This window comes from Micromonospora sp. NPDC004540 (assembly GCF_040610095.1).
Lineage (GTDB): Bacteria > Actinomycetota > Actinomycetes > Mycobacteriales > Micromonosporaceae > Micromonospora.
In genome coordinates this window covers 1-54,156 of the sequence record NZ_JBEXLR010000006.1, presented here as the reverse complement: position 1 = coordinate 54,156, position 54,156 = coordinate 1, and the positions used below count along the sequence as shown (strand labels likewise).

The 54,156-nt window shown below is 73.5% G+C and carries 56 protein-coding genes, 1 tRNA gene, 3 pseudogenes and 1 riboswitch (1 of these 61 only partly in view); of the genes and pseudogenes, 32 read left to right on the top strand and 28 right to left on the bottom strand.

Going from position 1 to position 54,156, the window contains the following annotated elements:
- From ABZV78_RS03565 to ABZV78_RS03550, 4 genes are all read left to right on the top strand, one after another.
- Nucleotides 1-663: the 3' portion of a DMT family transporter gene (locus ABZV78_RS03565; RefSeq protein WP_355635201.1), read on the top strand. It extends 309 nt beyond the left edge of the window; 663 of the gene's 972 nt are visible here — the last part of the coding sequence; its start codon lies beyond the left edge, outside the window; its stop codon occupies nucleotides 661-663.
- 19 nt (nucleotides 664-682) lie between these two features.
- Nucleotides 683-1,183 (top strand): HIT family protein, encoded by a 501-nt coding sequence (locus ABZV78_RS03560; protein WP_355635200.1) that lies wholly within the window; start codon nucleotides 683-685, stop codon nucleotides 1,181-1,183.
- 462 nt (nucleotides 1,184-1,645) lie between these two features.
- A complete protein-coding gene (locus ABZV78_RS03555) occupies nucleotides 1,646-2,269 on the top strand; it encodes a phosphotransferase (protein ID WP_355635199.1) in 624 nt (207 codons plus the stop codon).
- Between the two features lie 347 nt (nucleotides 2,270-2,616).
- A complete protein-coding gene (locus ABZV78_RS03550; RefSeq protein WP_355635198.1) occupies nucleotides 2,617-3,291 on the top strand; it encodes a uridylate kinase in 675 nt (224 codons plus the stop codon).
- Nucleotides 3,292-3,332: 41 nt separating this feature from the next.
- On the opposite strand, the gene ABZV78_RS03545 is transcribed toward ABZV78_RS03550, so the two are convergent.
- Together ABZV78_RS03545 and ABZV78_RS03540 are read right to left on the bottom strand one after the other, a co-directional pair.
- A complete protein-coding gene (locus tag ABZV78_RS03545; protein ID WP_355635197.1) occupies nucleotides 3,333-3,689 on the bottom strand; it encodes a hypothetical protein in 357 nt (118 codons plus the stop codon).
- 259 nt (nucleotides 3,690-3,948) lie between these two features.
- A complete protein-coding gene (locus ABZV78_RS03540) occupies nucleotides 3,949-4,353 on the bottom strand; it encodes a CPCC family cysteine-rich protein (protein ID WP_355635196.1) in 405 nt (134 codons plus the stop codon).
- Nucleotides 4,354-4,532: 179 nt separating this feature from the next.
- Between ABZV78_RS03540 and ABZV78_RS03535 the strand changes: the two genes are divergently transcribed.
- Nucleotides 4,533-4,790: a hypothetical protein gene (locus tag ABZV78_RS03535; protein ID WP_355635195.1), complete on the top strand. Its 258-nt coding sequence runs from the start codon at nucleotides 4,533-4,535 to the stop codon at nucleotides 4,788-4,790.
- 594 nt (nucleotides 4,791-5,384) lie between these two features.
- A complete protein-coding gene (locus tag ABZV78_RS03530; protein ID WP_355635194.1) occupies nucleotides 5,385-5,483 on the top strand; it encodes a CPCC family cysteine-rich protein in 99 nt (32 codons plus the stop codon).
- On the opposite strand, the gene ABZV78_RS03525 is transcribed toward ABZV78_RS03530, so the two are convergent.
- Nucleotides 5,459-5,674, bottom strand: coding sequence for a hypothetical protein (locus ABZV78_RS03525; RefSeq protein WP_355635193.1), 216 nt, complete (start codon nucleotides 5,672-5,674; stop codon nucleotides 5,459-5,461). The two genes, ABZV78_RS03530 and ABZV78_RS03525, sit on opposite strands and share 25 nt — an antisense overlap.
- A gap of 122 nt (nucleotides 5,675-5,796) precedes the next feature.
- On the bottom strand, nucleotides 5,797-6,039 hold the full coding sequence (locus tag ABZV78_RS03520; protein WP_355635192.1) for a hypothetical protein: 243 nt from the start codon (nucleotides 6,037-6,039) through the stop codon (nucleotides 5,797-5,799).
- Nucleotides 6,040-6,496: 457 nt separating this feature from the next.
- Between ABZV78_RS03520 and ABZV78_RS03515 the strand changes: the two genes are divergently transcribed.
- A complete protein-coding gene (locus tag ABZV78_RS03515) occupies nucleotides 6,497-7,072 on the top strand; it encodes a hypothetical protein (protein ID WP_355635191.1) in 576 nt (191 codons plus the stop codon).
- A 293-nt stretch (nucleotides 7,073-7,365) separates the two neighbouring features.
- Here ABZV78_RS03515 and ABZV78_RS03510 read toward each other — a convergent pair whose 3' ends face one another.
- A complete protein-coding gene (locus ABZV78_RS03510; protein WP_355635190.1) occupies nucleotides 7,366-8,061 on the bottom strand; it encodes an MOSC N-terminal beta barrel domain-containing protein in 696 nt (231 codons plus the stop codon).
- Between the two features lie 68 nt (nucleotides 8,062-8,129).
- On the opposite strand from ABZV78_RS03510, the pseudogene ABZV78_RS03505 reads away from it, so the two are divergent.
- Nucleotides 8,130-8,348: pseudogene (locus ABZV78_RS03505) on the top strand (tyrosine-type recombinase/integrase); the annotation flags it as partial.
- A 31-nt stretch (nucleotides 8,349-8,379) separates the two neighbouring features.
- Here the strand turns inward: ABZV78_RS03505 and ABZV78_RS03500 are convergent.
- The 7 genes and pseudogenes from ABZV78_RS03500 to ABZV78_RS03470 form a co-directional block, all read right to left on the bottom strand.
- Nucleotides 8,380-8,454: transfer RNA gene (locus ABZV78_RS03500), tRNA-Val, on the bottom strand.
- 79 nt (nucleotides 8,455-8,533) lie between these two features.
- Nucleotides 8,534-9,001 (bottom strand): peroxiredoxin, encoded by a 468-nt coding sequence (locus ABZV78_RS03495; RefSeq protein ID WP_091269137.1) that lies wholly within the window; start codon nucleotides 8,999-9,001, stop codon nucleotides 8,534-8,536.
- A gap of 77 nt (nucleotides 9,002-9,078) precedes the next feature.
- On the bottom strand, nucleotides 9,079-9,516 hold the full coding sequence (locus ABZV78_RS03490; protein ID WP_148794571.1) for a DUF3052 domain-containing protein: 438 nt from the start codon (nucleotides 9,514-9,516) through the stop codon (nucleotides 9,079-9,081).
- A gap of 111 nt (nucleotides 9,517-9,627) precedes the next feature.
- Nucleotides 9,628-11,559, bottom strand: a pseudogene (locus ABZV78_RS03485) (thiamine pyrophosphate-dependent enzyme); the annotation flags it as partial.
- A gap of 510 nt (nucleotides 11,560-12,069) precedes the next feature.
- A pseudogene (locus ABZV78_RS03480) lies at nucleotides 12,070-12,408 on the bottom strand (transketolase); the annotation flags it as partial.
- Between the two features lie 51 nt (nucleotides 12,409-12,459).
- Nucleotides 12,460-12,942 (bottom strand): MarR family winged helix-turn-helix transcriptional regulator, encoded by a 483-nt coding sequence (locus ABZV78_RS03475; RefSeq protein ID WP_355635189.1) that lies wholly within the window; start codon nucleotides 12,940-12,942, stop codon nucleotides 12,460-12,462.
- A 37-nt stretch (nucleotides 12,943-12,979) separates the two neighbouring features.
- Nucleotides 12,980-14,416, bottom strand: coding sequence for an MFS transporter (locus ABZV78_RS03470; RefSeq protein ID WP_355635188.1), 1,437 nt, complete (start codon nucleotides 14,414-14,416; stop codon nucleotides 12,980-12,982).
- A gap of 88 nt (nucleotides 14,417-14,504) precedes the next feature.
- Here ABZV78_RS03470 and ABZV78_RS03465 point away from each other — a divergent pair, with 88 nt between their 5' ends.
- Together ABZV78_RS03465 and ABZV78_RS03460 are read left to right on the top strand one after the other, a co-directional pair.
- Nucleotides 14,505-15,275, top strand: coding sequence for an AraC family transcriptional regulator (locus tag ABZV78_RS03465; RefSeq protein WP_355635187.1), 771 nt, complete (start codon nucleotides 14,505-14,507; stop codon nucleotides 15,273-15,275).
- A gap of 135 nt (nucleotides 15,276-15,410) precedes the next feature.
- Complete coding sequence (locus ABZV78_RS03460) at nucleotides 15,411-17,063, top strand: alkaline phosphatase D family protein (protein WP_355635186.1); 1,653 nt, start codon at nucleotides 15,411-15,413, stop codon at nucleotides 17,061-17,063.
- A 50-nt stretch (nucleotides 17,064-17,113) separates the two neighbouring features.
- Here ABZV78_RS03460 and ABZV78_RS03455 read toward each other — a convergent pair whose 3' ends face one another.
- Both ABZV78_RS03455 and ABZV78_RS03450 read right to left on the bottom strand, forming a co-directional pair.
- On the bottom strand, nucleotides 17,114-17,518 hold the full coding sequence (locus tag ABZV78_RS03455) for a YjbQ family protein (RefSeq protein WP_355635185.1): 405 nt from the start codon (nucleotides 17,516-17,518) through the stop codon (nucleotides 17,114-17,116).
- A gap of 23 nt (nucleotides 17,519-17,541) precedes the next feature.
- Nucleotides 17,542-17,892 (bottom strand): hypothetical protein, encoded by a 351-nt coding sequence (locus tag ABZV78_RS03450; RefSeq protein WP_355635184.1) that lies wholly within the window; start codon nucleotides 17,890-17,892, stop codon nucleotides 17,542-17,544.
- A 182-nt stretch (nucleotides 17,893-18,074) separates the two neighbouring features.
- On the opposite strand from ABZV78_RS03450, the gene aceE reads away from it, so the two are divergent.
- On the top strand, nucleotides 18,075-20,819 hold the full coding sequence (aceE, locus tag ABZV78_RS03445; RefSeq protein WP_355635183.1) for a pyruvate dehydrogenase (acetyl-transferring), homodimeric type: 2,745 nt from the start codon (nucleotides 18,075-18,077) through the stop codon (nucleotides 20,817-20,819).
- 67 nt (nucleotides 20,820-20,886) lie between these two features.
- Here aceE and ABZV78_RS03440 read toward each other — a convergent pair whose 3' ends face one another.
- Entirely contained in the window at nucleotides 20,887-21,696 is an 810-nt protein-coding gene (locus tag ABZV78_RS03440) for an alpha/beta hydrolase (RefSeq protein WP_355635182.1), read from the bottom strand.
- 74 nt (nucleotides 21,697-21,770) lie between these two features.
- Here ABZV78_RS03440 and ABZV78_RS03435 point away from each other — a divergent pair, with 74 nt between their 5' ends.
- Nucleotides 21,771-22,298, top strand: coding sequence for a PadR family transcriptional regulator (locus tag ABZV78_RS03435; protein ID WP_355635181.1), 528 nt, complete (start codon nucleotides 21,771-21,773; stop codon nucleotides 22,296-22,298).
- 84 nt (nucleotides 22,299-22,382) lie between these two features.
- Here ABZV78_RS03435 and ABZV78_RS03430 read toward each other — a convergent pair whose 3' ends face one another.
- Nucleotides 22,383-22,829 carry an SRPBCC family protein gene (locus ABZV78_RS03430; RefSeq protein WP_355635180.1) on the bottom strand — a complete coding sequence of 149 codons (447 nt, stop codon included), beginning with the start codon at nucleotides 22,827-22,829 and terminating at the stop codon, nucleotides 22,383-22,385.
- Between the two features lie 187 nt (nucleotides 22,830-23,016).
- Between ABZV78_RS03430 and ABZV78_RS03425 the strand changes: the two genes are divergently transcribed.
- From ABZV78_RS03425 to gltX, 3 genes are read left to right on the top strand one after another with little or no spacing between them, the layout of a single operon-like run.
- Nucleotides 23,017-24,351 (top strand): GH1 family beta-glucosidase, encoded by a 1,335-nt coding sequence (locus ABZV78_RS03425; RefSeq protein ID WP_355635179.1) that lies wholly within the window; start codon nucleotides 23,017-23,019, stop codon nucleotides 24,349-24,351.
- Nucleotides 24,348-25,625 (top strand): MFS transporter, encoded by a 1,278-nt coding sequence (locus ABZV78_RS03420; protein WP_355635178.1) that lies wholly within the window; start codon nucleotides 24,348-24,350, stop codon nucleotides 25,623-25,625. Before ABZV78_RS03425 ends, ABZV78_RS03420 begins: the two co-directional genes overlap by 4 nt.
- Before the next feature lie 49 nt (nucleotides 25,626-25,674).
- Nucleotides 25,675-27,084, top strand: a complete 1,410-nt coding sequence (gene gltX / locus ABZV78_RS03415) for a glutamate--tRNA ligase (RefSeq protein WP_355635177.1) — start codon at nucleotides 25,675-25,677, stop codon at nucleotides 27,082-27,084.
- Between the two features lie 57 nt (nucleotides 27,085-27,141).
- Here gltX and ABZV78_RS03410 read toward each other — a convergent pair whose 3' ends face one another.
- Entirely contained in the window at nucleotides 27,142-27,747 is a 606-nt protein-coding gene (locus tag ABZV78_RS03410; RefSeq protein WP_355635176.1) for a copper resistance CopC family protein, read from the bottom strand.
- Between the two features lie 222 nt (nucleotides 27,748-27,969).
- On the opposite strand from ABZV78_RS03410, the gene ABZV78_RS03405 reads away from it, so the two are divergent.
- Nucleotides 27,970-28,632: a hypothetical protein gene (locus ABZV78_RS03405; RefSeq protein WP_355635175.1), complete on the top strand. Its 663-nt coding sequence runs from the start codon at nucleotides 27,970-27,972 to the stop codon at nucleotides 28,630-28,632.
- An 11-nt stretch (nucleotides 28,633-28,643) separates the two neighbouring features.
- Here ABZV78_RS03405 and ABZV78_RS03400 read toward each other — a convergent pair whose 3' ends face one another.
- From ABZV78_RS03400 to ABZV78_RS03390, 3 genes are all read right to left on the bottom strand, one after another.
- Nucleotides 28,644-29,570: an NADP-dependent oxidoreductase gene (locus ABZV78_RS03400; protein WP_355635174.1), complete on the bottom strand. Its 927-nt coding sequence runs from the start codon at nucleotides 29,568-29,570 to the stop codon at nucleotides 28,644-28,646.
- 36 nt (nucleotides 29,571-29,606) lie between these two features.
- A complete protein-coding gene (locus ABZV78_RS03395; RefSeq protein ID WP_355635173.1) occupies nucleotides 29,607-29,942 on the bottom strand; it encodes a hypothetical protein in 336 nt (111 codons plus the stop codon).
- Between the two features lie 125 nt (nucleotides 29,943-30,067).
- Nucleotides 30,068-30,613, bottom strand: a complete 546-nt coding sequence (locus tag ABZV78_RS03390; protein ID WP_355635172.1) for a phosphoribosyltransferase family protein — start codon at nucleotides 30,611-30,613, stop codon at nucleotides 30,068-30,070.
- Between the two features lie 209 nt (nucleotides 30,614-30,822).
- Between ABZV78_RS03390 and ABZV78_RS03385 the strand changes: the two genes are divergently transcribed.
- The 7 genes from ABZV78_RS03385 (at nucleotide 30,823) to ABZV78_RS03355 (ending at nucleotide 37,333) form a co-directional block, all read left to right on the top strand.
- On the top strand, nucleotides 30,823-32,088 hold the full coding sequence (locus ABZV78_RS03385) for a helix-turn-helix domain-containing protein (protein ID WP_355635171.1): 1,266 nt from the start codon (nucleotides 30,823-30,825) through the stop codon (nucleotides 32,086-32,088).
- A gap of 78 nt (nucleotides 32,089-32,166) precedes the next feature.
- On the top strand, nucleotides 32,167-33,099 hold the full coding sequence (locus tag ABZV78_RS03380; protein ID WP_355635170.1) for an ACP S-malonyltransferase: 933 nt from the start codon (nucleotides 32,167-32,169) through the stop codon (nucleotides 33,097-33,099).
- 58 nt (nucleotides 33,100-33,157) lie between these two features.
- Nucleotides 33,158-34,102, top strand: coding sequence for a beta-ketoacyl-ACP synthase III (locus ABZV78_RS03375; RefSeq protein ID WP_355635169.1), 945 nt, complete (start codon nucleotides 33,158-33,160; stop codon nucleotides 34,100-34,102).
- 87 nt (nucleotides 34,103-34,189) lie between these two features.
- Complete coding sequence (locus tag ABZV78_RS03370; RefSeq protein WP_007072348.1) at nucleotides 34,190-34,429, top strand: acyl carrier protein; 240 nt, start codon at nucleotides 34,190-34,192, stop codon at nucleotides 34,427-34,429.
- Between the two features lie 2 nt (nucleotides 34,430-34,431).
- Nucleotides 34,432-35,658 carry a beta-ketoacyl-ACP synthase II gene (gene fabF / locus ABZV78_RS03365; protein ID WP_355635168.1) on the top strand — a complete coding sequence of 409 codons (1,227 nt, stop codon included), beginning with the start codon at nucleotides 34,432-34,434 and terminating at the stop codon, nucleotides 35,656-35,658.
- A gap of 237 nt (nucleotides 35,659-35,895) precedes the next feature.
- Nucleotides 35,896-36,606, top strand: coding sequence for a class I SAM-dependent methyltransferase (locus ABZV78_RS03360; RefSeq protein WP_355635167.1), 711 nt, complete (start codon nucleotides 35,896-35,898; stop codon nucleotides 36,604-36,606).
- A 94-nt stretch (nucleotides 36,607-36,700) separates the two neighbouring features.
- Nucleotides 36,701-37,333 (top strand): lipoprotein, encoded by a 633-nt coding sequence (locus ABZV78_RS03355; protein ID WP_355635166.1) that lies wholly within the window; start codon nucleotides 36,701-36,703, stop codon nucleotides 37,331-37,333.
- Between the two features lie 4 nt (nucleotides 37,334-37,337).
- Here the strand turns inward: ABZV78_RS03355 and ABZV78_RS03350 are convergent, their stop codons facing one another.
- From ABZV78_RS03350 to ABZV78_RS03335, 4 genes are all read right to left on the bottom strand, one after another.
- Nucleotides 37,338-39,614: a DUF2298 domain-containing protein gene (locus ABZV78_RS03350; RefSeq protein ID WP_355635165.1), complete on the bottom strand. Its 2,277-nt coding sequence runs from the start codon at nucleotides 39,612-39,614 to the stop codon at nucleotides 37,338-37,340.
- Nucleotides 39,611-40,597: a glycosyltransferase family 2 protein gene (locus tag ABZV78_RS03345; protein ID WP_355635164.1), complete on the bottom strand. Its 987-nt coding sequence runs from the start codon at nucleotides 40,595-40,597 to the stop codon at nucleotides 39,611-39,613. Before ABZV78_RS03345 ends, ABZV78_RS03350 begins: the two co-directional genes overlap by 4 nt.
- A 96-nt stretch (nucleotides 40,598-40,693) precedes the next feature.
- Nucleotides 40,694-42,424, bottom strand: coding sequence for a glycoside hydrolase family 3 protein (locus tag ABZV78_RS03340; RefSeq protein ID WP_355635163.1), 1,731 nt, complete (start codon nucleotides 42,422-42,424; stop codon nucleotides 40,694-40,696).
- A gap of 24 nt (nucleotides 42,425-42,448) precedes the next feature.
- Entirely contained in the window at nucleotides 42,449-42,940 is a 492-nt protein-coding gene (locus ABZV78_RS03335; protein WP_355635162.1) for a DUF3145 domain-containing protein, read from the bottom strand.
- A 330-nt stretch (nucleotides 42,941-43,270) separates the two neighbouring features.
- Here ABZV78_RS03335 and ABZV78_RS03330 point away from each other — a divergent pair, with 330 nt between their 5' ends.
- Nucleotides 43,271-43,600, top strand: coding sequence for a hypothetical protein (locus ABZV78_RS03330; protein WP_151463449.1), 330 nt, complete (start codon nucleotides 43,271-43,273; stop codon nucleotides 43,598-43,600).
- Between the two features lie 65 nt (nucleotides 43,601-43,665).
- Here ABZV78_RS03330 and ABZV78_RS03325 read toward each other — a convergent pair whose 3' ends face one another.
- On the bottom strand, nucleotides 43,666-44,277 hold the full coding sequence (locus ABZV78_RS03325) for a carbonic anhydrase (RefSeq protein ID WP_355635161.1): 612 nt from the start codon (nucleotides 44,275-44,277) through the stop codon (nucleotides 43,666-43,668).
- Between the two features lie 152 nt (nucleotides 44,278-44,429).
- Here ABZV78_RS03325 and ABZV78_RS03320 point away from each other — a divergent pair, with 152 nt between their 5' ends.
- From ABZV78_RS03320 to ABZV78_RS03300, 5 genes are all read left to right on the top strand, one after another.
- Nucleotides 44,430-45,371: an alpha/beta hydrolase gene (locus ABZV78_RS03320; protein ID WP_355635160.1), complete on the top strand. Its 942-nt coding sequence runs from the start codon at nucleotides 44,430-44,432 to the stop codon at nucleotides 45,369-45,371.
- A gap of 108 nt (nucleotides 45,372-45,479) precedes the next feature.
- Nucleotides 45,480-47,594 carry an AAA family ATPase gene (locus tag ABZV78_RS03315; RefSeq protein WP_355635159.1) on the top strand — a complete coding sequence of 705 codons (2,115 nt, stop codon included), beginning with the start codon at nucleotides 45,480-45,482 and terminating at the stop codon, nucleotides 47,592-47,594.
- A 92-nt stretch (nucleotides 47,595-47,686) separates the two neighbouring features.
- Nucleotides 47,687-48,601 (top strand): cation diffusion facilitator family transporter, encoded by a 915-nt coding sequence (locus tag ABZV78_RS03310; RefSeq protein ID WP_355635158.1) that lies wholly within the window; start codon nucleotides 47,687-47,689, stop codon nucleotides 48,599-48,601.
- 143 nt (nucleotides 48,602-48,744) lie between these two features.
- Nucleotides 48,745-48,876: riboswitch (cyclic di-AMP (ydaO/yuaA leader) on the top strand.
- A gap of 4 nt (nucleotides 48,877-48,880) precedes the next feature.
- Entirely contained in the window at nucleotides 48,881-49,957 is a 1,077-nt protein-coding gene (locus tag ABZV78_RS03305) for a hypothetical protein (RefSeq protein WP_355635157.1), read from the top strand.
- A gap of 96 nt (nucleotides 49,958-50,053) precedes the next feature.
- Nucleotides 50,054-50,563 carry a hypothetical protein gene (locus ABZV78_RS03300; protein ID WP_355635156.1) on the top strand — a complete coding sequence of 170 codons (510 nt, stop codon included), beginning with the start codon at nucleotides 50,054-50,056 and terminating at the stop codon, nucleotides 50,561-50,563.
- 1 nt (nucleotide 50,564) lies between these two features.
- On the opposite strand, the gene ABZV78_RS03295 is transcribed toward ABZV78_RS03300, so the two are convergent.
- Complete coding sequence (locus tag ABZV78_RS03295) at nucleotides 50,565-51,047, bottom strand: SRPBCC family protein (RefSeq protein WP_355635155.1); 483 nt, start codon at nucleotides 51,045-51,047, stop codon at nucleotides 50,565-50,567.
- A gap of 83 nt (nucleotides 51,048-51,130) precedes the next feature.
- Nucleotides 51,131-51,490, bottom strand: a complete 360-nt coding sequence (locus ABZV78_RS03290; RefSeq protein WP_355635154.1) for an STAS domain-containing protein — start codon at nucleotides 51,488-51,490, stop codon at nucleotides 51,131-51,133.
- A gap of 424 nt (nucleotides 51,491-51,914) precedes the next feature.
- Between ABZV78_RS03290 and ABZV78_RS03285 the strand changes: the two genes are divergently transcribed.
- The 3 genes from ABZV78_RS03285 to ABZV78_RS03275 all read left to right on the top strand — a co-directional run bounded on the left by ABZV78_RS03285 (nucleotide 51,915) and on the right by ABZV78_RS03275 (nucleotide 53,823).
- Entirely contained in the window at nucleotides 51,915-52,319 is a 405-nt protein-coding gene (locus ABZV78_RS03285; RefSeq protein WP_355635153.1) for a hypothetical protein, read from the top strand.
- A 186-nt stretch (nucleotides 52,320-52,505) separates the two neighbouring features.
- Complete coding sequence (locus tag ABZV78_RS03280) at nucleotides 52,506-53,183, top strand: BON domain-containing protein (protein ID WP_355635152.1); 678 nt, start codon at nucleotides 52,506-52,508, stop codon at nucleotides 53,181-53,183.
- Nucleotides 53,184-53,271: 88 nt separating this feature from the next.
- Nucleotides 53,272-53,823, top strand: coding sequence for a DsbA family protein (locus tag ABZV78_RS03275; protein ID WP_355635151.1), 552 nt, complete (start codon nucleotides 53,272-53,274; stop codon nucleotides 53,821-53,823).
- 28 nt (nucleotides 53,824-53,851) lie between these two features.
- Here the strand turns inward: ABZV78_RS03275 and ABZV78_RS03270 are convergent.
- On the bottom strand, nucleotides 53,852-54,156 hold a 305-nt coding region (locus tag ABZV78_RS03270), incomplete at its 5' end, for a LuxR C-terminal-related transcriptional regulator (RefSeq protein WP_355635150.1).

The following is a 54,156-nucleotide window of genomic DNA, read 5'->3' as shown; positions in this document are numbered from 1 at the left end:
GCCTCGCTGTTGTCCCTGATCCTCTACACCTACCCGGTCCTGGTCACCGTGGCGGCGGTTCTGCTGGGCCGGGACCGGCTGACCAAGGGGCGGTCCGCCGCGCTGCTGGCCGCGTCGGGCGGAACCCTGCTGGTGCTGCTCGGCGCCGGTGGAGTGAGCTTCCACAGGCTCGGGGCGCTGCTGGCCTTCGGTGCCGCGATCACCTACACCGGCTACATCCTCGTGGCCGACACCGTCGTGCACCGGCTGCCGCCCCTGGTGCTGTCCGCGCTGGTGATGACCGGCGCCGCCGGCACCCTCGGCGTACGCGCCGTCCTCACCGGCGGGGTCGACCTCGGCTTCCGGTTGCCGGGATGGTTCTGGCTGGCCTGCATCGCCGTGGTCTCCACCGTCCTGGCGATGATCACCTTCTTCGCCGGCCTGAAGCGGACCGGCCCGTCGACCGCCGCCATCCTGTCGACCTTCGAACCGGTGGTCACCACCGCACTGGCCGCGCTCACCCTCGGCGAATCCCTGAGCCCCGTCCAGCTCGTCGGCGGGGCCCTGGTGCTGTCGTCCGTCGCTGTCCTCCAGGTCCGCCCGACCCGACTACGGAAGCAGGACCAGGAGGCGCCGGCTCCGGCGCGCGACGACTCCGGCGAGCCGGCGGCGGTGGCGTCGTGACCCGATCTAGCCTCCCCGGATGGGGAAGCAGCCCGCGAAGGCCACGTTCGACTTCGAGCAGTACGCGCGTCGGGTGAGCGGAGGGCCCTGCTTCGTCTGCGCCTTCATCGCCGGCGAACCCGACTACCGCCACCATCTCGTCTACGCGAACGACGACACCGTCGCCTTCCTCGCCCGCCACCCCACGCTGCTCGGTTACTGCCTCGTCGCGCCGAAGCGTCACCTGGAGAGCTGGGTGCACGACATGGAGCAGCCTGAGTTCCTCCGCTTCCAGGGCATCGTGCACGCGGTCGCGCGTGCCATCGCGGCGACACTGCCGACCGAGCGGATGTACGCCATGAGCCTCGGCAGCCAGCAGGGAAACGCCCACCTGCACTGGCACCTCGCACCGCTGCCCCCAGGGGTGCCCTACCAACAGCAGCAGTTCCACGCGGTGATGGCGGAGAACGGTGTCCTGGGGGTCGACGACAACAGCCAGGCAGCCCTCGCCCGGGCCATCCGCAGCCGCATCCAGGTCTGACTGCGTCGTGGGCGCGCGTCGCCTGTCTCGAGGTCGGTAGCTACCGGTCCCTCGCCTTCCTGACCAGGACAACGATCCCGTACAGGACGCCAGCGGCAACGCCACCGATCAGGGCACCCCCAAGAGCGCCCCCGGTGCGGGAGCCAGCAGCGATCGAGTCCAGTGCGATGGAGGTGAATGTCATGGGCGGCAGGCTACTCGAGAAGATCGTTGTTGGTGGCCCCCGCCGAGCCGGCCGACCCGCCCCGCCCCGCGTGACGACAACAGGAGCGTCCACTTCGTTCGCGACGTGCGGTCGCACGCGATAAACCCGGTGACGTCGGTGGTCACCCCCACGAAAATGGCCGACTGGAAGAGGTCGAGGTCATCGTCGCCCATGACGAACGCGCGACCCTGCGCGTCGGCGACGTCTTCCTGAAGATCGATGCTGATCAGACGCGCACCGACGTCGAGGTCGAGGCGATGGCGATGGCGCCGATCCCGACTCCGGACGTCCTGTGGCGGAAGCCGCCCGTACTCGCCCTCGCCGCCCTCCCCGGCACGGCACTCGGCCGCCTCGGCGAGCCGTCGACCGCGTCGCCGGCGGCGTGGGCCGCGGCGGGTGCCGCCGCACGGGTGCTGCACGACGCGCCGCTGCCGCCGTGGCCCGGTCGGAGCCTCGACGAGTTGGCCGCGCACCTCGACCGCGAATGCGAGTTGCTCGTCACGAACGGCGTCCTTCCCGCCGACCTGGTCACGCGCAACCGCCGGGTTGCCGAGGCTGCGCTCCGGCCGTGGACACCGGTGTTCACGCACGGCGACCTGCAGGTCAGCCACGTGTTCGTCGACGGTGACGAGATCACCGGCGTGATCGACTGGTCCGAGGCGAGCCAGGGCGACGCCCTGTTCGACCTCGCCATTTTGACGCTCGGACACGAGGAGCACCTCGGCGACGTCGTCGCCGGCTACGGCGCCGACGTCGACCTCGACGTGATCCGCGCGTGGTGGTCGTTGCGAAGCCTGCTGGCGGTCCGCTGGCTGGTCGAGCACGGGTTCGACCCGTCCTCGCCAGGCTGCGAGGTCGACGTGCTGAGATCCGGGATGTAGGGGTCGTGTCCCTGCTGACGGGGCTGGGCGTTGCCCACCTGCAGTCAACGCTGGTGCCGCTAATGCGGACCGTGTGAGGTGGCGTCCAGGAGGGAGAAGCCGATGCCGCGTGCGGACTCCACCGAGACGGTGGCGTTTGCGTCGTGGAGCTCCCAGCTGACCTGTTGCCGCTGCTGATCGACCACCAGCCGGCCCAGGGCCACTACGCGCGGGCCCGGCCCGTCTGTGGAGCCGCTTCCGTCGGGTCAACCAGCTAGTTGGTGCCTTGAACATTCGGTCGTCGTAGTTTCGAACCTGCGACCTCCCGCTTGTAAGTTCTGTGCACTCCGTCCGGCAGGGGGAAGGACATGGACCAAGGCACCCGCGACGAGTTGCTCCGCCGCTTGGCTGAGGCAGTCGGGTCCGTCACGGTCGCACATCCGACGCGGGTTGCCATCGACGGACCGCCAGCCGCAGGCAAGACGACGCTCGCCGACGAACTGGCCGTGGCCTTGCGCATCCAGGGCCGCGACGTCATCCGCGCGACGATCGACGATTTCCTCTTCCCACGGGCGCAGCGCTATCCGCGCGGCGAGTACTCGGCCGAGGGCTGCTACTTCGACACCCACGACTACGACGCGCTGAACCGGGTTCTGCTCGATCCGCTCGGCCCAGGCGGAGATCGACGCTTCCAACACGCGGTGTACGACCGCACCGCGGATACGGCCCTGTCGCCGCCGGTCATGACTGTCCCCGCCGACGCCGTGCTGGTATTCGACGGCGTCTTCCTCATGCGCCCGGAACTGATTGATCGGTGGGATCTGCGCATCTTCGTGTCGACCGCGCTCGAGAAGACTGTGGATCGTGCCGTGATCCGAGAGCGCCGGGTGTCATCTCGGGCCGAAGTCGAACGGCGCTGGCGCGAGCGTTACATCCCCTCCCAACAGCTCTACTTCGCTACGGTCCGCCCGACCGATCACGTCAACATCATCGTGCACAACGACGAGCCTCAGCAGCCGGTCTGGGAGACCCAGACACGCTGACCGCCTCAGTTCGCCATGAGCGGACGTCTCGCGTTCCTCGCCTACCAACTCGCGGTCCAGCTGTACCAGGCACCGCCGAGGTGCTTGAAGACCGGGGACTCGAAGTCGGGGGTTTTCAGGTCCGGAGTTGGGCCTTGAGGCAGGTAGGCAAACCCGGCGTCGTCGATCAGGTATCCGTTCGCATCGTGGAACACGACTCCGCCGGGCACCGGGTAAGCCGCAGTGATGCGGTACGCGCCAATCCTCGACGGCACCGGGACGCTGGACCACTCACCGCTCACGGGGCTTGTCGTAGGCAAGGTGGCGACCACCTGCTCGAACGCACCACGGCTCATCGCCCAGCGGGCCTGCAGCGGCGCTCCCGCGACGAGCAGCGCCAGCACGAACACGACGATCATCGGAGCCGGCAGGACCCCCAGGACCACTGCCGCCGTACCCCGAACATCACCACCCAGGCAGCCCAGGCCGCACCGGCCAGACAGAGCACGGGAACCGCGCCGAGCACCAGGAAGAAGGAGAAGCCGGGAACGCTGAAGGCCCAGAGCAAACATGCCGCAGCAATCGACACCACGATGTGCAGGGCCCACCATGGGGAGAGCAGACATGTCGCAGCAATCGACACCAGGGTGTGCGGGGCCCACCATCGGGCGCGCGGTGTCAAGGGCTCGACGGGCGGAACCCCGTCGATCGGCGGCGTCTGCGCTCCCAACGGGCTTGTCGCTCGGCATAGGCACGCCGCGCATCCGCCAGACTGACCGGCCGTTCGGCGTAGGCACGCCGTGCATCCGTCAGACTGAGCGAACCGTTGGGGCCGCCCCGCACCGTGTCAGCGTCTTCGTCATCCTGCCCGTCGTCCTCCCAGCCGCAGGCGAAGCAAATCTCGAACTGACCTCGCCCCTCGAGCGTCGGGTGCCGGCAGCAGGGACATGCGTACGGTTCGCCACCCGCTTCAGCCACTACAGATCGCTGGTTCAACGCCTCGATGTACTGCTCAAACCACCTGGTGCGGCGCGCGAGTTCTTCTGCGGACGGCCCCTCCTGCTTACCGGCATGCTCGTCCATCCTCTGTACCTCTCGTTGTCGATCCAGTTGAAGTATCGAGCTCAGAGCGTCCTGCCGCTGCCCGACTGGACCTGGCTGTGCTAATAGACCATCAGGAGCGCCAGCGACGGGAGCGAGACCGGCTCGCCGAGGTCTGGCACGCTCACGGCCTGGTCTTCCCGTCCGAGGTTGGCACCCCGATGGAGCCGCGCAATCTCAACCGCCACTTCGCGGCGCTGTGGGCGAAGGCCGGCTGCCCCGACGTCCGGCTGCACGACCTGCGACACCCGGTCGTGTCGCTGCTGATGGAGCTGGGCGTTCCGCCGCACATCGTCCAGGCCATCGCCCGGCACGCCGATCTGAAGGCTCCGGCCCGCGCGGTCGCCCTCAGCTCCCGTATCCCGGCAACCAAGGCAACGAGTCAACCTCGGTCGTTCTCCCCTGCAAGACCATCGTGAACAGTTCCATCATCCCGGCCCGCGAGTAGCCATCCATGTACAGCGGGCCGCGGACCTCGTAGTGGTCCTCCCAGATCACAAGCCCTCGGCTTCCCGCGAACACCGACACGCTGTACCCAGCCTCGTTATCGCTGATCCACACGTCAGGATGCTCCGGGTCATCATCCTCTAGCTCATCCAGCAGGTCCGCGAGCTGGTCAACCGACGAAACGTCCTCGCCGCTTCCCCAACGATGCTGGATGGAGCAGCGAACTCCACTCGGAGCGTCAGCCATGGAAGCAATACTCGCCTACGCCGAGAGCGCCCCCACCCTCGGCGCCTACCCGCGCGACCTACCTTGCGTCGGACTCAGACGTTGAAGCGGAACTTAGAGCCCCGGCGCACCCACCTGCGATGACAGCGGGCGACACCTGCTCATACGGCGTCTCGGTCTGCCATGGTTGGACGCTGGTTGACAATGTTTCACGCTGTCTTGTACCCCCGATGTGCCCCATCGCTATGCATCAGCTCGTGTGGCTCGACCAGTCCCAGCCGGCTTCATAGCTCGGCCACGCTCGCCATGAAAATCACGGGACACCACCGCAGCTGGGGGCGATGGTAGGCGGTGTGGAACTTGCACTCCCCTGTCCGTGCTGCGGCTACCGGACGATGAAAGGAGCGCCAGGCAGTTATGACATCTGCCCGGTCTGCTGACTGTCGTCCGCTTCACCGCGGTACGGCGGGTCCTGGACCGCGTCCGGAACGATCTGGGCGATCAGCGCCTCGCCCACCAGATCGCAGAGGTCCTTCGGCGTCGCCGCCGGTTCTCCGCATCCGGTGAGCAGGCCGGCAGCGAGCATCAGCCCGCAGAGCCCCGCAAATCGTCGAATAAGTGATCTTCTCATCGACGAGCGACGGTAACAGCTCGTGTCGACTTAGCCGACAGGGAAGATCTGTCCGGTCTCGGGACCTGCGTGACACATCGGTATCAGGACCTGCGTGACACTCCGCCGAGTGTTGGTGGAGATCAGCGCGACGGAGCAGCTGTATCAGGCGGTTCTGGATGTCCGTGCCGGATCGACGGTGCGGCCTGCTCGACCGGCCGCCCGGCGCCGATCCGGTGCCGCAATACCAGCAGGGCGATCGATAACACGAGCAGAGCCCCGGACCCACACAGCACAACGAAGTACAACACCGGGCCACCGAACCGATGGCCCGGGCCGCTGAACAGCAGCGCAGCGAGAGTGCATGCGGTCGAGACCAGCATCATCCAAGGCCACCACCGGGGCTGCCGTTGCAGCTCCTGCAGCACTCGTTCTCGGATCACATCCACCCCGCTCATCGAAAGCCGTCACGGCGCATCCGCCCTCGATTGTGCAACAGGTCAACGTCAGCCCCCGGCGCTGAGTTGACGGACCGGACCACCACGCGGCCATCGACTACCCTCACGTCCACGAGCTTTCTAGCCGGGTGTGTCACCCACGTCCCGAGACCGATGTGTCACGGACGTCCTGAGACCCGGCACGCCAGCAGCCGGCCTGTCGTACTCCGCTTCATGCGTTACACGGTGACTCCAGTTGATGGGTTACACGGGCCTTGAGCATGCCGGATACGGACCGTGTTGCTGACCGTCCACGACGGCTGGTGTGCCAGCCATCCGCTTCCGCCGATTTACAGGGCGTCGAACCGGTACCTGCCGACGTTCTGGGCTGGGTAAGGTGCGCCGGGTGAACATGCGGGTCGACGAATCATGGCGGCGTATTACCAGCTGGTTGACGCAACACGCGCCGGTGACCGCGGCGGCGATTCGCCCACCGGCAGCCGCTGCGGAGGTCCGTCGTACCGAGGAGGCGGTCGGACATGCGTTGCCGGCAGACCTGCTCGCGTGGTGGGGGCTGATGGACGGCGTCGCCGATGCCGACTACCGGGGCGGGTTCCCGATCCCCACCTTTTACATGCCGTTGCCGGTGGTCGGCGTGCGCGAGCGGTTCGCCGAACTCTCGCGGTACTCCAACCAGGACTGTTGCAGTCCGGGCGGGGCGCATGCCACCGTGGCCGGGCAACGGTTGTTCGGGTTCTGCACCGCCACTGTCCCGATCTGCTGGTCTCTGGGCGGCGGCATGCTCATGGTCGACCTGCGCGATGGTCCGCGCCACGGCCGCATCACGGAGTGGCATGCGGACGAGGGGTACTTCGAGACCGGCTGGGCCGAAACGGCGGCGATGCTCGACGACGTCGCCGACCAGCTCGGCGACCCGTCGCGGACCGAGATTGTCGAGGATGGCAGGCTCCAATGGACCTGACGGTCTGGCCCGACGGATCTTCATTCAACATCTGCTAATGCCGCTGACCGGGCGTCTTGACCGGCATCGGGGATGGCTGCCCCAGCGAGAGGCGGCTCGCCAGTTACGCACTGTGACAGCCGAGCCCGGAGAGAGGCGCCAACTGTCAGCCTTTAAGTGAAGCTGATGTGTAACGGATCAACTGGAGCCCGACACGCCGGCAGCCGGCCTGTCGGGTCTCAGGACGCCCGTGACAGATCAGTCTCAGGACTGGGTGACAGGGGCGATTACCAGGACCTGCGTGAGCGCTGGTGTCACCTCGGCAGAAGCTCGACGGTATCCCGCAACGCGATACGACCAGGGCCTTCGACTGTTGCCCACACGCCGAGCGTCATGTCGTTGTGCTCAGCAACAGTCCTCAAGAGCTGTCCGTGCTCGGGGAGGTCCTCTTGGGCAAGGTCGATCATGACGCATCGGGTAAGCCGTTGGCGTGGTCGCAACACGACCTCCGATCCGATACGGATGGCTCGGTCGAGCCATCCGTCTTCAACGAAGTCGTCCCCGGGTACGTCGATGAGTAGGTTGGCCCGGAACCGCGCCGGGTCAACCGGCTCCCCGAGGAGATCATGAAGTCGTCGCAGGGCTGCCGTGCTGATCAGGCTTACCGGCCCGTCGTCATGGTGCATGACCTCTGCCTCGCGCTCGATGGTGACGCGACGAGCGAGCACATCGGTGACCGCCTCGTGTCCGGCCGGCTCATCGGCACCGAAGCGGCGTCCGTCGGGCAATTCAACGACCGGCACCGGGTTACCGAAGTGCCCGCGGAGCATGAACAGACCCGGCATCCGGCGGAAGCGACGGGTGTTCTTTCCGCTGCCCAGCTTCCCGTCTGCGTCCCGCACCGCCCACAACCGGTCTCCAACCAGTCCCCGCGGCTCGACTTCCACGGTCGTCAACTGCTCACCGAGCAGCGACTTGATCGGATACCTGCGGATCTCCGCTACCTGCATCGGCCTCACTTTAGATCACCGAACCGAGCATGATCGTCTAGCCGCACCCGTCACGAAGGTCCCGAGACCACGGCCTGGTCTTCCCTTCCGAGGTCGGCACCCCGATGGAGCCGCGCAATCTGAACCGTCACTTCGCGGCGCTTCGGGAAGCGGCCGGCTGCCCGGACGTCCGGCTACACGACCTACGGCACACGGTCGTGTCCCTGCTGCTGGAGCTGGGTGTCCCGCCGCATGTCGTCCAGGCCATCGCCCATGGCCGCTACTGCTGTCACCGTCCCGGGGAGTGATCTTCTCGGGGCGGTTTCCGCTGGTGGTTGGTGGTGGGCGCGGCAGGTTTCGAACCTGCGACCCCTCGCTTGTAAGGCGAGTGCTCTCCCACTGAGCTACGCGCCCGGAACGCCCGTACGGCGGGCCGGAGCGGCAAGCTTACCTGCCGGCCTCCGGCCCGGTCGAACGACGTGCCCGGGTGGGATCAGGCGGCGACGGCCTCGGCGAGGGCCTTGCGCCAGCCCTGCTGGTCCCGCGCCTCGCCGGGCATGTTCATCTCGGCGAACCGGACCACGCCGGCCTTGTCGATGACGAAGGTGCCCCGGTTGGCGATGCCCGCGACGTCGTTGAAGACGCCGTACGCCTGGGCCACCGCCCCGTGCGGCCAGAAGTCGGCCAGCAGCGGGAACTGGTAGCCCTCCCGGTCGGCCCAGATCTTGTGGGCGTAGACCGAGTCGACGCTGACCGTCAGCACCTGGACGTCGTCGTTGACGTACTCGTTGAGGTTGTCCCGCACCTCGCACAGCTCGCCCTGGCAGATGCCGGTGAAGGCGAGCGGGTAGAAGACCAGCAGCACGGTGCGCCGGCCCCGGAAGTCGGCGAGCCGGACCTCCTGGTTGTTCTGGTCCTTGAGCACGAAGTCCGGCGCCTCGGCGCCAACCTCGATGGGCATGCGAGCTCCTTGGATCGGGTCTGGAGATGATCAGCCTGCCACACCCGGCGGCGCCGGCCGCCAGGTGCGGACCCGTCCTACTTCTTGCTCTTCGACCCGCGCCGGAGCACGAGGCGGGCGCCGCTCCAGTCGCGGCCCGCGTTGATCGTGGAGGTCTGCTGGAGGCCGGCGGTCTGCGCGCTCTCCGCGACCTCGCTCGGCTCGACGTGACCGTCGCGGCCGGCCTTGGGCGTCAGGAGCCAGACCACGCCGTTGTCGGCCAGCGGTCCGAGGGCGTCGACGAGGAGCTCGAAGAGGTCACCGTCGCCGTCGCGGTACCAGACGAGAACCGAGTCGACCACCTCGTCGGTGTCCTCGTCGACCAGGTCTCCACAGCGGTCGGTCAGGGCGTCCCGGAGATCCTGGTCGACGTCGTCGTCGTAGCCCATCTCCATGACGACCATCCCCGGCTCGATCCCGAACCGGTCCGCCAGGCTGCGTACCCCGTCGGCGGCCTGACCAGCGGTCGCGCTCACTGTCGCGTGCCTCCTCATCTCATCCCTGCTCGTGGCGTCGTCCGACGCCGTCGCGCCCAGTCCACACAGTTGTGGCTCCGCGCGCAAGTGGCGCACCGGGTGGAACGGAATTTACCGTGCCAGCAGCGTACGGGCACCCTGGGTAATGGCTTCCTCGGAGACCAGAACCTGACGGGCTGCCGGACCTAATGGTACAAACGAGTCAAGTCCGGCCACGCGGCGCGCCGTGCCGACGTATCCGGCGTCGACCAGGGCGGCGATCACGCCCTCGCCCACCCCGCCCGAGCGGCGGGTCTCGTCGACGACCAGCACCCGCCCGGTGGCCGAGGCCTCCCGGATGATGTCCGCCACCGGCAGCGGGGCCAGCCAGCGCAGGTCCACCACCCGGCTGCCGACCCCCTCGTCGGCCAGCGTGGCCGCCGCCCGCAGCGACATCCGCACGCCGTTGCCGAAGGTGATGATGGTGAGGTCCTCGGCCGAGCCGACCCCGTACACCCGGGCGCGGCCGATCGGCACGTGGCGGGTGGCCCAGGCGCCGGGCTCGGCGTACTCGGCCAGCCACTCGCCGTCGCCGTCGGTGTAGAGGTCGCGGGTGTGGTAGAGCGCGATCGGCTCCAGGAAGACGCTGACCGCGCCGTCCACCGCGGCGGCGGCCAGGCAGGTACGCAGCATCGGCGCGGCGTCGTCCGGGCGGGCCGGCACCGCGATGACCAGCCCCGGCACGTCGCGGAGCACGGCCACCGAGTTGTCGTTGTGGAAGTGCCCGCCGAACCCCTCCTGGTACGCCAGCCCGGCCACCCGGACCACCATCGGGTTGCGGAACGCCCCCCGGGAGAAGAACCGCATGGTCGCCGCCTCGCCCCGGATCTGGTCCTCGGCGTTGTGCAGGTACGCCAGGTACTGGATCTCCGGCACCGGCAGCATCCCGGCCACGCCCGCGCCGAGCGCCAGCCCGAGGATCGAGGTCTCGTCGAGCAGGGTGTCGAACACCCGCGCCGCCCCGAATTTGTCCCGCAGCCCCTTGGTCACCCCGTACACCCCGCCCTTGGCGGCCACGTCCTCGCCGAAGACGGCCATCCCGGGGTGGTCGAGCATCCCGTCGGCCAGAGCCGCGTTGATGCTCTGCGCCAGGGTGAGCGGCCCGGCCGACTCCGGCGGCCTGCCGCCGAACGCCTCGGTCCGGGCGCCGGCGTCCGGGCCGGCCGCCCGGGTCGCCGCCTCGGCGATCGACCGGGAGATGCGGACCGGCCGGCGCGGGGCCAGTTCGGCCACCACGTCGACCGGGGAGGCCAGCTTCGGCTCGTCGAGCACCTCCTCGGCGAGCCGGCGGATCTGCCAGCCGCGCTCCTCGTACCGGGCCAGCAGTTCCTCGCCGGTGGCGTAGCCGGCCTCGACCAGCCGCCGGGCGGTGGCCAGCAGCGGGTCCCGCGACACGTCCGCGGCGATCTCGGCCGGGCTCCGGTACGCGGTCTCCGCGTCGGCGCCCGCGTGTCCCATCAGCCGCACGGTGCTGAGGTGCAGCACGGCGGGCCGCCGGTGCCGGCGCACCCAGGCCGCCGCCTCCGTCGCCACCCGGTACGCCTCGGCCACGTCGGTGCCGTCCGCGGCGAAGTAGCGGATGCCCGGCCGGGCCCGCAGGGTCGCGGCCACCCAGCCCCGCGGTGAGCGCACGCTGATGCCGAGCCCGTTGTCCTCGCAGACGAACAGGACCGGGATGCGCAGCCCGGTGTGGTCGTACCAGCCGGCGGTGTTGAACGCCGCCGTGGCGGTGGCGTGGTTGACCGAGGCGTCACCGAACGAGCAGACCACGATGGCGTCCGGCGGCCAGGGCGCGCCGTCGCCGTCGGCCCGCCGGCCGTTGCGGCGCAGCCGCTCCAGCGCGAGGCCCATGCCGACCGCCCGGGGCAGGTGCGAGGCGATGGTGGAGGTGGTCGGGACCACCGCGAGGTCGGCCCGGCCGAAGACCTTGTGCCGGCCACCGGCGATCGGCTCGGCGGCGGAGGCGACCATCCCGCGCAGCACGTCGCGCGCCGCGGCCGCGTAGGCGTCGTCGGGGTCGGGCAGGGGCAGGTCGGGTACGCCGGTCGTCGCCGCGCCGGCGGCGTCCACGGCCACTCCGGCGCCGGTCGGCAGGCTGGCCGCCTCGACCTCGGCACCGGTCCGGACGGACCCACCCGGCACCCCGCCGGCGTCGACCGGTGGCGCCTCCGTCGGACCGTCGATCGGCATCGGCGTCGCCGCACCGGACCCGTCCCCCGCGTCCGCACCCGATCCGCCGTCGGACCGATCCGCGCCGGGGTCGGAGGGGCCTGCGCCGGGGTCCGACGGGGCCGTTCCCGGGTCGGACGGGTCCTCGCCTGGCTCCGACGAGGCCGTCCCAGGGTCCGACGGGTCCGCGTCGGCCCCGGTCACCTGCTCGGAGTCCGGCACCACGGCGTCGGCGGTGCGGCCCGCGTCCGCACCGTCGTCGTCTGGGGTGCGCGGTTCGGGAATGAGGGCGGCGGGATCGTCGGAGTCGGGGACCGCCGCGCCGGCCGGGAAGGCGCCCGCCGCCTGGGCGGCGCGCAGGCAGTAGAAGGCCCCGGAGCGGTAGTGCAGCAGGGCGGGGTCGGTCGGCCGCAGCGCGGCGGCCACCGCGGCGTTGCCCTCGTGGCCGGCGGACCCGATCGTGTAGTACCCCTCGCCGAAGCTGCGCAGCCAGCGCGCGGCCAGGTCGAGCAGCCGGCTGGTCAGTTGGGCGTCGAACAGGGCCAGCGCCTGCGCCCCGGTCAGCGGCTCGCCGCCGGGCAGCGGTTCACCCAGGTCACGCCGCTGGGCGGGGGCGCCGAGCGCGGTCAGGGCCGCCCGGAACCGGTCGTCGAGATCTTGCGGGGTGGTCACGTCGGACAGCATTACCGACCGAGGCCCACCTCGCCCAGTCGGACAGGTTCCGCCCGGCCGGGGTCAGGACTCCCCGCACTCCTCCGGGCAGCCGCCGTCGGAGACCTTCCAGACCAGCTCACGCAGGGTGGCCAGCTCTCCGGTGGTGAGCCCGCCGAGGAGTCGGGAGTCCGACATCACCCGCCGGACCCGCTCCCGGACCCGCCGGCCCTCCGCGGTCACCAGCAGCGTCTTCTGCCGCCGGTCGGCCGGGTCGACCCGGCGCTCCACGAGCCCCGCCTGCTCCAGCTTGTCGACCAGCGCGGTGACGTTGGAACGGTCGCAGCGCAACTGCTCGGCCAGGTCGCGGGCGGGCAGCGGGCGGTCGGGGTCCAGCTCGTCCAGGGCGCGGGCGGCCGCCGGGGTGAGCCCCAGGGCGGCGATCTCCTCGTCCTGGTAGTGCCGCATGGCCGAGGCGATGTGCATGATCCGACGCACGGCGTCCCCGGCCACGCCGGAGCGGTCGCCGGCGTCGGCGCCGGCGGTGGGGACGGTGGGTTGCGCCATGTCCCACATCGTACGTGCGGAGCTCACACACCTCGGGTCACGGCCGTGCGCCGACGACCTCGCTCGGGACCGGCCGGGTGTCCGGCGCCGGGCGGGTGGCCCGCCGGGCGGCGACGGCGCCGGCCAGCAGCAGGCCGGCGGTCAGGAGCGCCGGGGGCAGGGCGAGTGCCGGGCCGTGGTGACCGGTCGCGGCCAGGGCGAGGTGCAGGCCGCCGACCAGGGTCACCCCCAGCACGGCCGCGAGCAGCGTGCCGGTGGAGACCGCCGCGGAGAGCGCCGCGGCCACGCCGGCCGGCACGACGCCGGTGAGCCGGGTGACCAGCGGGCTGAACGCCGCCGCGTGCGCCGCCCCGCCGGCCACCAGCAGCGCGCTGCCCGCCGGCCATGGCCAGCCCGTGGCGGAGAGGCCGGCCGACGCCACCACGACCGCCGCCAGCACCGGCGGGCCGGCGACCGGCAGCACCGCCCGGACCCGCTCCGGCAGCCGCGACACCGCCAGGCCGCACAGGGCGAAACCCGAGGCGTACGGAAGGAAGGCCAGTCCGGCCGCCAGCGCGGTGAAGCCCAGCCCGTCCTGGAGCCGCAGGGTGAGCACGAACAGGAAGCCCGCGTAGCAGCCCATCACCACGCAGCAGGCGAGCAGCCCGGCCGGCACCCCGGGGTGGCGCAGCACCGTCACGTCCAGCAGCGGAGCCGCGTCGCGGCGGGCGCGCCGGGCCTCGTACCGGAGGAAGCGCAGCAGCCCGGCGGCCCCGGCGGCGACCGCGGCGGCCCGGATCCACCCGGGCCAGCCGAGGTCCCCGCCGAGCACCAGCGGCAGCACCAGGGTGAGCATCGCGGCGGCGAGGAGCAGCACGCCCGGCAGGTCCAGCGGCTCGCGGCGGGGTGGAGCGGCCGGCAGGCCGGCGAACACCCGCCGCCCGGCGAGCTGGAGCACCACACCGACCGGCACGTTGACCAGGAACGCGGCCCGCCAGGTCAGGCCGCCCAGGTCGAGGGTGACCAGCAGCCCGCCGAGGACCTGGCCGGCGGCCACGCCGAGGGCCAGCACCATCGAGTACGCCCCGATCGCCCGCGCCCGGACCGCGCCCGGGACCGCCGCCTGGATCAGCGACAGCACCTGCGGCACCATCAGCGCGCCGGCCGCGCCCTGGGCCACCCGGGCCAGCACCAGCGCGACCGGCCCCGGGGCGAGACCGCAGGCCAGCGAGGCGAGGGTGAACCCGGCCAGGCCGAGCAGGAAGATCCGCGGGTAGCCGTGCCGGGCGCCGAGCCGGGCCCCGACCACCACCAGCACGGCGAAGGTGAGGGTGTAGCCGGCCAGCACGAGCTGCTGCACGGCCGGCGGGCCGGCCAGGTCGGCGCGGATCGCGGGCGCGGCGACCGCCGCGATCGAGGTGTCCATGGAGGCCATCGCCTGCCCGGTGAGCAGGACGGTGAGCAGGGCGGCGGTCCGGCGGGTCGACTCGGTCACGGCGACCAGCCTGTCGGCCGGGGCGGCCGGCGGTCTTGTCGATCCTTGCGGCACGGTCCTGTCGCCCGGCCCGCCTACGCTGACCGGCATGCGTACCGCCACGCCGCTGCTGGCGCACCCCGACTTCCGGATCAGCGTGGTGCGGTGCCGGGACGACCACACCGGCTGGTCCGCGCCCGAGCCGGCCACGGATCACGGCGTGGTGCTGACCCGGCGGGGCGGCTTCCGCCGGGCCGGGCGCGGCGGCGCCGAGTTCGTCGAGCCGACCGTGGCCTACCTGACCGTGCCGGGTGAGGAGGAGCGCTTCGCCCACCCGGCGGGCGGGGACGACTGCACCTCGGTGCACCTGTCGGAGCGGCTGTGGCGCGAGCTGTTCGCGGACCGGCCGGTGCCGGCCACGGTGCACGTCGACGCCCGGGTGGACCTGGCCCACCGGCTGCTCCTGCGGGCCGGGGCCGATCCCGACCACGCGGCGGCCGAGCGGCTGGTCCGGCTGGTCGGCGCGGCCACCGGGCCGGCGGCGGGCGACAGCGGGCGAGACCACCGGCTGGTCGAGCGGGCCCGGGCCGCCCTGCACGACGGTGCTCCCGAGGCCGCCGGGCTGCTGCCGCTGGCCCGGGCGCTCGGGGTCTCGCCCTACCGGCTCAGCCGGGAGTTCCAGGCCCGGGTCGGCGTGCCGCTGACCCGCTACCGCAACCGGCTGCGGGTCGGGCGGCTCCTCGACCGGCTCGAGGAGGGCGCGGAGAGCCTGGCCGGCCTCGCCGTCGAGCTGGGCTTCGCCGACCAGGCCCACCTGACCCGCACGGTCCGCGCCCAGCTGGGCCACACCCCCGGCCGGCTGCGCCGGCTGCTCGGCTGAGCCGGCGCGGGGTTTCCGCCGGCGGCCGCTGTTCGGCAAGAAGTGCCGTCCGCGGTCGCCTGTCGGCCACCTGGCGGACATCGACGGTCGCGAGGCTGCCCGGAGTCGAGGAACCGGACTCCGGGGAGGAAACCGATGGCACTGTCCCGACGTACCATCCTGCTCAGCGGCGCGGCGCTCGGCGCCGCCGGCGCGGTGACCGGGCTGCCGACGGCGGCCGGCGCGGCGGCGGCCGGCCCGCTGCGTAGCGACCCGTTCACCCTCGGGGTGGCCTCCGGCGACCCGGACCACGAGGGCTTCGTGCTCTGGACCCGGCTGGCGCCCGAACCGCTCGCCGAGGACGGCCTGGGCGGGATGCCCTCCCGGGTGGTGCCGGTGCAGTGGGAGCTGGCCGCCGACGAGAACTTCCGGCACGTGGTCCGCCGCGGCGCCGCGTTGGCCCGCCCGGAGTCGGCGCACAGCGTGCACGTCGAGCTGGACGGGCTGCTCCCCGGCCGGGAGTACTTCTACCGGTTCCGGGCCGAGCGGTGGATCTCCCCGGCCGGGCGCACCCGCACCGCGCCGGCGCCGTGGCACCTGCCGTCCGCGCTGGCCATGGGCTTCGTCTCCTGCTCGCAGTACGAGCACGGCTACTTCACGGCGTACCGCCGGCTCGCCGAGACCGAGCCGGAGCTGATCCTGCACCTCGGCGACTACCAGTACGAGTACGCGCCGGACACCTACACCGTGCCGGGCGGCAACCCGCGCGACCACGAGGGGCCGGAGACCCGGACGCTGGCCAACTACCGGCAGCGGCACGCCCAGTACAAGACCGACAGCGACCTCCAGGCCGCGCACGCGGTCGCCCCCTGGGTGGTGGTCTTCGACGACCACGAGGTGGAGAACAACTGGGCCGACGAGGTGCCCGAGGCGCCGGACCCGGACTTCCCGGCCCGGCGGGCGGCCGCGTTCCAGGCGTACTACGAGAACATGCCGCTGCGCCGGACCTCGATCCCGCGCGGCATCGACATGCAGCTCTACCGGCGGGTGCGCTGGGGCCGGCTGGCCACCTTCCACATGCTGGACACCCGGCAGTACCGGGACGACCAGGGCTGCGGCGACGGCTACAAGGACTGCGCGGCGGCGTACGACCCGGCCCGGTCGATCATCGGGGCCGAGCAGGAGGCGTGGCTGCTGGACGGGTTCCGCCGCTCCGAGGCCCGCTGGGACATCCTCGGCCAGCAGGTCTTCTTCGCTCAGCGGGACAACAACTCCGGCCCGCTCACGGTGACCAGCATGGACGCCTGGGACGGGTACGTCGCCTCCCGGGACCGGATCACCCGGGGCTGGGTGGCCGCCGGGGTGCGCAACCCCGTGGTGCTCACCGGCGACGTGCACGCCCACTGGGCCAGCGACCTGAAGCTGGACTACGCCGACCCGACCTCCCGCACGGTCGGCAGCGAGCTGGTCTGCTCCTCGATCACCTCCGGCGGCGACGGCGCGGACTCGGCCACCGGCTCCCACCCGTGGCTGGCGTTCAACCCGCACCTGCGGTTCCAGAACAACCTGCGCGGCTACGTCCGCACCACGATCACCCCGGGTCAGCTCGCCGCGAACTTCGACGTGCTGCCGTACGTGAGCCGGCCGGACGCGCCCGCGCACACCCGGGCCACCTTCGTCATCGAGGACCGGGTGCCGGGCCTGAACCTGACGTACGACCGGCCGCCGGCCGCCGCCCGGAGCCTGTCGCCGGAGGCGGCGGCCGACCTGGGCCGGCAGACCGTGGAGTCGGAGACCGTCCGCCCCTGACCCGGGGCGGTACGCGGGTGGCCGCCCGGACCGGGCGGCCACCCCCCGGCTCAGCCGGGCAGGAAGGAGAAGCGGACCTGCCGGTCGGGGTTGTCGCCGTTGGTGTCGACCAGGCAGAGCGACTGCCAGGTGCCGAGCTGGAGCCGCCCGCCGAGCACCGGCAGGGTGGCGTACGGGGGGACGAAGGCGGGCAGCACGTGGTCCCGGCCGTGCCCGGCCGAGCCGTGCCGGTGCCGCCAGCGGTCGTCGGCGGGGAGCAGGTCGTCGAGCGCCCGCAGCAGGTCGTCGTCCGAGCCGGAGCCGGTCTCGATGATCGCCAGGCCGGCGGTGGCGTGCGGCACGAAGACGTGCAGCAGGCCGTCGCCCTGGCCGGCGACGAACCGCTCGGCCTCGCTGGTGATGTCCCGGACGGTCGGCCGGGACCCGGTCTGGACGGTGATCACCTCACTACGCATACGGCGCATTCTGCCGCAACGACTCAGGAACCGCCCCCGCCACCGCCACAGTCCCCGCCACCGCTCCCGGCGTCGCCGCCGCAGTCGTAGGACGGCAGGTCCGCGCCGCCGCTCTCCGGCTGCGGCGGCGTGTAGGGAAACAGCACGGCCGGGCCGCCGTCGGCCTGGTGACCGGCGGCGGACCGGCGACGGTCCCGGATCGTCTCGACGCCCACCAGCACGAGCACGACGCCGACGGCGACGCCGAGCAGCGGACCCGGGCCCCAGTCCGGGGAGAGGGCGATCTCGCGCGCCAGGATCGCGCCGGAGACCGCCACGACGATCGCGCCGACGGCCGCCAGCACGCCACCCACCAAGACCGGCCGTCCCCGCATGGCGGCAGGGTAGCCGGGCGGGGCCAACCCGGCGTGGCCCAGCACATGGGGCCGTCGCACAAAGTTACCGGCGAGTACCTGTGTTCAGCGTCGCGTCTGGGGGAGGGAGACGTGACGACGAGCGCCACCAGGGGGCAGGATGGCGCTAGAGACCTATCCCACACAGAACCGAGGGAACGCCTGTGGCTACGGAACGCAAGCGCCCGGTGATCACCGCTGGTCTGCCGAGCCAGCTTCCGGACATCGACCCTGAAGAGACCAGCGAATGGGTCGAGTCGCTTGACGGTGTCATCGACGAGCGCGGAACCAAGCGCGCCCGCTACGTCATGCTGCGCCTGCTCGAGCGGGCCCGCGAGCGCCAGGTCGGGGTGCCGTCGCTGACGACCACCGACTACATCAACACCATCCCGCCGGAGCGCGAACCCTGGTTCCCGGGTGACGAGCACATCGAGCGGCGGCTCCGGGCCTACATCCGGTGGAACGCCGCCATGCTGGTGCACCGGGCGCAGCGCCCGGAGATCGGCGTGGGTGGCCACATCTCCACCTTCGCCAGCTCCGCGTCCCTCTACGAGGTGGGCTTCAACCACTTCTTCCGGGGCAAGGACCACCCGGGTGGCGGCGACCACATCTTCTACCAGGGCCACGCCTCCCCCGGCATGTACGCGCGGGCCTTCCTCGAGGGGCGGCTCAGCACCGACCAGCTCGACGGCTTCCGGCAGGAGCTGTCGCACCCGGGTGGCGCGCTGCCGTCGTACCCGCACCCGCGGCTGATGCCGGACTTCTGGGAGTTCCCCACCGTGTCGATGGGCCTCGGCCCGATGAACGCGATCTACCAGGCCCGGTTCAACCGCTACCTGCACCACCGGGGCATCAAGGACACCTCCCAGCAGCACGTCTGGGCGTTCCTCGGCGACGGCGAGATGGACGAGGTGGAGTCGCTCGGCGCGATCGGCGTGGCCGCCCGCGAGGAGCTGGACAACCTCACCTTCGTGATCAACTGCAACCTGCAGCGGCTGGACGGCCCGGTGCGGGGCAACGGCAAGGTCATGCAGGAGCTGGAGGCGTTCTTCCGGGGCGCCGGCTGGAACGTCATCAAGGTGGTCTGGGGCCGGGAGTGGGACCCGCTGCTCGCCGCGGACACCGACGGCGCCCTGGTCAACCTCATGAACACCACGCCCGACGGTGACTACCAGACCTACAAGGCGGAGTCCGGGGCGTACGTCCGGGAGCACTTCTTCGGCCGCGACCCGCGGACCCGCAAGATGGTCGAGCACCTGAGCGACGACGAGATCTGGAACCTCAAGCGGGGTGGCCACGACTACCGGAAGCTCTACGCGGCCTACAAGGCGGCCATGGAGCACACCGGCCAGCCGACGGTGATCCTGGCCAAGACCATCAAGGGCTGGACGCTGGGCTCGCACTTCGAGGCCCGCAACGCCACCCACCAGATGAAGAAGCTGACGCTGGAGGACCTCAAGCTCTTCCGCGACCGGCTCTACCTGGACATCCCGGACAAGCAGCTGGAGGACAACCCGTACCTCCCGCCGTACTTCCACCCGGGCGAGAAGTCCGACGAGATCGAATACCTGCACGAGCGGCGCAAGCAGCTCGGCGGCTACCTGCCGACCCGCCGGGCCACCGGTAAGACGCTGCAGATCCCGGGCGCCGAGCGCTTCTCCGACGTCAAGCGCGGCTCGGGCAAGCAGAAGGTGGCCACCACCATGGCCTTCGTCCGCCTACTCAAGGACCTGATGAAGGACAAGGAGTTCGGCAAGCGCTGGGTGCCGATCATCCCGGACGAGGCCCGCACCTTCGGCATGGACTCGCTCTTCCCGACGGCGAAGATCTACTCGCCGCACGGCCAGCGGTACACCTCGGTGGACCGGGAGCTGTTCCTGTCCTACAAGGAGGCCACCACCGGCCAGATCCTGCACGAGGGGATCAACGAGGCCGGCTCGGTCGCCTCGTTCACCGCGGCCGGCACGTCCTACGCCACGCACGGCGAGCCGATGATCCCGCTCTACATCTTCTACTCGATGTTCGGGTTCCAGCGGACCGGCGACGGGCTCTGGGCCGCGGCGGACCAGATGGCGCGGGGCTTCCTGCTCGGCGCGACCGCCGGCCGGACCACGCTCAACGGTGAGGGCCTGCAGCACGAGGACGGCCACTCGCTGCTGCTCGCCGCCACCAACCCGGCGGTGGCCGCCTACGACCCGGCGTTCGCCTTCGAGATCTCGCACATCATGGAGAACGGCCTGCACCGGATGTACGGCGAGGCGCAGGAGAACATCTTCTACTACCTCACCGTCTACAACGAGCCGATCTTCCAGCCGGCCGAGCCGGAGGGCGTGGACGTCGAGGGCATCGTCAAGGGCATCTACCGCTACTCGCCGGCCCCGCAGGTCGACGGGGACGCGCCGAAGGCGAACATCCTCGCCTCCGGCACGGGCATGCAGTGGGCGCTCAAGGCGCAGAAGCTGCTCGCCGAGGACTGGGGCGTGGCCGCCGACGTCTGGTCGGTGACCTCCTGGACCGAGCTGCGCCGGGACGCGGTGGAGTGCGAGGAGCACAACCTGCTCAACCCGGGTGGCGAGCAGCGGGTGCCGTACATCCAGCGGAAGCTCGCCGACGCCGACGGGCCGAAGGTCGCGGTCAGCGACTGGATGCGCGCGGTGCCGGACCTGATCGCCCGCTGGGTGCCCGGCAACTACACCTCGCTCGGCACCGACGGCTTCGGCATGTCGGACACCCGGCACGCGCTGCGCCGGCACTTCCACGTCGACGCCGAGTCGGTCGCGGTCGCCACGCTGCGCCAGCTCGCCGTGCGCGGCGCCGTACCGGCCCACGTGCCGGCCGAGGCCGCCAAGAAGTACGCGCTGGACGACGTCAACGCCGCCCCGGTCGGGGAGACCGGCGGCGACAGCTGACCCATCCGGTACGACAGGGGCCCGGCGCGCGCAGCGCCGGGCCCCTTCGCCGTCTTCCGCCGGCAACTCACGCCGGCGCGCGGGCCGGGGTCAGGGCGGCGACGAAGGGCTCGACGGCGGCGCGCCAGCCGGCCGGGTTGTCGTAGTGCAGGACGTGCCCGGCGTCGGGGACCAGCGCGAAGCGGCCGTCGGGCAGCAACGCGGCCATCTCCCGCTGCCGGTCGACCGGCTGGTCGCTCTGCGCCCCGGCGACCACCAGCGCCGGGCACCGCACGGCGGCGAGTTCGGGTCGGTGGTCGCGGTCCGCCCAGTGCGCCAGGGAGGCGAGCAGGTGCTCGGGACGGGCCAGCGGTCGCCACCCGTCCGCGGCGCCGGCCATCACCTCCACGAAGGACTCCCCCTCGGTCCGCCGCTGCGCCCCGAACCAGTCCCGCACGTCCGCCAGGGTCGGGAAGGGCACCGGCCAGTCGGCCAGCCAGCGTCGCCACCGGTCGACCAGGTCGGGCGGGGTCACCGGGTTGATGTCGGCGATCACCACGCCCCGGACCAGATCCGGCCGGGCGCCGGCGAGCTGCCAGGCGGTGAGTCCGCCCATCGAGTGGCCGACCACCAGCGCCGGCGCCAGGTCGAGCGCCTCGATCACGGCGACCGCGTCCCCGACGTACGCCGGGCGGTCGTACGGGCCGTCGGGCTTGTCGCTGTGGCCGTGCCCGCGCGCGTCGTAGCCGACGACCCGGCCGTGGCGGGTGAGCCAGCGGGCGGTGGCCGTCCAGTTCGCCGCACGTCCGGTGAGCCCGTGCAGCAGCAGGATGCCCGGCCCGTCGCCCCCGAAGTCGACCACGTTGAGCCCGGTCCCGGCCTGTCCCTCGACCCGCATGCGTCCCTCCATACCTCGAATCGATGTACACCGTATCGAGGCATGGCGGCGCCGGGCAAGGCAGAATGCGAAGGGTGCTGGAGTTGTCGATCCTGGGATTCCTGGGCGAGGGACCGCTGCACGGCTACGAGCTGAAGGCCCGGATCGCGCGGCTCGCCGGCTACGCCCGGCCGGTCAGCGACGGCAGCCTCTACCCGGCGATCAACCGGCTGGAGCGGGCCGGACTGGTCAGCCGGCAACGGGAGCCGGGCGCCGCCGCGGCACCCCGGCACACCCTCTCGCTCACCGACGCCGGACGGGCGGAGCTGCTGCGGCGGCTGCGCGAGCCGGCCGAGCTGGATGTCACGGACCAGAACCGGTTCTTCACGCTGCTGGCCTTCCTCGGCCAGCTCGACGACCGGGCCGCGCAGGCCACGGTGCTCGAACGCCGGCTGTCCTTCCTCGACCAGCCGGCCAGCTTCTTCGCCACCGGCGACCGGCCGCAGCGGGCCGCCGAGCAGGCCGACCCCTTCCGGCGCGGCATGCTGGTGATGGCCCGGGAGATCAGCCGGGCCGAGCGGACCTGGCTCCGGGCCACGATCGCGGAGCTGCGGGCGGGCTGAGCGCCGGAGAGGTGACGATGATCCGGCGTCCCTGGCGGGGACGCCGGACCATCACCATCGCGGGCGACGCCGGGACGGGCTCGGTCAGCCGACGGCGGCCAGGTCGGTGAGCCGGGCCAGCGAGTCCTCCAGATCGGCGCCGACCCGGCGCAGGCCGAGCCGGAGCAGGGCGGCCTTGACCGGCCCGGCGGGCCACCGTACGACGATGAGCCGCACGACCGTCCCGCCCTCCTCCTCGTCCGGGGTCAGCTGTACGTAGATCTCGGTGCGCGCCTCGGCCCGGGCGCCGGCGCCCCGGGCCCGTTCGCGCCAACCGATCAGGGTCGGCTCCTGGTAGGCGATCACCTCGGCCTCGTGCGCGGCGCCGCGCCCGGCCTGGACCAGTTGTCGCCGGCCGAACCCCTCTCCGGAGAGGACCTCGGCCGCGCGGACGCCCGCCAGCCAGGCCGGCAACTGCTCGGCCCGCTGCACCACGTCCCAGACCGTTTCCACCGGCGCCATCACGTGCGCACTGCGCTCCACGAGGATCATGTCTATCTTTCCCCCACTTAAAACACATCCGCGATATTCGGCACTCTATGTGTAAATCGGACTTAAGCGGACGGCTTTGGAAAAGACACGCCGAAAACCCTTGCCTAGCTGCGGATTCAGGGCCTATGGCGCGACGGCCGCCCGGGCCCTAGAGTCGCGAGCACGCTTCGCGTTTCTGGGAGGGCGAATGACGAGCGCGCCGATGCCCGAGTTCCCCGCCGGCTTCCGGTGGGGGGTGTCCACCTCCGCGTACCAGATCGAGGGGGCGGTCACGGCCGACGGCCGGGGACCGTCCATCTGGGACACCTTCGCCCACTCCCCCGGCCGGATCGTCGACGGCAGCACCGGCGACGAGGCGTGCGACCACTACCAGCGGTACGCCGAGGACGTCGGGCTGCTGGCCGGGCTGGGGGTCTCGGCCTACCGGTTCTCCATCGCCTGGCCCCGGGTCCAGCCCACCGGCGCGGGCCCGGCGAACGCCGCCGGGCTGGACTTCTACGACCGGCTGGTGGACGCCCTGCTCGCCGCCGGCGTGGACCCGGTCGCCACCCTCTTCCACTGGGACCTGCCCCAGGCCCTGGAGGACGCCGGCGGCTGGCTGAACCGGGACACCGCCCACCGCTTCGCCGAGTACGCCGACCTGGTCGCCGCCCGCCTCGGCGACCGGGTGAAGCTCTGGATCACCCTCAACGAGCCGTTCATCCACATGAGCCTCGGGCACGGCATGGGCGTGCACGCCCCCGGCCGGATGCTGCTCTTCGACGCCTTCCCGGTGGCCCACCACCAGCTCCTCGGGCACGGCCTCGCGGTCTCCGCGCTGCGCGCCCGCAGCACCAGCCCGGTGGCCATCGCCAACAACTACTCCCCGGTGCGGCTGGCCGGGGAGACCGACGCCGACCGGGCCGCCGGGGCGGCGTACGACGCGCTGCACAACCGGCTCTTCACCGACCCGCTGCTCGGCCGGGGCTACCCGGAGGAGCCGGGCTTCGACCCGGCCGTGGTCCGCACCGGCGACCTCGACGTGATCGCCGCCCCGATCGACGTGCTCGGGGTGAACTACTACAACCCGACCGGCATCCGCGCCCCCGCCGAGGCGGACTCGCCGCTGCCGTTCGAGATCGTGCCGCTGGAGGGCTATCCGCGCACCGCCTTCGACTGGCCGGTGGCCCCGGACGGGCTGCGCGAGCTGCTCCTCCAGCTACACCACCGGTACGGCGACGCGCTCCCGCCGATCCAGATCACCGAGAGCGGCTGCGCGTACGACGACGTGCCGGACGCCGACGGCCGGGTGGCCGATCCGGACCGGATCGCGTACCTGGACGGGCACCTGCGCGCGGTGCGCGAGGCGATGGCCGCCGGGGCACCGGTGACCGGGTACTTCGCCTGGTCGCTGCTGGACAACTGGGAGTGGGCCGAGGGCTTCACCAAGCGCTTCGGCCTGGTGCACGTCGACTACCCCACCCAGCGGCGCACCCCGAAGTCGTCGTACGCCTGGTTCCGGGACCTGGTGAGCCGGCGGTGACCACCGTCAACCCGACGCCGGCCTCGCTGCCGGCGGCGCTCGCCGAGCCGACCGTGCCGGTGCGGCGGAGCTGGATCGCGCTGATCTTCGCGGCCAACCTGGGCGTCTGGATGGCCTTCTTCACCCCGATCCAGGTGCTGCTGCCGCAGCAGGTGGAACGGATCGCGCCGGCCGACAAGGAGGCCATGCTGGCGGTGGTCACCGGCCTCGGCGCGCTCGCCGCCGTGCTGGCGAACCCGCTCGCGGGGGCGCTGTCCGACCGGACCTCGCTGCGGCTGGCGAACCGGCACCTCGGCCGCCGGCACGTCTGGACCGCCACGGGCGCCGTGGTCGGCGCGTTCGCCCTGGTGGTGCTGGCCCGGCAGGACAGCATCGCCGGAGTGGCCGTCGCCTGGGTCGCCGCCCAGGTCTGCTTCAACGCCATGCTGGCCAGCCTCACCGCCGCCATCCCGGACCGGGTGCCGGTGGCGCAGCGCGGCGGCGTCTCCGGCTGGGTGGGCATCCCGCAGGCGCTCGGCCTGGTGGTCGGCGCGGTGCTGGTCACCGCCGTGGTCACCGGCAACGCCGCCGGCTACGCCGCGATCGCGCTCGCGGTGCTGCTGCTGTCCCTGCCGTTCGCGCTGCTCACCCAGGACGACCCGCTGCCCCGGGAGCACCGGTCGCCGCTGCGGGCGCGGGCGCTGCTCGCCTCGATGTGGATCAGCCCGCGCCGGCACCCCGACTTCGCCTGGGCCTGGTTCACCCGGTTCCTGGTGCAGACCGGCAACGCGCTGGGCACGCTCTACCTGCTCTACTTCCTCACCGACGGGGTGCGGGTGGCCGACCCTGAGGGCGCCCTGCTGGTGCTGATCCTGCTCTACACGCTCGGCATGATGCTCACCGCCGTGGTGGCCGGGCGGCTCTCCGACCGGTCGGGCCGGCGCAAGGTCTTCGTGATCGTCTCCGGGCTGATCATGGCGGTGGCGGCGGTGCTGCTGGCGGTGGCCCCGACCTGGCCCATGGCGATCGTCGCCGCGCTGCTGCTCGGCGCCGGCTACGGGGTCTACCTGGCGGTGGACGCCGCGCTGATCACCCAGGTGCTGCCGGCCGCCACCGACCGGGCCAAGGACCTCGGCGTGATCAACATCGCCAACTCGGCGCCGCAGGTGCTCGGCCCGGCGCTCTCCGCCCCGATCGTGGTCCACCTGGGCGGCTACCCCACCCTGTACGCGGTCACCGCGGCGGTCACCCTCGTCGGCAGCGTCCTCGTCCTGAAGATCAAGGCGGTGCCCTGAACCGGCCCCCTGCCGGAAAGCGGTCGCGGCCCGCCGTAGGCTGGGGGACGTGACGGTACGTGTACGCTTCGCCCCCTCCCCGACCGGAATGTTCCACGTCGGCGGCGCCCGCTCGGCCCTGCAGAACTGGATCTACGCCAAGCAGCAGGGCGGGGTGTTCGTTCTCCGCATCGAGGACACCGACGCGGCCCGCAACAAGCCCGAGTGGACCGAGGGCATCCTCTCGGCGCTCGACTGGATCGGCATCGCGCGGGGCAGCTACGAGGGCCCGTACTTCCAGTCCTCGTACGCGGGCGAGCACCGGGCGGCCGCCCAGCGGCTCTACGACGCCGGCCGGGCGTACTACTGCGACTGCACCCGCGAGGACGTCCAGGCTCGCACCGGCTCCCAGTACCAGGGCTATGACGGTTACCACCGCGACAAGGGCCTCGGCCCCGGCGAGGGCCGGGCGCTGCGCTTCCGCACCCCCGACGAGGGCGAGACCGTGGTGGTCGACCTGATCCGCGGCGAGCCGACCTTCGAGAACAAGCTGATCGAGGACTTCGTCATCGCCCGCGGCGACGGCTCGCCGGTCTTCCTGCTGGCCAACGTCGTCGACGACATGACCATGGGGATCACCCATGTGATCCGCGCCGAGGAGCACCTGCCCAACACCCCGAAGCAGCAGCTGCTCTGGGACGCGCTCGGGGTCAAGCCGCCGGTCTGGGCGCACGTGCCGGTGGTGGTCAACGAGAAGCGGCAGAAGCTCTCCAAGCGGCGGGACAAGGTCGCCCTGGAGGCGTACCGGGACGAGGGCTACCTCGCCGAGGCGATGCGCAACTACCTGATGCTGCTCGGCTGGGCCCCCTCCGGCGACCGGGAGATCGTGCCCTGGTCGGTGATCGAGGAGGAGTTCCGGCTGGAGGAGGTCAACCCCTCCCCGGCGTTCTTCGACGAGAAGAAGCTGCGCGCGTTCAACGGCGACTACATCCGGGCGCTGCCGGTCGAGGACTTCATCACCGAGTGCCAGCCCTGGCTGACCGGCACCGGCACCATCGCCCCACCGCCGTGGCAGCCGGAGGAGTTCGACCCCGCCGCGTTCGCCGCGGTGGCGCCGCTCGCGCAGACCCGGATCGCGGTGCTCAGCGAGATCGTGCCGAACGTCGACTTCCTCTTCCTGGCCGACCCGCTGATCGACGAGGCGGCCTGGGCCAAGGCGATGAAGGAGGGCGCGGCCGACCTCCTCGACGCGGCGATCGCCGCGTTCGAGGCGCTGGAGTCCTGGGACGCCGAGTCGCTGAAGTCCACCCTGGAGGCGGTCGGCGCGGAGCGCGGCCTCAAGCTGGGCAAGGCGCAGGCGCCGGTCCGCGTCGCGGTCACCGGCCGGACCGTCGGCCTGCCACTCTTCGAGTCGCTGGAGGTGCTCGGCCGCGACCGCACCCTGACCCGGCTGCGGGCCGCCCGCGTGCGCCTGTTCTGACCCCGGATCGACAGGGGCCCGCCGGTCGTCCGGCGGGCCCCTGTCGCGTACGCGGGGTCAACCGCCGGCGGACCGGCGGCGCAGCAGCAGGCCGCCGCCCAGTGCGACCAGCACCACGGCGGCGCCGGCGGCCCACAGCCAGCCCGTACCCCCGTCGGAGTCCACCTCGTCGGCGGCGGGCGGGGGACTCACCGCGGAGGTCGCGGGCGACGCCGGCGGGGTGCTCGGCGCGGCGGTGGTCGGGGTGGCGGTCGCCGACGGCGGCGCGGCGGCCGTGCCCCTGGTCAGGGTGAACCGGATCTCCCCGGTGACCGGATGGCCGTCTGCCGAGCCGACCCGGTAGGCCACGATGTAGAGCCCGGCCGCGCCCGGGGTGAACGGCACGCTCACCCGGTTGCCGGCGAAGGTCGGCGCGCCGCCGGCGGCGGGCACGTTGTCCGGCCCGGTGATTGTGATCTTCGTCGTGGCGGGCGCCGGCGAGGCGAGGAACCGGAGCTCGACCCGCTTCGGCGCGGTGGCCACCCGCGCCCCGTTCTTCGGATCGCTGCCGGTCAACGAGTTGTGCGCGGCCGCCGGCACGGCCGGAAGCAGCACCGAGACCCCGGCCGCCACCCCGAGCACCACCAACCAGCCACGCGCCACACGGGCGACCCTGCCCCCCATGAACCCCTCCATCCGGGTACGATCCGGCCGCTGATCATCGGCCATTCTGTTGGTCGGTCCCAGATCGCAAATAGTTCCAAATACTCTTCCAGCGAGTGCAACCAAGCGCCGTTCTGCGGAGTCTTTGAGGTGGACGCCGGTCCGCGCCCGGCGGCCACCCCTCGGCCGATCCAGCGCGACCTGCAGCGGAAGCCACCCATCGAACGGGGCGAGGAGGCGGCGATGGTCCGAAAGGTGAGGCGGCTGCTGGCCGCCGTGGCCGGGGTGGTGGTGGCGACCGCGTGCTCGCTGGCCCTCGCCGGCGCGACGGCGGCGCAGGCGGCGCCCAAGCCCAAGCTCGCACCGGCTGGAGTGGACATCACCGGCCACCGGCTCGACCAGCCGCTGCAACTGCGCGCCGACACCCGGCCGGCCGAGGTGAACATGGTCGTCGACCAGGTCAAGTGGCTGGGGGTCAGCGGCCAGCAGCGCGGCCCGGCGGCCAAGGACCTCGGTCCGAAATACACGGTCGTGGTGCTCTACGCGGGCAAGGCGACGAAGACCTACGACCTCTACCCGCTCGCCAAGGGTGGCCCCCGGGTCTACCGGCCGGCCAAGCAGCCCGACCTGAGCAAGACCCGGGCCGGCTGGTTCTTCGGCCGGCTCAACATGTCCGAGACGCTGCGCGCCGCGGGGGTGCCGCTGGAGCGGCAGTTCGACACGCTCAGCGGCGGCATCGGCGGCGGCGAGCGGGTCATCCCGGAGGAGGCGCTCGACCCGGTGCAGGACATCGACGAGGCGCTCGGCGAACTCCAGCGGCTGCTGCTGCTCAACGTCGGGGTGATGGTGGTCATCACCGCGGGGCTCGCCGGCATCGCGCTGCTGGTGCGCCGCCGCACCCGCTGAACCCCGCGGGCTCAGACCTCCAGCACCACCTTGCCCCGGACGTGTCCCGCCGCCACCAGGCGCTGCGCCTCGGCCGCCTCGTCCAGCGGGAACGTCCGGGCCACGTGCACCGTGAGCCGGCCGGCGTCGACCAGCCCGGCCAGCACGCTCAGGTCGGCCGTGGACGGCTTGACGAAGACGTAGCTGCCGCCGAGCCGGGTGACGTGCTCCGGGTCGGCCGTGGAGATCAGCCGCGCCGGCCGGGCGAGCAGCTCGGCGGAGACGTCCAGCGCGTCGCCGCCGAACAGGTCCAGCGCCACGTCCACCCCGTCGGGCGCGACCGCGCGGACCCGGTCCAGCAGGCCGTCGCCGTAGCTGACCGGCTCCGCGCCCAGCGACCGGACGAAGTCGTGGTTGGCCTCGCTCGCCGTGCCGATCACCCGGCCGGCGCCGAGCGCCTTGGCCAGCTGCACCGCCAGGTGCCCGACCCCGCCGGACGCGCCGTGCACCAGCACCGTGTCGCCCGCGCCGGTGCGGGCCAGCTGCAACGCCTGGTAGGCGGTGAGCCCGGCCAGCGGCAGCCCGCCCGCCTCGGCCCAGGACGCCTGCACCGGCTTGTCGGCCAGGCACCGCTCCGGGGCCGGCACCAGCTCCGCGTACGTGCCGTGCTGCACGTCGTCGCGCCGGACGTAGCCGATCACCTCGTCACCGACGGCGAACCCGGCCACCGCCGGGCCGACCGCCTCGACCACCCCGGCCGCGTCCCAGCCCGGCACCAGCGGGAAGTGGCTCGGCAGCAGGGCGGCCAGGGCTCCCTCGCGGACCTTCCCGTCGACCGGGTTCACCCCGGCGGTCCGCACCCGGACCAGGACCGTGTCCGGCCCCACCGGCGGGGTGGGCAACTCGCGCAGGGTGAGCCGGTCGACAGGGCCGTACGCGTCGATCGCGATCGCCTTCACCCGGCCCACGCTAGCCGCCGGACGGCGACCGCGGGGTCAGCACCAGCGGCGCGGGGGTCTCTCCCGACGCACCGCGCGCCTGCGCGGCCGCACCGGACCGTGCCGGTGGGCACCCGCCCAACCGGGCAGGTCGCTGCGGCAGCCCTGAGCCGGCTCCGCCTCGGGCCCGGCCGGGGTCACCGGCTCGGCGGCCCGCTGGCGGGGCACGGGCGGCTCCTCGTCCGCCCGCTCGGGCGTCCAGCCGGCGGCCGGCTCGGCCGGATGGGTCAGACCCGTCCGCCGCGGGTGCTTGGCGGGCGCCGGCTGCTCGTGGTGGCCCGGCCGGCAGGGCTCGCCCTGGGCGCAGCCGTGCTCGGCCTCCCCCTGCGCCATCCCGGTCTCCTCACGTTCGCCATCGCCCGTCGGGCGGTCGCCCCGACGTGCCCTGACACCGTACTGGCCGGGCCCGACGGGGTGTTCAGCGCGTACCCGTGGAGATCGTCCGGGGCCGGAACGGGTCAGGCCGGGCGGGCGGCGTCCAGGTCGGCGCGGGTGAGCAGGGCGCGCAGCGCGATGCCGTGCCCGGCCAACGCCTCCCCGCCGCCCTCGCCCCGGTCGATCACGCAGAGCGCGTGCTCGATCGTGGCGCCCAGCTCGCGGAGCTGGGCGGTGGAGATCACCACCTGACCGCCCGAGGTCACCACGTCCTCGACCACCAGCACCCGCCGCCCGGCGACGTCCGCGCCCTCCGCCAGCCGGGCCGTCCCGTACGCCTTGGCGGTCTTGCGGACGAAGGCGCAGGGCAGCCCGACGTGCCGGGCCAGCGCGGTGACCACCGGGATGCCGCCCATCTCCAGGCCGGCCAGCACCTCGGTGCCGGGCGGGACCAGCCCGGCCAGGCCGGCGGCGACCCGGTCCAGCAGCACGGGGTCGGACTCGAAGCGGTACTTGTCGAAGTACTCGCCGGCGATCCGGCCGGAGCGGAGCACGAACCGTCCGGTGAGTCGGCAGGTGGCGTCGATGTCGCGGGCGAGGTCGGCGAGGGCGCGCGGGGTGTCGGTCACGGGAGATCATTGTCGCCGGCCGCCGCCGTCGCCGGGCCGGCGGGCGGGCCTCGATGTGGAACCGCTGGTCAGGGCGTGTCAGGCTGGTGCGGTGAGCGCGAGGAGTGAGCCAGGGTTGCGAGCCCCGCAGTCGCGAGCCAAGGGGACGCCGTGAGCGCGAGGAGCGAGCCGGGGTTGCGAGCCCCGCAGTCGCGAGCCAAGGGGACGCGGTGAGCGAACCGGGCGGGACCGAACTGTCGGCGACGCTGCGCCGCATCGAGCGGGCGGCGGGCGCGCTGTCGACCGCCAGCGTGGCGCGGATGGACGAGACGCTGCCCTGGTTCCGGGAGCTGCCGGCCGACCAGCGCTCCTGGGTCATGCTGGTCGCCCAGGCCGGCGTCCGGTCCCTGGTGCAGTGGCTGCACCAGGGCGGTGGCGCGACCGACAGCACCCAGGAGGTGTCGGACGAGGTCTTCGCCGCCGCGCCGCAGGCGCTCGCGCGTTCGATCACCCTCCAGCAGACCGTGGCGCTGATCAAGGTGACCATCGAGGTGGTCGAGGAGCAGGTGTCGCATCTCGCCGTGAAGGGCGAGGAGCAGTTGCTGCGGGAGGCGGTGCTGCGGTTCTCCCGGGAGATCGCCTTCGCCGCCGCCCGGGTCTACGCCCGCGCCGCCGAGACCCGCGGCTCCTGGGACGCCCGGCTGCAGGCGCTGCTGGTGGACGCGCTGCTGCGCGGCGACTCGCCGGACGTGCTGGCCAGCCGCGCGGCGGCGCTGGGCTGGTCGGACGCGCCGCCGGTGGCGGTGGCGGTGGGCCGCTCCCCGGGCGGTGAGGTGGCCGCCGTGCTGCACACCGTCTACCGGCAGGCCCGCCGGATCGGGGTCGAGGTGATCGGCGGCGTGCACGGCGACCGGCTGGTCATCGTGCTGGGCGGGGCGGCCGACCCGGTGGCGGCCACGGAGAAGCTGCTCACCGCGTTCGGCGAGGGGCCGGTGGTGGTCGGTCCGGCCGTGCCCAGCCTGGACGAGGCGACCGACTCGGCGCGCGCCGCGCTGGCCGGCTTCCGGGCCGCGCCGGCCTGGCCGACCGCGCCCCGCCCGGTCTCCGCGGCCGACCTGCTGCCCGAGCGGGCCCTGGCCGGGGACGCCGAGGCCCGCCGGCGGCTGCGCCACGACGTGTACGCTCCCCTCGCCCGGGCCGGCGGCGAGTTGCTGGAGACGCTGGACGCCTTCTTCGCCGCCGGCGGCACGCTGGAGAGCGCGGCCCGCGCGCTCTTCGTGCACCCGAACACGGTGCGTTACCGGCTCAAGCGGGTCGCCGAGGTGGCCGGATTCTCGCCGCTCACGCCGCGCGACGCGTTCACCCTGCAGGTGGCGTTGACCGTCGGTCGGCTCGACCCGGTGGTCCCGGGGGTCGCACCGGTCCCGAGCCAGACAATGGGCTCAGGCACCGGCAAAACGCCACAGACAGGTGATGATCGGCGCCGATCTTTGTAGGTATCCTCCAAAGCTTCTAGTGCGGTTTGGTGCCGTGCGTTACAGCGCGACCCGCGAGTATCCGTCAGAGTCGTAGACGTGCTCGCCGTACTCTCACCCGGACAGGGTTCGCAGAAGCCCGGTTTCCTGACCCCCTGGCTCGAACTGCCCGACGCGGCGGCGCGTCTGCGCTCGTGGTCGGCGCTGGCCGGCGTCGACCTGCTCCACCTGGGCACCGAGGCGGACGCGGACGAGATCAAGGACACCGCCCGCACCCAGCCGCTGCTGGTCGCGGCCGCGCTGCTCGCCGGTGAGCACCTGCCGATGCAGGACGTCGCGGTGGTCGCCGGCCACAGCGTCGGCGAGCTGGGCGCCGCGGCCCTGGCCGGGGTGCTCCCCGCCGAGTCGGCCGTGACCCTCGCCGGCGTACGCGGCCGGGAGATGGCCGCCGCCTGCGCGCTGGAGCCGACCGGGATGGCCGCCGTGCTCGGCGGCGACCCGGACGAGGTGCTCGCCGCCCTGGCGACGCACGGGCTGCACCCGGCCAACCGCAACGGCGCCGGCCAGATCGTCGCCGCCGGCACGGTGACCGGCCTGGAGAAGCTCGCCGCCGAGCCGCCGGCCCGCGCCCGGGTGATCATGCTCAAGGTGGCCGGCGCCTTCCACACGCCGTACATGGCCCCGGCCGAGGCCGCGCTGGCCGATGTGGCCGCCGGCATCACCCCGGCCGACCCGGCCCGGATCCTGCTCTCCAACCTCGACGGCGGCGCGGTCGCGGAGGGCCGGGAGATGGTGCAGCGGCTGGTCCGCCAGGTGACCGCTCCGGTCCGCTGGGACCTGTGCATGCGCACGCTCGCCGACCTCGGCGTCACCGGCGTGATCGAGCTGCCGCCGGCCGGCACCCTGGCCGGCCTGGTCAAGCGCGAACTCAAGGGCGAGGGCGCGCCGGAGATCGTCACCCTGAACACCCCCGACGACCTGCCCGCGGCGCGGGACCTGATCACCCGGCACCGCGGCGGGCAGCAGGCATGAGCGCGAGGAACGAGCCGACGATGCGGGTCCCGCAGTCGCGAACGGAAGGTAATCACTGATGCCCGGCAGCCGGATCGTCGCGATGGGGCACTACCAGCCCTCCCGCGTGGTCACCAACGACGACCTCGCCCAGATGGTCGACACCAACGACGAGTGGATCCGGGACCGGGTCGGCATCGTCACCCGGCGGATCGCCGGGGACGAGACGGTGGCCGACATGGCCACCGCCGCCGCCGGCAAGGCGCTGGCCAACTCGGGGCTCACCGCCGCCGACATCGACCTCGTCGTGGTGGCCACCTGCACCTCGGTGGACCGCAGCCCGAACGTGGCCTGCCGGGTCGCGGCCAAGCTGGGCATCAGCGCCCCGGGCGCCTACGACATCAACACCGCCTGCTCCGGCTTCGCCTACGCGCTGGGCACGGTGGACCACGCCATCCGGGCCGGGGCGGCGCGCAACGCGATCGTCATCGGCGCCGAGAAGCTCTCCGACTTCACCGACTGGACCGACCGCTCGACGTGCATCATCTTCGGTGACGGCGCCGGCGCGGCGGTGGTCACCGCGACCGCCGAGGGCGAGCCGGCCGGGGTGGGCCCGGTGGTCTGGGGTTCGGTGCCGGAGAAGAGCGACGCGGTCCGGATCGAGGGCTGGCGGCCCTACATCGCGCAGGAGGGGCAGGCGGTCTTCCGCTGGGCCACCACCGCGCTGGCCCCGCTCGCGCTGCAGGCCTGCGAGCGGGCCGGGGTGGCCCCGTCGGAGCTGGCCGCGTTCGTGCCGCACCAGGCCAACGGCCGGATCATCGACGGCATCGCCAAGCGGCTCAACATCCCGGACGCGATCATCGCCAAGGACATCGTCGAGTCCGGCAACACCTCGGCGGCGAGCGTGCCGCTGGCCCTGTCGAAGCTGGTCGAGCGGCGCGAGGTGCCCTCCGGCGCCCCGGTGCTGCTGTTCGGCTTCGGCGGCGGCCTGACCTACGCCGGTCAGGTCGTCCGCTGCCCCTGAAGACCCCCTCCGGCGCGAGCGCGCCGAGGTGCGACGACCGGCGTCGCCGGCCGTCGAGTGAACCCCCGATGAGAGGAACCCACCGCAATGACCCGTGACGAGATCACCGCCGGCCTCGCCGAGATCCTCGAAGAGGTTGCCGGGGTGAACCCGGACGACGTGGCCGAGGGGAAGTCCTTCACCGACGACCTCGATGTCGACTCGCTCTCCATGGTGGAGGTCGTGGTGGCGGCCGAGGAGAAGTTCGGCGTCAAGATCCCGGACAACGAGGTGCAGAACCTCAAGACCGTCGGCGACGCCGTCAGCTACATCGAGGCGCAGTCCTGATCATGAGTCGCCCCGACGTCGTCGTCACCGGGCTCGGCGCGACGACCCCGCTCGGCGGGGACGTCGCGTCGACCTGGGACGCCATGCTCGCCGGCCGCTCCGGGGTGAGTGCGCTCACCCAGGAGTGGGCCGAGCAACTGCCCGTGCGGATCGCCGCGCAGCTCGCCGTCGACCCCTCGACGGTGCTCGACCGGGTCAAGATGCGCCGGCTGGACCGGTCCGAGGCGATCGCCATCGTGGCGGCGCAGCAGGCCTGGGCCGACGCCGGCCTGGCCGACTCCGGGCTCGACCCGGAGCGGCTGGCGGTCAGCGTCGGCTCCGGCATCGGCGGCGCCACCACCCTGCTCGCCCAGGACGACATCCTGGAGGCGTCCGGCCCGCGGCGGGTCTCCCCGCACACGGTGCCGATGCTGATGCCGAACGGCCCGGCCGCCTGGGTCGGGCTGGAACTCGGCGCCAAGGCCGGCGTGCACTCGGTGGCCAGCGCCTGCGCGACCGGCGCGGAGGCGATCGCGCTGGGCCTGGACATCATCCGCTCCGGCCGGGCCGACGTGGTGGTGGCCGGCGGCACCGAGGCGGTCATCCACCCCCTGCCGATCGCCGGCTTCGCCTCGATGCGGGCCATGTCGACCCGCAACGACGAGCCGGAGAAGGCGTCCCGCCCCTGGGACAAGGGCCGCGACGGCTTCGTGCTCGGTGAGGGCGCGGGCGTGGTGGTCCTGGAGCGCGCCGAGCACGCCGCCGCCCGCGGCGCCCGGGTCTACGCGCGCCTGGCCGGCGCCGGCATCACCTCGGACGCCTACGACATCGTGCAGCCGCACGCCGAGGGCGAGGGCGCGATCCGGGCCATCGCCAAGGCGGTCGCGGACGCGGACGTCGCGAAGACGGACATCCGGCACGTCAACGCGCACGCCACCTCGACCCCGGTCGGCGACATGCTGGAGATCGGCGCCCTGCGCAAGGCGGTGGGCGACCACCCGCTGCTGTCCGCCACCAAGTCGATGACCGGGCACCTGCTCGGCGCGGCCGGCGCGCTGGAGTCGATCGCCACCATCCTGGCCATCCGGGACGGCGTCGTACCGCCGACGATCAACCTGGACGACCCGGACGACGGCCTCACCCTGGAGGTGGCCGCGCACAAGGCACGCCACCTGGAGATCCCCGCGGCGCTGAACAACGCGTTCGGTTTCGGCGGGCACAACGTGGCCCTGGTCTTCACCCGGGCCTGAGCCCGGCGTACCCGATCCGGGCCCGCGTCCGCACAGGACGCGGGCCCGGACCTCATCTCAGCCCCGGTTGCGGGGATGCTGCCGGGCGGCGTAGCGGAAACCCTGTGCGCGCTCTCCCATGGCCGCCCACCCTGCCAGCGCCCGCGCCCGGCCCGCACCCGGATTTGCCGCCGGCCCGGTCCCGGCCGGTCGGGGCCGTTACGGTGAGGGCCGTCGAGCCGTCGAGGAGCAGCCGCCGTGGAAGCCACCGAGATCCGCAAGCTCGCCGCGCTGGAGGACACCCACTGGTGGTACCGGGAGCGGCGGGTCCTGCTGGGCCGGGCGCTGCGCCGGTTGGCCGCGGCCGGCACCCGTCCGGGCCGGGCGCTGGACATCGGCGCGGCCGGCGGCGGGAACACCCGGGTGCTGCGGGCGCACGGCTGGCGGCCCCTCGCCCTGGAGTACAGCGCGGAGGGCGCCGGGGTGGCCCGGGAGCGGGGCCTGGCCGTGATCCGGGCCGACGCGCGGCACCTGCCGGTCCCCTCGGCCGGCCTGGGCCTGGTGGTCGCCTTCGACATCCTGGAGCACTTCGACGAGGACCACCTCGCGGCGGCCGAGATGCGGCGGGCGCTGCGCCCCGGCGGGACGGCGCTGATCGCGGTGCCGGCCGACATGCGGCTCTGGTCGGCGCACGACGTGGCGGTCGGGCACGTCCGCCGCTACGACCGTGCCGGGCTGCGAGCCGTGGTGGAGAAGGCCGGCCTGGTGGTCGACGAGCTGTGGAGCTGGAACGTCGTGCTCCGTCCGGTCGCGGCCTGGCGGCGGCGCCGCTCCACCGGCAGCGACCTGGACGCGCCGCACCCGCTGGTCAACCTGGGGCTGCGCACGGTCGTCACGGCCGAGCGCTACCTGCCGGTGAAGGCGCTGCCCGGGGTGTCGCTGATGCTGCGCGCCCACCGACCGGCCTGACCGGGGCAGGCACCCCACCCCTCGGGGCTCATCAAGATCTACTAACATCCCTGGTCGCCGTGTGCCGACGGCACGGCAGACGCAGGAGGACGGGATGTCTCGACGTACCGTGACGGCCGCGCTGGCCGCGCTGGCCCTGGCCGGGATCGCCGGCTGCGGCGACGGGAAGCCGGCGGCGGCACCTTCCGCATCGGCGTCCGCGTCGCCGACGGCCTCGCCGGTGGTGGCGGGGCCGCCCTGGTACGACGAGGTCGCGCCGGTCGAGGCGGCCGGTGAGCTCGGCGGCAAGGCGAGCCCGTGCCCGATGGGAATCATCTTCTCGGTGCCGGCGAAGTGGCGGGCGGAGGCGGTGACGGCCGGCCGGGACGCCGCGATCGGCGACGCCGTGCCGGTGTGCGAGATCGACGCCAAGCCCGCCGGTCACCTCGGCTTCCTGCGCGTCTGGGACGCGGATGCGGGCCTCAGCCAGCAGTACACGATGGACAAGTTCCTCGACGCCAACGGCGACGTCACCGACCGGCAGTACCGGCGGACGAAGGCCGGCCCGCTCGACGCCTTCGAGGCGACCTGGGTGGGGCCGGACGGAACCCGGGAGCGGGCGCTCCTGGTGTCGACCATCTGGGGACGCTACCTGCTCACCCTCGGCGGGGCGGACGACGAGGAGCACCGGGCCATGCTGCCGGCGTACCAGTTGGCCAAGCGGACCGCGAAGAACAACCGGGAGTGAGCGGTCAGCGCAGCCGGTAGACGGCCGTCCTGGAGTTCTCGAAGCGCAGGTCGGCCAGCGTCCGCAGGGCCGGCGCCTCGGCACCGGCCTTCCGGTCCACCACCAGCCAGCGCACCCCGTACCGGTCGCGCAGGGCGGCCAGGCCGGCGGCCGTCGGGGCGGTGAAGGCGGTGTCGTTGGCGCGCTGCCGGTCGGCGTCCCAGAACGGCGCGTACGGGCCGTCCGGTCGGCCGACCATCCGGGGCGCGAACGCCCACCCCTCGACCAGCACCGACCGCTCGGCGTAGCCGCTGAGCCAGAACGACCGGGCGTCGCACCACCCGTCGACCACCTCCCGGCAGTGCACGTTGGTGGCGAGCACGTCGTCCGGGGCGCTGTGCGCCCGCACCCAGCGGGCCGCCTCGACCCGGGAGGCGGGCATCGCCACCACCGGGTACGCCCCGCCGTTCGGGTAGACCCGGGTCGCCGCGGCGTCCATGACCAGCCCCGGCGCCCCGGCGGTCAACAGGGCGGTGAGCAGCACCAGCCCACCCCGGCCGGCCAGCCCGGGCCAGCGCCCCACCAGGGCCGGCCAGCACAGGGCGGCCAGCACCGCCGGCACGGCCAGCACGGCGGCCCAGCGGAGCAGCGGCAGCACCGGGGCGTACGCGGGGACGGCCGGCGTGCTGACCGCGGAGTCGAGCTGCACCGCGGTGAGCAGCACGGCGAACCCGGCGACGCCCGCGCCGAGCAGCCACCGCCCCCGGGCGGAGAGGGCGGCGCGGTCGGCCACCTCGACCCAGCCCCAGGCGGAGAGCAGCACCCCGAAGGCGAAGCCGGTCCGGGTGAAGTACTGGTTGCTGCTGCCGGGATGCCCGACGAGCAGGTAGATCGCCGGGCCGGCGAGCGCCCCGCCGAGCAGGAACACCTGCACCGGCTCGGGCCGCCACCGGCGCAGCCGGAGCAGGGCCAGGGCGCCGGCCACCCGGAGCTGGAGGTTGAGCAGGAACGCCAGCACGACCAGCGCCCAGCACAGCGCGGTCACCCCGGCCGGCCGGCCGGCCGGCACGTACGGGCGCAGCCCGGAGAACGGGTCCAGGACCACCCCGTGGCTCTCGAAGGCGAACAGCACGGCGGTGGCGAAGAACTGCGCGGCCAGCGCCAGCCCGGCGGCGACCAGCACGCCCCGGGGCAGCCGGCGGCGGACCACCAGGGTCACCGCGGCGGTGAGCCCGAGCGCGGCCAGCGCCACCGGCAGCGTGCTGGCCTTCGCGCCGGTCGACGCGGCCAGGAAGAGGACCGCCAGCGCCCAGGCACCGCGGCCCAGCGCGGGCACGGTCACCCCGCGGGCCCGGCCGACGATCTCGCCGAGCACGGCGAGCAGCGGCAGCAGCAGCACCCAGCTGTAGGTCATCGACGGGCTGCCCCAGACGATGAAGGTGGCCTGGCTGCCGAAGAGCTGCCGCCAGCCGTTCTCGAAGCCGAACTCGCCCACGGTGAACAGCAGCGCGGCGGCCACCACCCCGGCGTACGGGCGGCCGGTGATCCGCCAGCCGACCACGGCGACCAGCACGGCGGCGAGCGCGCAGAGCGCCGGCACGGCGAGCCGGAACAGCACGGTGGGCAGGTCGACCCCGCTGACCAGGCTGGTGGCGGCCAGGTGGGCGAAGCCGAACCAGTGGTAGTGCAGCGGCTCCCCGGCGACCTGCGGCACCTCGGGCGGCACCTGGTGGGTGGCCGCCCCGGCGATGGAGAGCTGGAAGGCCAGGTCGATGTACTGGGCCTGCCCCTCGTCGGTGGGGAGCACCGGGTTGACGGCGAGGAACGAGCCGTACAGGTAGAGGGTGAAGCCGACCACCACCCCCGCGAGCGACCAGGCCCAACCCGCCGGGACGACGGTGGGGTGGCGGACCCGCCAGTGCCGCCGCAGCCGGGGCACGGCGGCGAACGGCACCACCACGGCGAGCGGCCAGAGCCGCAGCCAGCCGGGCAGCCCGACGGCGGTGAAGCCGGCCCAGGCGACCAGTTCCAGCACCAGGCCGACGGCCGCGCCCATGGCCAGGTCCTCGACCAGGGTGTGCGGCCGGCGGCGCAACGCACGGAACACCAGCGTGCCGGGGAGCAGCACGGCCAGCGCCGCGTACGCCGTCCAGCGGGCGATCGCTCCGGCCGGGGTGCCGGCGGTGAGCAGCACGGCGACCACGGCGGCGTACCCGGCGACGGCCGGGGCGAAGCGCAGGGCGGCCGGACGGCGGCGCGGGTCGACGGCCGCCGGGGCGGCGCCGGTGGCGAGGGCGGTCACCGCAGGCTGTCGGCCAGCTCGGCGGGGTCCGGGCGGACCGGATCGGCGGCGGCGCTGTCGCCGGCCACCACGTACGCGGGCCGGCCCTGCACAGCGGTGTAGATCCGGGCCACGTACTCGCCGAGCAGGCCCAGGCAGAGCAGCTGCACCGCGCCGAGGAAGAGGATCGCCACGTAGAGCGAGGGCCAGCCGCTGACCGTGGCGCCGGCGAACCAGGCCAGCACCGCCACCACCACGAGCACCCCGCAGACCGCCACGCCGACCAGGCCCAGCCAGGTGGCCACCCGCAGCGGGGCGGCGGAGAAGCTGGTGACGCTCTCGGCGGCCAGCCCGGCCATCCGGGACAGCGGGTACTTCGTCCGGCCGGCGGCGCGTTCCTGCCGCTCGTAGGTCACCTCGGCGCTCGGGAAGCCGAGCCAGGGCACCACCAGCCGGAGCACCGGGCTGCGCTCGGGCAGCTCGCGCAGCGCCTCCACCACGTCGCGGCTGAGCAGCCGGAAGTCGCCGGCCTGGGCGGGGACCTGCTCGCCGACCAGCCGCCGGACCAGGCGGTAGTAGCCGGCCGCGGTCCACCGCTTGAACCGGGTGTCCCGGCTGCGGTCGGCCCGCACGGCGTAGACCACGTCCAGGCTGTCGGCGCGGGCCCGGCGGAGCAGCTCGACGATCACCTCGGGCGGGTCCTGGAGGTCGGCGTCGATGCTGGCCACGTGCGCGCCCCGGGCGCGGAGCAGGCCGGCGTGCAGGGCGGCCTGGTGCCCGCTGTTGCGGCGCAGCCGGAGCACCCGCAGCTCGGGCCAGCCGACCCGGAGCGCGGCCAGCGCCGCCGCGGTGCCGTCGGTGCTGCCGTCGTCGACGGCCACCACCTCGTACGCCTCGCCGAGCCCGTCGAGCACGGCGCGGAGCCGGACGGCGAGCAGCGGGAGGACGGCCTCCTCGTTGAACATCGGCACCACCACGGACAGGGCCGGCTGCGGCGCGCTCACGGCACTCGACCCTCCGGTTCCCTGGCGGCGGCGGACGGGGCCGACGCTACCAGTCGGGCAGGTCAGGGCCGGGTCGGTCGCCGGGCGCCGACCCGGTCAGGTGCCGCAGGTGGTGGCCGGCAGGCCGGACACCTTCACCGGGGCGCGGCCGGTCGAGCGGGCCTTGCCGGCGAGCACCGCGGCCAGCGCGGTCATCGACGCCCGGGTCGACGAGTAGGTGGCCAGCAGGGTCGGCGACTTCGCCCCGGCCAGCACGTACGGGGTGTCCATGGCCACCGTCACGGTGGCGTCGGCACGCAGGTCCTTGCTGCCGTCGCCGTACCCGACGAGGTGCACGACCGTGCCGCCGCTCGGCACCACCTTCACCCCGGCGGCGGTGAGCGCCTCCGCCAGCGCGGCACGGGTGCGGTCGCGCCCGCCCGAGGAGGTGACGGTGACCGGGCCGGCCACCGGGCTGCCACAGCGGCCGCGCAGCATGGTCACGGCCGCGGCGGCCAGGTCGGCGGCGGCCTTGCGGTGCGCGGCGCTGTCCAGCGTCGACAGCGCGGGCGCCGGCCGGTCGGCCAGCTTGAACTTCATGGTCAGCACCCGGGTGACCGCCTCGACCAGGCGGGTCCGGGGCAGCGAGCCGTCCTTGAGCGCGGCCCGCATCCCCTCGTACGCCTGGCCCACGTTCGGGGTCATGAGGATGAGGTCGTTGCCGGCGTTCAGAGCCCGGACCGCGGCCTCCCCCGGCGACCACCGCTTGGCCGGCGCCATGTTCATCCCGTCGGTGATCACCACGCCCTGGAAGCCGAGCTGGCCGCGGAGCACGTCGGTGAGGAGCTTGCGGGAGAAGGTGGCCGGGGTGCCCGGGTCGACCGCCTTGACGTCGAGGTGGGCCGACATGACCGCCATGGCCCCGGCGTCGATCCCGGCGTGGAACGGCGGGAACGCGGTGCGGTCGAGCACGGCGCGGGACTGCCCGACCACCGGCAGGTCGGTGTGCGAGTCGGCGGCGCTCAGGCCGTGCCCGGGGAAGTGCTTGACGCTGGCCGCGACCCCTTCCGCCTGCAGCCCGCGGACCGCCCCGGCCACCTGCGCCGAGGCGGTCGCCGGGTCGGCGCCGAAGGAGCGGGAGCCGATCACCGTGCTGCGGGTGGCCAGCACGTCGGCGACCGGGGCGAAGTCGAGGTTGACCCCCATGGCGGCCAGCTCGGCGCCGGCGGCCCGCCAGGCGGCCTCGGTCAGCGCCGGGTTGCCGGCGGCCCCGGCGGCCAGCGGGCTGGGCAGCAGGGTGACGCCGTCGGTGATCCGGGTGACCACGCCGTACTCCTGGTCGGTGCCGATCAGGAACGGGGCGGGGCCGGCGGGCAGCCGGCCGGCCGCCTCGCGCAGCCCGTCGGTCAGCGCGCGGACCTGCTTCGGGTTGTCGACGTTGGTGGTCTCCTGGTTGCCCGAGGTGGGGTCGTCGGCGCTGAAGCCGACCAGGATGAGCCCGCCGAGGCGGTACCTGGCGACCATCTCGGCGGGGGTGTCGACCCCGGCCAGGGCCCGGTTACCGGCCGCCGAGCCGGGCGAGACCTTGGTGGCCGAGCTGCCGTACGCGTAGGGCATCAGCACCTGGCCGACCAGGTCCTCGTCGGAGAGCGTCGCCACCAGGGCGGCCGCCCGGGCGGCCGGGTCGGCGCCGGTCGGCGCGGGGGCGGCCGACGACGGGGTCGGCGCCGGGCTCGACGGGGTCGGGCGGGGCCGTTGGGGCTCACCCGAGCACCCGGAGACGAGCAGCGCGGTCAATGCGGCGAGCGCGACGCCGGCGCGACGCGGGGAAATCGACACGCGCCCCACCGTATCGGGGCAACTTGACCTTCGTCAGCCCACCCGGGTGAGCAGCGTCACCGGCGCGCCGTCCCCGGCGTAGCGGTAGGGCTCCAACTCGGCGTCCCATGCGGTGCCGAGCGCCTTGTCGAGGGCGTGCGCGAGGGCCTCCGGGGCCCGGGCGGAGGCCATGATGCTGCGGAGCCGGTCCTCGCCGAGCTGGATGTCGCCGGCCGCGCCGACGGTGGCCCGGAACAGGCCGCGCCCCGGGACGTACATGAACCGCTCGCCGTCGACCCCCGGGCTGGGCTCCTCGGTCACCTCGAAACGGATCATGGGCCACTGCCGGAGGGCAGCAGCCAGTTCGGCGCCCGTCCCCGGGCTGCCGGTCCACCCGCACTCGGTGCGTCGCGCTCCGGGATCGGCGGGCTGGGCCGTCCAGTGCAGGTTGACCGGCGCGGCGAGGACGCGCGCGATCGCCCACTCGACGTGCGAGCACACGGCGAGCGGGGTCGAGTGGACGTATACGACGCCACGCGTTGGCACGGTGACCTCCCGGTGAGCCGAGGTGCGTCTTCCCCTACGACCTCGTCCACGCGAGTGGCCTCTGCAACACATGATGACCCGTGTGACGGATGGTGCGCCAGCGAATCGGAAAATTCGCCGGTGCCGGGGACCGGGAAATACCCGGGCGGCTGACCCGGTTGTGCTCCCTGACGGCGCGACGACCAGCCAGGCGTCGAGGTCGTGTACAGTTCTCTGGGCGGTTCTGTGCCGCCGCACGTCTTCGCGGGCTGACGCTCACCCCGGGCGTCAAACCGCACATCAGCCCCCGGACGTTTTCCGTCCTCCCGTACGTCTGCAAGGAGTACCTCCGTGGCGAGCAACACCTCTAAGACCGCGCGCGCGTCAGTCCGGGCCGGCCAGGCTGGCCAGGGTGGCGCCCTCAGCGTGCTGGGCGAGTTCAAGTACCTGATCCCGCTCAACGGCGGCAAGCACGCCTACGTGCGCAACCTGACCAACGGCAAGACCGCGCACCTGCGCACCGACTCCGAGGCCTTCGTCGAGGAGATCCGGGTGCTGGCCGCCGCCGGCCACGCCGCCAAGGTCCGCGCCGAGATCAACGCGCTGGCCGCCACCCACCCGGACCACGGCTGGGACAAGACCGAGAAGCGTCTCGTCGAGGCCGGCGTCTTCGAGGGCTGAGCGCCCTCACCCGCGACACCACAGAACCGCCCGCCGGGGTCACCCCGGCGGGCGGTTCTGTCTTTTCACTCCTCCGGCAGCAGCGCCACCTCGCCGCTGGCCAGGTCGTAGAGCGCGCCGACCACGGCGACCTCCCCGGCCGCCACCGGCCCGGCCAGCAGGTCGTCGGCGCGCAGGGTGGCCACCGTGCGCCGGACGTGCCGGCGGACGGCGAGAGGGTGGGCGTCCGGGTCGTCCGCGCCGACCTCGTGGACCGCCGGCGCGATCCGGTCCACCACGTAGCCCAGCGAGCCACCCGGCCGCCGGCCGCTGCGCAGCGCGTCGACCGCCGAGCCGACCGCGCCGCAGCGCTCGTGCCCGAGCACCATCACCAGCCGCACGCCGAGCTGCCCCACCACGTACTCGATCGAGCCGCAGACCGCCCGGTCGAGCACGTGCGCGCCGGTGCGGATCACGCAGATCGAGCCGAACGTCTGGTCGAAGATCGCCTCCAGCGGCACCCGCGAGTCGATGCAGCCCAGCACCACCGCGTACGGCTGCTGGTCGCCGGAGGCCACCGCCGCGGCGGCGGTGACGTCGTGGCCGTGCACCGGCTGCCCGCTGACGAAGCGCCGGTTGCCGGCGAGCAGCTCGGCCAGGGCGGCCCGGGGTGTCCGGGCGGCGGGGGTGGGCGGCATGCCTCCAGCCTGGTCACCGATCCGACGCCGCGAAGCCGGGTTGCGAATCTTCTCACCACCCCGGTTGCCGTGCTGTCATGACGGGTACGCCGGTGTCACCGCCGGGTCACGCCGGTGCGACAGACACCGGTCGGCCCGGGGGAGGTGGACCCATGCCGGAGCACCTGGAGGTGCGGCTTCCCGACGGCGTACGCCTGCACGTGGCGGCGACCGGGCCGGTCGACGCCGAGGTCACCGCGATCCTGCTGCACGGCTGGACGCTGGACGGGCGCAGCTGGCACCGCCAGCTCGCCGACCTGCGCGACCGCTTCGGCGGTCGGGTCCGGGTGGTCACCTACGACGCCCGCGGGCACGGCCGGTCGAGCTGCATGGCACTGCGCACCGCCACCCTGGCCCAGCTCGGCGACGACCTGGCCGCCGTTGTCGACCAGATCGTCCCGACCGGGCAGATCGTGCTGGTCGGGCACTCGATGGGCGGGATGACCGTGATGGAGTACGCCCACCGCCACCCCGACCACTTCGCCGGCCGCACCGCCGGCCTGGTCTTCGTCTCGACCACCGCCGAGGGGCACACCCACACGGTCTACGGGCTCTCCCCCCGGATCGCCCGGCTGATCCGGCTCGCCGAGACCACCGGGGCCGGGGTGCTGGCCCGCTGCGGCGCCTGGCGGCCGCCGCACGCGCTGCTGCGCGCACTGCGCCCGAGCATCCGCTGGATGCTCTTCGGCGACCGCTGCGAACCCGCCGACATTCGGCTGGTCACCTCGGCGGTGGCGCACGCCTCGCTGCGCTCGATCGGCGGGTTCCGGGCCTCGATCGGGGCCCAGCACCGGCTGGACACCCTCGCGGCGCTGGGCCGGCTGCCTGCCGCCGCGCTGGTCGGCGACCGGGACCGGCTCACCCCGCCGCCGTGCGCCGAGTCGATCGCCGCGGCGCTGCCCACCACCGAACTGACCGTCTGCCCCGGCGCCGGCCACATGCTCATGATGGAACGCCCCGACGAGGTGAACGCGGCCGTCGCCGGGGTGCTGCGCCAGGTGCTCACGGGGACGGACGCGGGAACGTCCGGGCAACGGGTGGGAACGTCCGGATAACGGGCAACCCGCACCGGCGGGCAGCGGGCAACGGCATGGCCCCGACAGGAGCCGGGCCAGGGGCCCGTACCCTCATTCAGCCCGCCGTCTGACACAGGAGCCCCCGCGTTGAGCGACCAGACCACCCTGGAACGGGAGATGGCCGTCGAACAACGGCATCTCGACCGGGTGTACGCCCGGCTGGCCGAACTGCGTCGGTCGGCCGCCGACGCCGAGCGGGAGGGCTACCGGCTGGCCCGGGTCGGCAACTTCGGCGCCCTGGTCGAACGGGACGCCATGGTCTTCCACGCGGCGCAGCGCCGGCACGTGCTGGACGCCGAGCACGAGGGGCTGGTGTTCGGCCGGCTGGACCTGCGTACCGGGCAGGTGCTGCACGTGGGGCGGCTCGGCGTGCGCGGGGAGAACGCCGAGACCCTGGTGGTGGACTGGCGGGCGCCGGCCGCCGCCGCGTTCTACCAGGCCACCCCGGCCGAGCCTCGCGGTGTGGTGCGGCGGCGGACCATCCAGTCGTCGGCGGAGCGGATCATCCGGATCGAGGACGACCTGCTGGACCCGGAGTCGGCGCCGCCGGACATGGCGGTGGTCGGCGACGGCGCGCTGCTGGCCACCCTCTCCCGGGCCACCGGGCACGGCATGCGGGACATCGTCGCCACCATCCAGCGGGAGCAGGACGAGGCAATCCGGTCTCCCGGCAACGGGGTCACGATCGTCTCCGGCGGCCCGGGCACCGGCAAGACGGCGGTGGCCCTGCACCGGGCCGCGTACCTGCTCTACTCCGACCGGGCCCGGTACGCCGGCGGCGGCATCCTGGTGGTCGGCCCGTCGAGCGTGTTCGTCCAGTACATCGCCTCGGTGCTCCCCTCGCTCGGCGAGGAGACCGCCACCCTGCACTCGCTCGGCTCGCTCTTCCCCGGCCTGTCGGCGAGCCGGACCGATCCGCCCGAGGTGGCGGCCGTGAAGGGGTCGCTGCGGATGCGCCGGGTGCTGGAGCGCGCGGTCCGGGACGCGGTGCCGGACTCCCCCGCCGAGCTGCGGCTGCTCTACCGGGGCGAGCTGCTCCGGCTGGAGCGGGCCGAGCTGGACGCGATCCGGGACCGGACGCTGGCGCGCGGCGTGCGCCGCAACGAGGTGCGCCGGGCGGCCTTCGACGCGGTGCTCGCCGCGCTCTGGGCGCAGGCCCGCTCGCTGCGCATCGGCCGGCTGCCGGAGCAGCCCGCGTTCGAGGACGAGATCATCGAGCGGCCGGAGTTCCGCGAGTTCCTCAAGGCCTGGTGGCCCCGGCTGCACCCGCGCCACGTGCTGGGCTGGCTGGCCCGCCCGGAGCGGCTGCGCCGGTACGCCGGCGGTGTCCTCTCCGGCGCCGAGATCCGGCTGCTCACGGCGGCGTACCGGGGCCTGGACGCCGAGGGGCTGACCATCGCCGACGTGGCGCTGCTGGACGAGCTGGACGCGCTGCTAGGCCGGCCGGTGCAGCGGGCGAAGCCGAAGCGAGACCCGTTCCAGCTGGCCGGCGGCGTCCGCGAGCTGAGCACGTTCGCCGACCGGCAGCGGGCCGCCCGGGCCGCCGCCCGCGAGCGCCCGGAGGACTACCGCGACTACGCCCACGTGGTGGTCGACGAGTCGCAGGACGTCTCGCCGATGCAGTGGCGGATGATCGGCCGGCGCGGCCGGCTGGCCTCCTGGACCGTGGTGGGCGACCCGGCGCAGACCGCCTGGACCGGCGACGCGCAGGAGCTGACCCGGGCCCGGGACCAGGCGCTGGGCCGGCGCCGCCGGTACCGGTACGAGCTCACCACCAACTACCGCAACTCGGCCGAGATCTTCGCCGTGGCGGCCGCGGAGATCCGCCGCGTCCACCCGGACCTCGCGCTGCCCACCGCGGTGCGCTCCACCGGCGTGGCACCGGTCGAGCTGACCGTGGCGGCCGGCGAGCTGCCCGCCGCCACCGCGACGGCGGCCCACGCGCTGCTGGCCGAGGTCGAGGGCACGGTGGGGGTGATCACGCCGGTGCCGCGCCGGGACGAGGTGGCCGGCTGGCTGGGCGACCTCGGCGGCCGGCTCCAGGTGGTGACCAGCCTCCAGGCCAAGGGCATGGAGTACGACGGGGTGGTGCTGATCGCGCCGAGCGAGATCCGGGCCGATCCGGGGTCGGGCGTGCGCACCCTCTACGTGGCGCTCTCCCGCGCCACCCAGCGCCTCACCACGCTCGACCCGGTCGGCTGAACCGGCGGCCGCCCACCCGGCGTTCACTTGCATACATAGCGATGTGAGCATAGATTGGGCCACGCCGGGGCGGCGGACGGAAGGGTGTGGGCGTGGGCGCAGGTCATGACCACAGCGGCGCGGTCACCAACGCCGCGCACCGCCACCGGGGCCGGCTCTGGGGCGCCTTCGCGCTGCTCACCGCCCTGATGGTGGTCGAGGCGGTGGCCGCGTTCGCCACCGGCTCGCTGGCCCTGCTCTCCGACGCCGGGCACATGTTCACCGACGTCCTCGGCATCGGCATGGCCCTCGCCGCGATCACCGCCACCCGGCACGCCGACACCGACCCGCAGCGCACCTTCGGGCTCTACCGGCTCGAGGTGCTGGCCGCGCTGGCCAACGCGGTGCTGCTCGGCGCCGTCGCCGTCTACGTCCTGGTCGAGGCGGTACGCCGGTTCGGCGAGCCGCCGGAGGTGCTCGCCGGGCCGATGCTCGCCGTGGCGGTGCTCGGCCTGCTCGCCAACATCGCCGCGTTCGCGCTGCTGCGCGCCGGCGCCGAGGAGAGCATCAACCTGCGCGGCGCGTACCTGGAGGTGCTGGGCGACCTGCTCGGCTCGCTCGGGGTGATCGGCGCGGCCGTGGTCATCGCGGTCACCGACTGGTGGTGGGCCGACCCGCTGGTCGCCGTGGCGATCGGGTTGTTCATCCTGCCGCGCACCTGGCGGCTCGGCCGGGCCGCGGTCCGCATCCTGGTGCAGGCCGCCCCGGAGCACCTCCAGGTGACCGCGGTGCACGACCGGCTGGCCGCGGTGCCCGGCGTCGCCGAGGTGCACGACCTGCACGTCTGGACGCTCACCTCGGGCATGGAGGTGGCCTCGGCGCACCTCACGATGAGCCCCGGCGCCGAGGTCGGCGAGGTGCTGGCCGCCGCCCGGGCCGCCCTGCACGAGGACTTCTCGATCGATCACGCCACGTTGCAGATCGAACCCGGAGCGTCGCCCGGGGCCTGTGGTGCGGTCGAGTGGTAATTAGGGCAATCTTAAATCCAAGTGGCTATTGTGCACTTATGCCGGTTTTGACCGGGCGACCGACTCCCACCAGCGGAGCCGGCCCGGAGCACCGCCGGTAGGCTCGGTCGCGGCCTCCGCCGGGCGGCGCCCACCGGCGCCTGCGGTGGCCGTCGCCTAATCGCCCGCAGGGGCGAGCCGGGGAACCACGTTCGTGGGGTGCATCCGCGTGAGCGGTAGGGATCTTCCGTCCCGAACCCGTCAGCTAACCCGGTCGGCGGTTGACGGAAGGACACGTGAATGCCCCCAGTGGCACCTGTACGACGGACGGTCGCCCGGTTGGCGGCCCTGCTCGTCGCGACGCTCGCCCTCGGCGTCGTGACCGCGCCGCTCTCCCCCGCCTCGGCGGGTGCGGTGGCTTCCCCGACCGGCCTGCTCGCCGCCGCACCCGGCGACGACGAGGGCGGCACCCCGGCGCTGCGCGCCCAACTCGACGCGGCCAGCAAGGGCTGGCTGGAGGCGCGCGCCGCGCTGAACCGCTCGGTGACCCGGCAGCAGCAGCTCACCGCCCAGCTCAAGACGGTCAACGCCGAGTTGACCGTCCGCGGCGCCAAGGTCGGCGAGATCGCCGGGGTGGCGTACCGGGCCGGGCGGATGGGCACCGCCGCGGCGCTGCTCGGCAGCAGCACCCCGGAGGGCTTCATGGATCGCGCGGCCGCGCTGGAGCAGGTGGCCGCGCACGAGGACCGGGCGCTGCGCGACCTCATCGAGACCCGGGACGAGGCCACCCGCACGCAGGCCGCGCTCACCGGCGAGATCCAGGAGCAGCGCAAGCAGGTCGCCGTGATGGCCAAGCGCAAGCAGCAGGCCGAACGCGCCCTGGAGGTGGCCAACAACCGGGCGTCCAGCAGCGGCGGCGGCAGCGTGCAGGGGACCTCCTCGGCGAAGGCGAAGCCGGCCCCGCGCAACCCCGACGGCTCCTGGCCCCCGGAGTCGTGCAGCGTCAACGACCCGACGCCGGCCGACGGCTGCATCACCCCGCGTACGCTGCACGCGCTCCAGCAGGCCAAGGCGGCCGGGTTCACCCGTTACGTCTCCTGCCACCGGCCCAGCGGCTCCGGCGAGCACCCGAAGGGGCGGGCCTGCGACTTCGCCGCGCAGAAGGACGGCTTCGGCGGCGTGGCCACCGGCGGCGACAGGACGTACGGCAACAACCTGGCCGCCTACTTCGTCCGCAACGCCGACCCGCTCGCCGTGCTCTACGTGATCTGGTACAAGCAGATCTGGCTGCCGAGCAGCGGCTGGAAGGCGTACAGCGGCGGCAACGGCGACCCGTCCAGCGACCACACCAACCACGTCCACCTGTCGGTGTACTGACCCGCCCCGGCGACACCCGGCCTACGCCCCACGACGTACGCCGGGTGTCGCCGCGCGGCCCACGACGCGGCGCCGTCGACGGCCGAGCATCGGGGCATGAGTCGACTCTCCCCCGCCGGGCGCAAGGCCCTGCTCACCCTGCACCTGGTCACCTCCCTGGGCTGGCTCGGCGCCGACCTGGTGCTGCTCGCCCTCGGCGTGGCCGGTCTGCGCGGCGCCGATCCCGAGGTGGTCTATCCGGCGGCCGCGCTGCTGGTCACCTGGCTGTTCGCCCCGCTGAGCGTGGTGGTCTGGCTGGTCGGGCTGGCCAGCGCGCTGCTCACCCCGTGGGGGCTGCTGCGCTGGCGCTGGGTGCTGGTGAAGTTCGCCGTCACCACCGTGGTGCTCACCCTGGTGCTGCTCCTGCTCACCCCGCGGGTCCGGCACCTCGGTGAGCTGGCCGGGGCGGCCGACACCCACCTGCGCGTCGACCTGGTCGTCGCGCCGTCCGTCTCCACCACGCTGCTGCTCGTCGTCACGGTGCTGTCCACGTACAAGCCGTGGGGGCGGCTGCGGCCGGCGCGACCGGCGGCCCGGCGACCGGTGCCCGCCGGGCGGCGCGGCTGAGTCAGGCCGCCCGCCCCTCCAGGGTGGCGCCGAGCCGGCTGGCCAGGCCGAGGTGGGCCGCCCGGGCCTGCCGGAAGGCGTACCCGAACAGCGGCGCCGGAGCGGAGAGGGTGATCTCCACGTCGATCCGCACCACCCCGTCGGGCTCGTCGCGCAGCCGGGTGTGGTTGCGCACCGTGGTGGCCGGCTGCTGCCGGGCCACGGTGACCACCTCGTCCTCGTTGGCGATCAGCACGTCCGCCTGGTAGGTGACCGGGAAGTGCAGCGGGCCGAGCTCCAGCCGGTCGGTGATCGCGTAGCTGGCCAGCGCGCCCGGGCGGGACGGCAGTTGGCGGACCCGGACGATCAGCGGATGCAGCTCACCCTGCCGGCTCAGGTCGCCGAGCAGGGCCACCGCGTGCGCCCGGGTGCACCGGGCCTGCACGGTGTAGCTGAAGCTGTCGCTGCTGAGCAAGCGGGCCCCCTCGCCGTCGTGGGTCCGCACGATCGTCCCGTACCGGAGCCGGGCTGGCAACGGGTCGGAAGCCCCTGGTCGCGCGGCGGTCGCGCAACGAGGGTGGGGGCGGGTCAGGCCCCGGGCAGCACCTCGGGGGCGGTGTCGGCGAACCAGGGCTCGGGCGCGCCGAAGAGGCCGAGCAGGCCGGTCACCCAGAGCTGCCGGTGCACGAACCGGCTCGGCTCGGTGACCACCAGCTTGACGCCGCTGACCTCGCAGGTCTGGAAGCCCGCGACCATGGCGCTGATGCCGACCGAGTCGATGAAGGTGACGAGCCGCATGTTGAGCTCGATCCGGGAGGGGCGGCCCTTGGCGAGCACCTCGGCGATCGCTTCCCGCACCTCGTACGCAGTGTCGACGTCGATCTCCCCACGCGGGGCGATCTGGACCACACCACCCGGCAGCACCGACTTCACGATCGACAGGCTCACGCGAGCACCTCCACTCGCCCCTACGGGCGCCTCATCAGTACGCGGGCCGCGACCGAGAGTATTCCTCCGACGGCCTCGGTCGCCACCCCTCGGGATGAGCAATTCGCGGACTGGGCACACCTGGGCATCCCAATCCGGACCTTCGGGCTCCGGTTTCCCCGCGGCGCGGGTCCCCACCGGTCGATCGACCGGGGCGGGCCCGGCCGATCCGCCGACCCAGGGTAGCGGGCCGGCGCACACCCGGGGGGCACCCCGGCCCCGGCGCGTCCGGGTGGTTCGTCCGGCGCCGCGCCGACCCGCCCCGCCGCGGTGGTTTGCGCCGGGTCCGGTCGGGGCACTGCCCCGGTGAGCGAACCGTCACGCGCCGGACCACACCGGAGTCCGAACTGGCCGCCGGACTTCGGCACCCCGAGGAGGTAACACGATGTTCGGATCCACCCTGCTGGACCGCCGCAGCAAGCCCGAGCGGGTCACCGACCAGGCGTGGCAGCACCTGCTCTCCGCCGTCGGCTCCGCCGGCGACAGCGTGCGGGACGCCGCCCGCTCGGCGCGCCGCAACTCCTCCGGCTTCGCCGACGACGCCACCGACCTGGTCGGTTCCGCCGCCGAGGAGGCCCGCCGCCGGGCCAGCCTCGCCTTCGACGCGCTCGCCGGCCGCCGGCCGGCGCTGCCCTGGACGCTGCTGATCGCCGCGGCGCTGGCCGGCGCGGCGATCGGCTGGGCCGCCGGCACCGCCGCGCGGGCCGCCGGCAGCCGGGAGCGGGACGTCGACGAGATCGAGTTCGTCGACGTCGACCGCCCCAACTCCCCCGCCGGCCTGGACGGCTGAGCCCGAACGCGACGGTGGCCGCCCCGGTGTCGGGAGCGGCCACCGTGGTCTGTGCGGTGTGCCCCCTCCGCTCACCCCGATCGGGTGAGGGCAGGTCACCCGGGGCGCGCGCAGGATCGGGGTTGCGGGACTCCGTGCCGGCGGCGGAGCCCGGCGAACCGCGAACCGATCCCGGAGGGAGCCAGCATGGCCACCGCGACGACCACCCGTACCGACCAGGAGATCCAGTCCGCCGTCCTCGACGAGCTGACCTGGGAACCCCGGGTACGCCCCAACGAGATCGGGGTGACCGTCACCGAGGGGGTGGTGACGCTGGCCGGCTCGGTGGACAGCTACGCCAAGAAGTGGGCCGCCGAGCGGGCCGCGCACCGGGTGCCCCGGGTCCGGGCGGTCGCCAACGACGTCGCCGTCCGGATCGCCACCTCCGCCGAGAAGAGCGACCCGGAGATCGCCACCGCGGCCAGCCGGGCACTGGAGTGGGACGCGTTCGTGCCGATCGAGGCGCTCGACGTGACAGTCGCCGACGGCTGGGTCACCCTGCACGGCGAGGTCGAGTGGGAGTACCAGCGCCGGGCCGCCGAGCGCTCGGTCGCCCGGCTCAGCGGCGTACGCGGGGTGAGCAACGGCATCACCGTGCGGCCGAGCGCCCGCCCCGACGGGCGCGACCTGGCCGAGCGGATCGTGGACGCGCTGGCGCGCAGCGGCGCCACCGAGGCGGAGGGGATCAGCGTCCGGGTGCGCGGGGACACCGTGCTCCTGGAGGGGCTGGTCCACTCGGCCGGCGAGCGCGCGGAGATCGAGCGGGTGGTGTGGAGCGCGCCCGGCATCCGGGAGGTGCACAACCACGTGACCGTGGGGCGGTGAACGTGACCACCCGGGCCGGGTGATCCCGGCTCACCCGGCCGGGGGCGAGGGTGGGACCCATGACTGATCCGAACGGGGTGGTGGCCCGATGACCACACCGCTGCAGGTCACCACCGCCCGGCTGCGCCTCCCGGTGACCGGGACGGACCACGTCCGGGGGCCGGCCGACGCGCCGGTCACCCTCGTCCAGTACGGCGACTTCCAGTGCCGGTTCTGCGGGGTCGCGTACCCCAACCTGGCCGAGGTGCTGCGCCAGCGCGGCGAGACCGTCCGGCTGGTCTACCGGCACTTCCCCATCGCCAACGTCCACCCGTACGCGGAGAGCGCGGCGGAGACCGCCGAGGCGGCCGGCCGGCGGGGGCGGTTCTGGGAGATGCACGACTGGCTCTACGAGCACCAGGACCAGCTCGACCCGGTGCACCTGTCGCTCGGCGTCGAGCAGCTCGGGCTGCCGCCCGAGGAGGTCGGCGTGGAGGTGGGGCGGCATGCCTACGCCGACCGGGTCCGGCAGGACTTCGTGGGCGGCATCCGCAGCGGGGTGAACGGGACCCCGACGCTCTTCGTCAACGAGGTGCGCCACGACGGCGGCTACGACCTGGCGGAGCTGCTGGCCGTCGTGGACGCCGCCGCGACCGGCTGACCGGATCGGCTCCGGCGGGCGCCCGCCGTCAGATCAGCCGGAGCTCACGCGCCCGCCGGACGGCCTCCCGCCGGCGGGTCGCGTCGAGCTTGCGGTAGATGTTGCGCACGTGGGTCTTCACTGTGTTGACCGACAGCGACAGCTCGCTGGCGATCTCCACGTTGGACAGGATGCTCTGGAGGTAGCGCAGGATCGTCAGCTCCCGCTCGGTGAGCGGCTCGTCCAGGGTCCGCTCCGCCCCGGCCCGCCGGCTGGCCCAGTCCCTCGGCCTGACCGAGCTGGACAACACCCCGCGCCAGGTCAAGGGGATCGACGTCGAGTCCAGCGGCGGCC

What these genes read in the sequence shown, in the direction of transcription:
- ABZV78_RS03560 (WP_355635200.1), top strand. Translation starts at nt 683, where the DNA reads ATGGGGAAGCAGCCCGCGAAGGCCACGTTCGACTTCGAGCAGTACGCG.
- ABZV78_RS03555 (WP_355635199.1), top strand. Translation starts at nt 1,646, where the DNA reads ATGGCGATGGCGCCGATCCCGACTCCGGACGTCCTGTGGCGGAAGCCG.
- ABZV78_RS03550 (WP_355635198.1), top strand. Translation starts at nt 2,617, where the DNA reads ATGGACCAAGGCACCCGCGACGAGTTGCTCCGCCGCTTGGCTGAGGCA.
- ABZV78_RS03545 (WP_355635197.1), bottom strand. Translation starts at nt 3,689, where the DNA reads ATGATCGTCGTGTTCGTGCTGGCGCTGCTCGTCGCGGGAGCGCCGCTG.
- ABZV78_RS03540 (WP_355635196.1), bottom strand. Translation starts at nt 4,353, where the DNA reads ATGGACGAGCATGCCGGTAAGCAGGAGGGGCCGTCCGCAGAAGAACTC.
- ABZV78_RS03535 (WP_355635195.1), top strand. Translation starts at nt 4,533, where the DNA reads ATGGAGCCGCGCAATCTCAACCGCCACTTCGCGGCGCTGTGGGCGAAG.
- ABZV78_RS03530 (WP_355635194.1), top strand. Translation starts at nt 5,385, where the DNA reads ATGGTAGGCGGTGTGGAACTTGCACTCCCCTGTCCGTGCTGCGGCTAC.
- ABZV78_RS03525 (WP_355635193.1), bottom strand. Translation starts at nt 5,674, where the DNA reads ATGAGAAGATCACTTATTCGACGATTTGCGGGGCTCTGCGGGCTGATG.
- ABZV78_RS03520 (WP_355635192.1), bottom strand. Translation starts at nt 6,039, where the DNA reads ATGATGCTGGTCTCGACCGCATGCACTCTCGCTGCGCTGCTGTTCAGC.
- ABZV78_RS03510 (WP_355635190.1), bottom strand. Translation starts at nt 8,061, where the DNA reads ATGCAGGTAGCGGAGATCCGCAGGTATCCGATCAAGTCGCTGCTCGGT.
- ABZV78_RS03495 (WP_091269137.1), bottom strand. Translation starts at nt 9,001, where the DNA reads ATGCCCATCGAGGTTGGCGCCGAGGCGCCGGACTTCGTGCTCAAGGAC.
- ABZV78_RS03475 (WP_355635189.1), bottom strand. Translation starts at nt 12,942, where the DNA reads ATGGCGCAACCCACCGTCCCCACCGCCGGCGCCGACGCCGGCGACCGC.
- ABZV78_RS03465 (WP_355635187.1), top strand. Translation starts at nt 14,505, where the DNA reads ATGCGTACCGCCACGCCGCTGCTGGCGCACCCCGACTTCCGGATCAGC.
- ABZV78_RS03460 (WP_355635186.1), top strand. Translation starts at nt 15,411, where the DNA reads ATGGCACTGTCCCGACGTACCATCCTGCTCAGCGGCGCGGCGCTCGGC.
- ABZV78_RS03455 (WP_355635185.1), bottom strand. Translation starts at nt 17,518, where the DNA reads ATGCGTAGTGAGGTGATCACCGTCCAGACCGGGTCCCGGCCGACCGTC.
- ABZV78_RS03450 (WP_355635184.1), bottom strand. Translation starts at nt 17,892, where the DNA reads ATGCGGGGACGGCCGGTCTTGGTGGGTGGCGTGCTGGCGGCCGTCGGC.
- ABZV78_RS03440 (WP_355635182.1), bottom strand. Translation starts at nt 21,696, where the DNA reads ATGCGGGTCGAGGGACAGGCCGGGACCGGGCTCAACGTGGTCGACTTC.
- ABZV78_RS03430 (WP_355635180.1), bottom strand. Translation starts at nt 22,829, where the DNA reads ATGATCCTCGTGGAGCGCAGTGCGCACGTGATGGCGCCGGTGGAAACG.
- ABZV78_RS03425 (WP_355635179.1), top strand. Translation starts at nt 23,017, where the DNA reads ATGACGAGCGCGCCGATGCCCGAGTTCCCCGCCGGCTTCCGGTGGGGG.
- ABZV78_RS03410 (WP_355635176.1), bottom strand. Translation starts at nt 27,747, where the DNA reads ATGGGGGGCAGGGTCGCCCGTGTGGCGCGTGGCTGGTTGGTGGTGCTC.
- ABZV78_RS03405 (WP_355635175.1), top strand. Translation starts at nt 27,970, where the DNA reads ATGGTCCGAAAGGTGAGGCGGCTGCTGGCCGCCGTGGCCGGGGTGGTG.
- ABZV78_RS03395 (WP_355635173.1), bottom strand. Translation starts at nt 29,942, where the DNA reads ATGGCGCAGGGGGAGGCCGAGCACGGCTGCGCCCAGGGCGAGCCCTGC.
- ABZV78_RS03375 (WP_355635169.1), top strand. Translation starts at nt 33,158, where the DNA reads ATGCCCGGCAGCCGGATCGTCGCGATGGGGCACTACCAGCCCTCCCGC.
- ABZV78_RS03370 (WP_007072348.1), top strand. Translation starts at nt 34,190, where the DNA reads ATGACCCGTGACGAGATCACCGCCGGCCTCGCCGAGATCCTCGAAGAG.
- fabF (WP_355635168.1), top strand. Translation starts at nt 34,432, where the DNA reads ATGAGTCGCCCCGACGTCGTCGTCACCGGGCTCGGCGCGACGACCCCG.
- ABZV78_RS03355 (WP_355635166.1), top strand. Translation starts at nt 36,701, where the DNA reads ATGTCTCGACGTACCGTGACGGCCGCGCTGGCCGCGCTGGCCCTGGCC.
- ABZV78_RS03325 (WP_355635161.1), bottom strand. Translation starts at nt 44,277, where the DNA reads ATGCCGCCCACCCCCGCCGCCCGGACACCCCGGGCCGCCCTGGCCGAG.
- ABZV78_RS03320 (WP_355635160.1), top strand. Translation starts at nt 44,430, where the DNA reads ATGCCGGAGCACCTGGAGGTGCGGCTTCCCGACGGCGTACGCCTGCAC.
- ABZV78_RS03305 (WP_355635157.1), top strand. Translation starts at nt 48,881, where the DNA reads ATGCCCCCAGTGGCACCTGTACGACGGACGGTCGCCCGGTTGGCGGCC.
- ABZV78_RS03300 (WP_355635156.1), top strand. Translation starts at nt 50,054, where the DNA reads ATGAGTCGACTCTCCCCCGCCGGGCGCAAGGCCCTGCTCACCCTGCAC.
- ABZV78_RS03285 (WP_355635153.1), top strand. Translation starts at nt 51,915, where the DNA reads ATGTTCGGATCCACCCTGCTGGACCGCCGCAGCAAGCCCGAGCGGGTC.
- ABZV78_RS03280 (WP_355635152.1), top strand. Translation starts at nt 52,506, where the DNA reads ATGGCCACCGCGACGACCACCCGTACCGACCAGGAGATCCAGTCCGCC.
- ABZV78_RS03275 (WP_355635151.1), top strand. Translation starts at nt 53,272, where the DNA reads ATGACCACACCGCTGCAGGTCACCACCGCCCGGCTGCGCCTCCCGGTG.